We start from the raw sequence: 56,663 nt of genomic DNA, 5'->3' as shown, positions 1-56,663 counted from the left end.
CGGTATATGCAGGACCGCCAAGCACAATCGGGCTGGCGTGACTTCAGCGGTAAGCGTGAAGAACCAGCACAGCGTTGAAGTCATGCGGTACATCGCTGTCCGCCTGTTGGCCGGAAAGCCGGCCGGCTGACTTCGGCAGCCCAGACTCAAAGACAGGAGCCCCCCCGATGTTCGAACGTCGCCGAAAGGCGCTGGCCGCCACGCTGGCCGGCGCGGTGGCCGCGATGTATCCATGGCGCAGCCAATCCACGCCCGATGCCAAATGGCCCGCGGCGCCGATCAAGATGGTGGTTCCTTTTCCGCCTGGCGGTCCGACCGACCTGGTTGCACGCTTGCTTGCGGGGCAGATCGCTCGCCAGCTACAAACCATGGTGGTGGTCCAGAACATTCCTGGCGCGAACGGCATCGTGGGGATGAGAAGCGTGGCGGGCGCGAAGGCGGACGGCTATACCGTTCTATTCAACACCTCATCGCTGGTGCTCAGTCCCAGCCTGTACGTCGACCCGGGCTTCGATCCGGCCAAGGATTTCGATGCGGTCTCGTCCACGGTCGCGATGCCCCTGGTCTTGGTCGTGCATCCGGATGTCCCCGCGCAGGACTTCCATACGTTCGTGCGCTACGCCAGGCAGAGGGCGGGAAATCTATCGTATGCCTCCGCCGGCGGCGGCAATGTCACGCATCTTGCGACCGTGCTGCTGCTGCAGGCCACCGGTATCAGCGCCATGCATGTGCCGTATCGCGGCAGCGCGCCTGCGCTGGCGGGCTTGATGGGCAAGCAGGCGCAATTCATGGTCAATCCGCTCTGCGACGCGCTGCCGCATGTCCAAGCGGGCAGATTGCGTGCGCTCGCGGTGACGTCAACGCAGCGGGTCGGCGTGTTGCCCGGCGTGCCGACAGTCGCAGAACTGGGCATCGCCGGGTTCGAGGTGCAGGCATGGCATGGCGTGGTCGTTCCCAAGGGCACGCCGGCACCCGTCGTCCAGCAGCTGAACTCGGCCATACGCGCGGCATTGGCGTCGCAGGATGTGCAGGCGCAGCTGGTGCAGCGCGGCGCGCGCATCCTTGGATCGACGCCGGAGGATTACGCGCGGTATATCCACGAAGAGGAACTGCGATGGTCGGCCGTGATACGCGCTGCCGATATACGCCCGGACTGAGCATACACACGTGCTGAGCATTCACGCGGGCAGAGCATTCACACGACTGAACGTTCACACGGACTGAACGTTCACATGGACCGCGCGTTCGCGCGGACAAGGCGGTCGCCGACGCTGGCGGCTTCAAGCCTCGACCCCCGCCACGGAATACCCATGCTCCGCGGCCTGGAAACCCGGTCGATCACAGCAGCCGCCGCGCTTCCATCTCCCGGGCTTCCTGCACGATCCACTCCTCGAAGGCCTGGACGCGCTCGGGCTTGGGGCGGTCGCTGCGGTAGGCCAGCACGTAGGCGCCGCCGGTGTCGGTGCGTTGCGGGAAGGGCGCCACCAGCCGGCCGGCCAGCAGGTCGTCGCTGACGAAGGCCAGCTGCGCGACCATGACGCCCAGCTGGTCGATGGCGGCCTGGTAGGCCAGGGCGGCGTTCTCGAATTTCAGGCCGCTGTTGCCGTCGATATGCCCGACGCCGGCGGCCGCCAGCCAGGTCGGCCAGTCATGGGGCCGGTTCAGCGAACACAGCAGGACGTGGTTCGCCAGGTCTTCCGGGCGTTCCAGGCGCGGCTCCTTGCCGAGCAGCCCGGGGGCGCAGACGGGCAGCAAGGTCTCGCCGAACAGGCGGCGGTAGCCCGGGCCCGACGGCGGCTGGGCTTCCGAATGGATGCTGACGTCCACGTCTTCCCGGTCGAAGTCGGCGCGCAGGTGCGAGGTGGTGATCTGCACGTCGATATCGCGCCGCGCCGCATGGAAGCGCGCCAGGCGCGGCACCAGCCATTTGATGGCGAAGGTGGGCGGCAGCTTGATGCGCAGGCAGCGTTCGTCCGGCTGCTGCTGCAATTGCCGGGTCGCCTGTTCGATCTGGTCCAGGGCGGCCTTGATGGTGCGGAAGTACACCTGTCCCGGTCCGGTCAGTTCGATCCCGTGGCGCCCGCGCACGAACAGCTGCGCCTTGGTCCAGTCCTCCAGCGAGGCGACATGGCGGCTGACGGCTCCCTGGGTAACGCAGAGCTCTTCGGCGGCGCGCGTGAAGCTGGCGTTGCGGGCCGAGGCTTCGAAGGCGCGCAGGGCGTTCAGGGGCGGAAGACGACGACTCACGGTTTTCTCCATGCAAGCCAGTGCGTGCGTCAGGCATGAGTCCTGATCATACCTGACATGCCTTAATTTGCCTTGCTGGCTGGCAGGCAAACGCCAAGAATAGCGCCGTATTTCAATAAAAAATACGGAGACGATCATGAATAAACTGCATGGCTGGCTGGCCGCCGTGTTGCTGGCGGCCTGTGGCATGGCCCACGCCGAGTACCCCGACCACCCCATCAAGATGATCGTGCCCTGGCCGCCGGGCGGCGGCGTCGACACCATGGGTCGCCTGGTGGCGCAGGGCTTGTCCCAGGAACTGGGCCAGCCCGTCATCGTGGACAACCGCGCCGGCGCCGGTGGCAATATCGGCACCGAGCTGGCCGCGCGCCAGCCCGCCGACGGCTACAACCTGCTGATGGGTTCCATCAGCCCCAACGCCATCAACGTCTACCTGTATTCCCACCTGGGCTTCGACCCGGTGAAGGACTTCACGCCCATCACCTATGTGTCCGCGGTGCCCAATATCCTGGTGGTGCCGGCATCGTCGCCCTTCAAGACCATGAAGGAACTGGTCGACTACGCCAAGGCCAACCCGGGCAAGCTGAACTACGGGTCGGCGGGCGTGGGATCGTCGCAGCACCTGGCCGCCGTGCAGTTCATGGCGGCCACGAAGATCAATATCGTGCACGTCCCCTATAAAGGCACGTCGCCGGCCGAGGCGGACTTGATGGCCGGCCATGTGTCGCTGATGCTGGACACCACCACCTGCCTGCCGCTGGTCAAGTCGGGCAAGCTGCGTGCGCTGGCGGTGGCGTCGCGCCAGCGCAATGCCCAACTGCCCGACGTGCCGACGCTGGACGAGCTGGGCGTACCGAACGTGTATGCCTCTTCCTGGTACGGCCTGATGGGGCCCAAGGGCATGCCCAAGGACGTGGTCGAGAAGCTCAACAAGGCGACCAACGCCGTGCTGAAGAATCCGGAAATCCGCCAGCGCATGCTGGACTACGGCGCCGAGATCGGCGGCGGCACCCCCCAGGAGTACGCCACCTTCATTGACGAAGAGATCAAGCGCTACAAGCCCATCGTGGAACTGTCCGGCGCCAAGCTCGATTAGGCGGCCGACGCCTACGCGCCGGTTCCCATTCAACCTTACTCAGACATCGATCCATGTCCTCTGACTCCGCGCCCCGCACGCTGTTCGACAAGATCTGGTCCACGCACCAGATCCTGCGGCGTGACGACGGCACCAGCCTGCTCTACGTCGATCGCCATCTGGTCCAGGATGGCTCGGCGCCCGCCTTCGCGATGCTGCGGCAACGCGGCCTGAAGGTGCGCAGCCCGCAGCGCAGCTTCGCCACCCCGGACCACTACGTGCCCACCGATACGCGCGACCTGGCAACGATCGCCGATCCGGAAAAGCGGGCCATGGCCGATGCCCTGCGGCAGGATGCCAAGGAAGCCGGCATGCAGTTCTTCGGCCTGGACGATCCACGTCAGGGCATCATCCACGTGGTCGGGCCCGAGCAGGGCCTGAGCCTGCCCGGCATGCTGATCGTCTGCGGCGACAGCCATACCGCCACGCATGGCGCGATGGGCGCCTTCGCGTTCGGTATCGGCGCCTCGGAAGTCGCCCACGTGCTTGCGACGCAGTCCATCTGGCAGCGCAAGCCGCCGACCATGCGCGTGGTCGTGGAAGGGCGCCTGCAGCCGGGCGTGGCGGCCAAGGACATCATCCTGGGCATCATCGCCAAGATCGGCGCGGCCGGCGCCACGGGGCATGTCATCGAGTACGCCGGCCCCGCCATCCAGGCGCTGTCGATGGAAGGCCGCATGACGGTCTGCAATATGTCGATCGAGGCAGGCGCGCGTGCCGGGATGGTGGCGCCGGACGACACCACCTTCGCCTGGCTGCATGGACGGCCTTACGCGCCCTCGGGCGTGGAATGGGACCAGGCCGTTGCCCGCTGGCGCGCGCTGCCCACCGATGCGGGCGCGGCCTTCGATCGCGAAGTGGTGCTGGATGGGTCGGCGCTGCAGCCCATGGTGACCTGGGGGAACAGCCCCGAGGATGCGCTGCCGATCTCCGGCCGGGTGCCGGATCCGGATAGCGCGAGCGACGCCGGCCGGCGCGCCGCGATGGCCCGCACCCTGGACTACATGGGGCTGAAGCCGGGCATGCCCTTGACCGACGTGGCCGTGGATCGTGTCTTCATCGGCTCCTGCACCAATGGCCGCATCGAGGACCTGCGGCAGGCGGCCGCGGTGGCCCGGGGCAAGCGCGTCGCGCCCGGTGTGCAAGCCTGGGTGGTGCCGGGCTCGCAGCAGGTCAAGCTGCAGGCCGAACAGGAAGGGCTGGACCGCGTCTTCCGCGAGGCCGGTTTCGAGTGGCGCTTTGCCGGCTGTTCGATGTGCCTGGCCACCAATGGCGACCAGGTGGCGCCGGGGCAGCGCTGCGCGTCCACGTCCAACCGCAATTTCGTGGGACGGCAAGGGCCGGGCTCGCGCACCCACTTGATGAGCCCCGCGATGGCCGCCGCCGCGGCCGTCAGCGGGCACCTGGCGGATCCGCGCCCCTTGCTGGAAAGGAACTAAGGATGGAAGCCTTTCAACGCCTCGATGCCGTGGCGCTGCCCGTGCCACGCGCCAATGTGGACACCGACCAGATCGTGCCGGCGCGCTATCTGCAGAAGCCGCGCAGCGACGACTTCGGCGCCTACCTGTTCCGCGACCTGCGCTTTGCCAAGGACGGTTCGGAGAATCCGCAGTTCATCCTGAACCAGGCCCCGTACCGGCCCGCGCGCATCGTGGTCGCCCAGCGCAACTTCGGTTGCGGCTCGTCGCGCGAACATGCCGTGTGGGCCCTGTACGACTACGGCGTGCGCGCGGTCATCGCGCCCAGCTTCGGCGATATCTTTTTCTCCAACTCGCTGAAGAACGGCCTGCTGCCCATCGTGCTGCCCGAAGACACCGTGGCCTCGCTGCTGCAGGCGGTGCAGGCCGCGCCGGGATCGCGCATCGGCGTGGACCTGGTGTCGCAGACCGTGACGGCGCCGGACGGCAGCCAGCACGCATTCCAGGTCGATCCGTTCTCCAAAAAATGCCTGCTGGAAGGCATGGACGAGCTCGATTACACCCTTACGCTGGGCGAACGGATCGCCGAATTCGAACGGCGGCACGACGCCTCCGCCGCCTAGCCCGACACTCCCAAAGAAGGAACATCCATGAAGATCGCAGTCATGCCGGGCGACGGCATCGGCAAGGAAGTCACGGCGCAAGCCGTCAAGGTGTTGCATGCCGTCCTCGGCTCCGGCGCCAACCTGGAATTGGTCGAGGCCGCCATCGGCGGCGCCGGTGTGGACGCGGCCGGCGATCCGTTGCCGGCGGCCACGTCGGAGATCGCGCGCAAGGCCGATGCCATCCTGTTCGGCGCCGCCGGCATGCCCGGCGACGAAGCCATCCCCTACGCGATGCGGCCCGGCGCCAGCCTGCTGCGCCTGCGCAAGGAGCTGGAGATCTTCGCCAATTTCCGTCCCGTATTCCTGTTTCCCGAATTGATCGAGGCCTCTACGCTGAAGCCGGAGGTCATCGAAGGCCTGGACATGCTGATCCTGCGCGAGCTGAACGGCGATGCGTATTTCGGCGAGCCGCGCGGCATCCGCGTCAACGAGAAAGGCGAGCGCGAAGGCTATAACACCATGCGCTACAGCGAATCGGAGGTGGAGCGCATCGCCCATGTGGCTTTCAAGGCCGCCCGCGGCCGCCGCCGCAAGGTGTGCTCCGTGGAAAAGGCCAATGTGCTGGAAGTCGGCCAGCTGTGGCGGGACGTCGTGACCCGCGTAGGCAAGGAGTATCCGGACGTCGAGCTGACGCATTTGTTCGTCGACGCCGCGGCCATGATGTTGATGCGGGCGCCGAAGCAGTTCGACGTGATGGTCACGGGCAATATCTTCGGCGACATCCTGTCGGATGCGGCCGCGATGCTGACCGGATCCATCGGCATGCTGCCCTCGGCCTCGCTCAGCTATGGCCAGAAGGGCCTGTACGAGCCGGTGCACGGCACCGCCCCGGATATCGCCGGCAAAAACCTGGCCAATCCCATCGCCTCCATCCTGTCCATGGCGATGATGCTGCGCTACAGCTTCGACCAGGCGGCGAACGCGGACCGCGTGGAGGCCGCGGTGCGCCAGGTGCTGGCCGACGGCCTGCGCACGGGCGACATCATGCAGCCTGGCTGCCAGCGTGTCGGCACGGAGGAAATGGGCGACGCCGTGGCGATGGCGGTGAAGAAAAGCCGCTGATGCGGAAAAACCGCCGCGGCGGAAGATGCGCTGAGCTGGTGTCCGGTCGTGCGGCCGGACATCAGTGTTGGGAGCCGGCCGCGGTCCGGCTTGGGCGCATCTCCGCCGGGCCGCGCGCCGGCTGCGTTGGGCATGCGTCTCATAGAAAGCCGATCCAGCGGCCCGCCACGATGGCGCCCAGCCAGAAGAGCAGCGATGCCGCGGCATGCATGCGCAGCGCGGGCGGGATTTGCGGTTCCTGCAGCGCGCGCCGCCAGTTCTTGCCCGCGTGCAGCCAGACCGCATTGGCGATGCCCAGCGCCACGACCGCCAGCTTGGCCAGGAAGGCGGGGTTGCGCAGGTATTCGTCCGGCTTCACGGAAAACAGCATCAATCCGGTGACGATCGCGATCGCCAGCGCGACGGCGGCAAGGCGGGAAAGGTAGGGACCGAATTCGCGCAGCGGCAGGGTGCCGGCGCGCCGCAGCAGGCGCAGGTCCAGCGCCATGATGGAGCCCAGCAAGGTGCCCAGCGCGGCGATATGCGCGGCATTGACCAGCAGATACCCGATGCTGGAATCGCGCAGGAATACGGCGGGCGGCAGGCCCGCTATCCATTGGGCGTAGGCATCCAGGTTCATGGTGGTGGCCTCTCGCGATGGGGCGCGGCGCCCCCGGCCTTATCGCCGGATCCGTTCCGGGTAGATGTCGTAGGTCTTGCCGCCCACGGAAATCTGCACCGCCTTCATGCGCTTTTCCGCATGGTCCCTGGCGCGGTTGCCAATGGCCGTGATGGACTGCCCGGCCTTGGCGGATTGGTCGTTGAAGCCGGATTCGCGCGTTTGCGTGGGATTGCCCAGCTCCACGCGCCACAGTCCGTCGTCCTTGGTCCGCACATCCAGGTAAGGGTGAGGCGGCGCGATCACCACCGTTTGCACGACGCCGGTCAGCTGGATCTGTTCGCTATCCGCCCAGGACCAGCCATGATGGGCGCCGGCGGTGCCGGCCAGGACGAGCGGCAAGGCAATCGCCGCGCTACGGGCGGCGATGGAGCGTAAGGATGTCATGGTGCGTCTCCGGGTCGGTCGCGCCGCGCGCGCGGGCGGCGGCATACGGGAATCGGGGTCGGCGGTCTCGGGTGTGCGCTGGCTTTCAGTTGTACAACAGTTTCGGCAGCCACAGGCCGATGCCGGGAAAGACATACAGCAGGAAGATCGCCACGATCTGTATGCCCATGAAGGGCATCATGCCCAGGAAAATCTGGTTCAAGGTGACCTGCGGCGGCGCCACGCCTTTCAGGTAGAAGGCCGACATGGCCACCGGCGGCGACAGGAAGGCGGTCTGCAGGTTCAGCGCCACCAGCAGGCCGAAGAACAGCGGGTCGATATCGAAGGCCGTCAGCAAGGGCACGAAGATGGGCATGAAGATGACGATGATCTCCGTCCATTCCAGCGGCCAGCCCAGCAGGAAGATGATGATCTGCGCCAGGATCAGGAATTCCAGCTTGCTCAGGCCCAGGGACAGCACCCAGGATTCCACGATGGCCTGCCCGCCCAGCAGGGCGAAGGCCGCGGAAAAAATAGACGAACCCACGAAGAGCCAGCACACCATGGCCGTGGTCTTGGCGGTCAGGTACACCGACTCCTTCAGCACCGGCATGTTCAGCCGCCGGTAGGCCAGGGCCAGCAGGGCGCCGCCCAGCGCACCCATGGCCGCGGCTTCGCTGGGCGTGGCCAGGCCGAAGGTGATCGACCCCAGCACCGCGGCGATCATGATGGCCAAGGGGAAGAAAGACTCCATCAGCATCCGGAAGACCAGCAGGCGCTGCCAGTTCAGCAGCAGGTAGAAGATGGCAACGATGGCGGCGCATACGCCGAAGCCTATCCAGTAGCCGTAGGGTGCTGGCAGCCGTGCGGTATCGGTGCCGGTCCCGGCGCCGCCGGCCGCGACGGGCTGCGCCTGTGCGGCCGGCGGCGCTTGCGTGCCTGGCGGTTCCATCAGCGCGCCTGCCGCGGGTTCGGCTGGCCCGCCTTCCACGGGCGGCTCCGCCAGGGCGCCCGTGGCGGGCGGTTCGGCCAATCCCCCCGCGCCGGGCGGCTCCGCCAGTCCCCCCGGTTCGGCCAGCCCACCGCCGTCGGCCATGCCCTGCGCCGATTCCAGGCGCAGTTCATCGGGAATGTCGTAGGTGGCCGCCGGCGTCGTCACGATGTCGTGGGTGACGCCCAGCACGGCGGCGAACAGCACGACCGGGGCCAGCGCCACCGCCAGATGGGTCCACAGGAACGGACGCGAGGCCGCCGCGGAGCCCGGACGCGGGCGGAACAGCGCGCTCAGCAGGCCCGCCATCGCATTGCCCGGATGGGCGCGCGCGACACGGGCGGCGTCTTCCGGCAGCGGGATCTGCCGTTCGGCGGCGGGCAGGGGCGGCGCCAGATCGGGCCGCAAGGCCGACACGATAATCACGTACACCACATACAGGCCCGCCAGCATGATGCCCGGGAACAGCGCACCCGCGTAAAGCTGCACCACCGAGACGCCCGTGGTCGCGCCGTAGACGATCAGCATCACGGAAGGCGGGATGAGGATGCCCAGGCAACCGCCCGCGGTGATGGACCCCGACGTCAACCCGGTGCTATAGCCCGCTTTCAGCATCGCCGGCATCGCGAGCAATCCCATCAGGGTCACGACCGCGCCCACGATGCCGGTGGCGGTGGCGAAGATGGCGCAAGTGACCAGGGTGGCCACCGCCAGCGCGCCGGGCAGGCGCGCCAGGGCCAGGTGCATGGAGCGGAACAGTTTCTCTATCAGGTTGGCGCGCTCCACCAGGTAGCCCATGAACACGAACAGCGGAATGGAGATGAGCGACTCGTTGGTCATGGTGGCGTAGGTCCGCTGCACCATCAGGTCCAGCGTCTGCCGTACGGCGCGCGGCGAGAAGCCGTCGCCCTGCATCGAATACGAAAAGAAGGTGAAGAGCACGCCCATGCCCATCAGCGTGAATGCCGTGGGAAAGCCCAGCATGATGGCCACCACGATCAGGGCCAGCATCAGCAATCCGATGTGGCCGGAGGTCAGGCTGCCCCAGGGCGTCAGGAAGGCGATCATGGCGATCACGATGCCGATGCAGGAGAAGCCGAACCAGACAGCCCTGTTGGTTTTCATGAACGGTGTCCTTGTCCGGCGGCGTAGCGATCCAGCCCGGCGATGTCTGCGTCCTTGACGTGCACCATTTCCTTCAGCTTGTCGACGTCGACCTCCTCGACGTCGTCGGCGCGGCGCGGCCAGGCGCCGTCGCGCAGGCAGAGCGCGCAGCGGCAGATCTCCGCCAGGCCCTGCAGCAGCAGGATGGCGCCCGCGACGGGAATGAAGACCTTGAAGGGGTAGATGGGCGGGCCGTCGGCCATCAGCGAGGAATGCTCGCGGATGGCGATGGATTCCCCCGCGTAGTACCAGCCCGCCCATACCAGCGCGGTGACGCCCGGCACGAAAAACACCAGGTACAGCGCCATGTCCAGGCCGGCCTGCACGCGCGGCGGCAGGAAACCGTAGAGGATGTCGCCGCGCACATGGCCATTCTTGGCCAGCGTATAGGCGCCGGCCATCATGAACATGATGCCGTAGTACATCATCTGCATATCGAAGGCCCAGGCGCTGGGGCGATGGAACAGGTAACGCGCCAGGACCTCCCAGGCGATGTGCAGCGTCAGCGCCACGATCAGCCAGGCGAAGGCCTTTCCCACGGCGGTCGACAGCCGGTCGACGAAACGGATGAAGTCCATCATGGGAAAGGCGCGCTCCTGCGGTCGGGCATGGCGGAATGCCGGCGGCTTGCGGCGCTCAAGCCTTGGACGGCGTCGTGAAGTAGTGGTTGTAGGCCATGCGGTAATTGACCTGCGTATCGCCTTGCCATTTGCCGGCGCGCTGGGCAAAGGCTTTTTGCGAGTCCAGCACTTTCTTGAACAGTGGGTTTTCCGCCGACCGCCGAGCGATCATCTCGTCCCAGATCTTCAGCTGCTGCTGCAGGATGGCGTCCGGCGTCTTGTAGAACCTGACCTTGCGGTCGTTCTGCAGCACCAGATAGTCTTCCGAGTAGCGATGCGTGGCCTTCCAGGACATATCGGCGCTGGACGCCTGGGCCGCATAGCGCAGCAGATGCTTCAGATGTTCCGGCAGGGCGTTGTACTTGTCCTTGTTGAACAGGATTTCGAACTGTTCCGCGCACTGGTGGAAGCTCTGCAGCATGCAGACCTTGGATACGTCGGCGAAGCCCAGCGCCAGGTCCGAGGACGCGTTGTTGAATTCCGCGCCGTCCAGCAGCCCGCGATCCAGGGCCGGCACGATCTCGCCGCCCGGCAGCGCATTCACGGCCGCGCCCATCGCGGTGTACATATCGATGGCCAGCCCGACGGTGCGGAACTTCAGGCCTTTCATCTCGTCGACCCGCGTTACGGGCTTCTTGAACCAGCCGAAGGGCTGGGTAGGCATCGGGCCATACATCAGCGACACCACATTCACGCCCATGGCTTTCTGGATTTCCTCCAGCAATTCCTTGCCGCCGCCGTATTCGTGCCAGGCCAGCAGCATATTGGCGTCCATGCCGAAGGCCGGACCGGATCCCCACAGGGCCACGGCGGTGTTCTTGCCGTACCAATAGGCGACCACGCCATGGCCGCCGTCCAGGGTGCCGGCCGATACCGCGTCCAGCAGGTCGAAGGCCTTGACCACCGCGCCGGCGGGCAGGACTTCGATGCGCAGTTGCCCGCCCGCCATGTCGTTGACCTTGCGGGCGTAATCCTGCGCGAACTCATGGAAGATGTCTTTTGCCGGCCAGGTACTCTGGAACCGGAGCGTAATGGGCGCTTGCGCCGGGGCGACCGCGGGCAAGCCCAGGGCCGCGGCCCCCGCGGCGGCGGTGGCGCCCGTTAGGAATGTGCGACGAGAACGAGTCTGGCGTTGCATGGCTTATGTCTCCTGGTGGCTGCTTGAGAACCATCCTGTTATGGAATCCCACTCCCCAACCGCGCTGTGTCGTTTCTTTTGTTCGTGCCAGCTCGTATGCGAGGAATTACACGCGCATGCCGGTCAGTTGACAATTGGCTGAACGTTGGGATTAACCCGAAGCGGGTCGACCCGATGTCCTATCGGCGAAGCCAGCCGGGGGATGACTATCGGTTGAGCCGCACGCGCGCTTCCCAGGAGAGCCGGCCGGCAAGCGCGGGGTCGCGCACTAGTGCGCCTGGCCCGCTAGCGCGAAGGCGCCTGGCCACCGGTCTGCGGGGTATAGACCAAACGGTCGATGGGGTAGCCCTCGGCCTTGGCGATGGCACGGGCCTGGTCCAGGGCCGCCGGGGCCAATTGGGGCGTGCGCGACAGTATCCACAGGGATTTGCGGCCCGGGGAACCCACCACGGACCAGCTGTAGTCCGGCGCCAGCCCGATGATCCAGTAGTCGGCACTGAACGGGGGCAGGAAGGTGACCTGCAGCTTGGCGTTATTGCTGCCGGATACCGGCTCGGCGGTACCGTGCGCGGTGCGGATGTCGCCGTTCTCGGTGCGGCAGCTGTTTTCGATGGCGATCGTATGGGCATCGCGCTGGGTATACAGCGCGATGCTGTCGCTGACGCAATAGCGCTGGTAGAAGCGGGGCAGGCGCGCGATTTCGTACCACTTGCCCAGGTAGCTGCGCAGATCCACGGACGGGACTGCCCGCGGAACGGCCTGCGGCTCGGCTTGCGCCGGCGCCGCGCCGCACAGTGCGGCCAGATACAGGCTGGCGATACACGCCCGAAGATTCATGGGGCTCCTCGCGGGTGGAACGAGGGCCGGCCAGTCGGAAAGGCCCGGCGCCGCTGCCGATCATACCCCCGGAACCGGCGTCACGGGCGGCTTCAGGGCCTGGTGGTAGCGCAGCACGTAGGCATCGAAATCTATCGAGTCGGCGGCTTCGATCGCCGCCTGTTCGGCCAGGGAAGCGCGCGCCGTCTCCTGGTAGGCCGCCGTCTTCGCGGCCGGCAGCGGCGTCGCGAGCAGGGCCTGCGCGTGGGCCCGGCTTTGGGCCAGGGTGTATTCCCGGAAGCTGGCGCCGCTGCGCCGGATATCGGCCAGCAGGCGCGCCGATGGCGTCGCGTCCGGTTCGTCCATCTTGCCGGCCTGGGCCCGCACCGCCTGCCGGTACGCCTGTCCGCCATAGGCGGCATCCAGCAGTTCGGCATAGGGGGCGATGCGGTCCAGCAGCTCCTTGCCCCACTGCGCCAGCGGCACGGAGACCCCGTCGCGCAACAGCGCCAGGCCGGGCCGGCGGCCTTCGTTCACGACGCGGTTGAAGTTGCCCGCGCTATTGCTGCAGAACCCGGCCTCGTCGAAGTAGGGACTGTCGCTGGCCGCACAGAACAGCAGGAAGGCATCGACAAAGCGGGCGGTTTCGGCTGCGATGCCGGCGGGCTCGTAAGGGTCGATATCCAGGCAGCGCACTTCCACGTACTGCACGCCGCGCTCGGCGAGCGCGGTGATCGGCCGTTCGCAGCGGCCGGTGGCGCGCTTGGGGCGGATGCTGGAGTAGTACTCGTTTTCGATCTGCAGGATATTGGTGTTCAGCTGGAGCCATTCGCCGTCGCGCCGTGTGCCGATCGCCTCGTACGCCGGCCAGGGCATGGTGACCGCGGAATACAGGCGCTGCAGGAAAGTGGACAGGTCGTTGTAGCAGGGCTTGAGCTGGGACTGGGCCGGATTGTGATAGCCCAGGTCGCCCATGCGCAGGCTGGTGGCATGGGGCAGGTAAAGCGTGTCGCTGTCCAGCGACTGCAGCGGGTGGTCGCGGCCGCGCAGGAAGTCGCGCGACAGGGCCGGCGCTGCGCCGAACAGGTACATCAGCAGCCAGGAGTAGCGCGTGAAATTGCGGATCAGGCCAATGTAGCCTGCGGACCGGCGGTCCTGCTCGCTGGCGCCGGGCTGTTCCAGCAGGCTCCATAGGCGGTCGTCCAGCGAGAAGTTGTAGTGCACGCCGGCAATGCACTGCATGGTCTTGCCATAGCGGTGGGCCAGGCCGCGGCGGTAAACGTGCTTGAGCATGCCGGTATTGGAGGTGCCGTACCACGCGATGGGGATCTCGGCTTCGTCCGGCAGCGCCGCGGGCATGGATTGGTTCCAGATCAATTCGTCGCCGAGGTTGGCGCCGACGAAGCGATGGATGTCCTGGAGTTCGCCCATCAGGCCGGCGACGTCGGCATGGGTGCCGGTGATCAACTCCAGCAAGGCTTCGGAATAGTCGGTGGTGATGTGCTCGTTGGTCAGCGCGGAACCCAATGCCGCCGGATGAGGCGTACGCGCGAGCCGGCCCTGGCCATCGACCCGCAGGCCTTCTTTTTCGATGCCGCGCAGGGTACGGACTAGCAGATCCCGGTTGGCATCCAGGCGGGCAAGGCGACGAGCGGAAATATCGGTCACGGCGGGCTTCTTATGGTCCAGGTTGATGGAAGCTGATTTTACGGGCTGCGCCGGGGGGCGCGTGGAGTAACCCGCGCCGGACGGGGGAATCGCGCGCCGTCCTCATGCGTGCCGGCGGCTTGGGCGACAATGCACCGTGACCGTTATACCGCCGGGTGGGCCGGGGCCGCCGCGCGGACCAGGATAAATCGATGCCGCACGAATCTACCGCGATGAATGCAAGGATTTCCGACGACCGCGCGGGCGCCACGGGAGCCCATGCCGCCCATGCCGCCGTGCGAGCCGCGGGCGCCGCCGTGTGGACCACGCCTTTCGCCGCCGCCCCGGCTCGCATGGCGCCGGCTTCGCCGGCCAGGCGGGCGGCGTGCCTGGCGGCCCTATGCGCCGCGCTGGTGGGCGGGTGCACCCCCAGCTACAACTGGCGGGAGCTTCCCATCGCCGATGGCGTCGCGCGCGCGGCGTTTCCGGCACGGGTCGCCAGCGATACGCGGGACATCGGCCTGGCCGGCCAATCGCTGCGCTTTACCTTGACGTCGGCCCGTGTCGGCGATGCGGTATTCGCCGTGGGATATGCGCCCTTGCCGCCCGCGCTGGCGAGCGATCCGGCGGGCCAGCGGGAGCTGGCCGGCGCGCTGGTGCGGGCCTTGCATGAAACCCTGCATGCCGCCGCGCCGGCCGCCGCGCCGGACTACGGAACGGATATAGAAGTCCACGGCCAGGCGGGAGGCCATGCGGTCTGGGCCCTGGCCCGCGTCTGGGTGCAGTCCGGCCTGCTGCTGGAGGCCGTGGCGACGGGATCGGAGAAGGGCTTGCCGCGCGACGCGGCCCGCGAGTTCGTGGGATCCCTGCGCTTCGAAGGCCGTTGAAGGCGGCCCGCCCGCCGCATGGGCGGGCGGGACCACGCCGCCGCCGGACCCGTGGTGGCCGGCGAAAACGAATCAGCGGCCGCCGCCCCCGACGTGGCATGCCGCGAGCAGGCCGCAGGTCAGTGCCGTGGCCACGGCCGCGCGCCGGTTGCGCGCGCACAGTTTCCGGCAGGCATTCTGCAGGTGGAAGTTCACCGTTCGCTCGCTGACGCCCAGAATCATGGCCGTTTCCCGGCTGGTCTTGCCGGCGGCGGCCCACTGCAGGCAGGCCGCCTCGCGTTCTGACAACTTCTTTTCTGGCATCGGGGATCGCCGCCGTGGCGGCGGGATAGGCGGGAGAGGGGCGGAAATACCCCGGGATGGTGCCGTAGCGGATCGGCGCGGCCCAGCGATGAAACGAATGGGAATTGGGACGGCGATTCCGCGCAGGCGCCCGCGTGTCCGGAGCGGGTCTTGTGCCGGTGCTAGAATCTGCGTTCCATTCGATTGGCGCCGATTTGCCTGATCCGCTTGCGGGCGCCTGATAAATCCAGCTAAAGAGGTCTGCATGACTGCAACCATCGAGCATTCCGCCGACGCGCCCGTCCGCGCGCCATCCACCGGCACACCTGTCCCGCCGGCCCCCTCCGCGCCTGCCCCCGTCGACCCCGGCGGTCCCCTCGGCACCCTTGACGCCCTTGCCCAGGCAACTCCGCCCGCTGGCCCGGCCGCCGCGCCGGCGCCCCGCGGCGAAGCGCCCGGCCAAGCCGCGGCCGCCGGCCGCTCGGTGGGCGTCGTGGCGCCGGTCTTCCTGAAGTTCTCCGAACCGCTGCCGCTTGCCAGCGGCCAGTCCTTGCCGTCCTACGAGCTGGCGGTCGAAACCTACGGCACCCTGAACGCGCAGCGCAGCAACGCGGTGCTGGTGTGCCATGCGCTGAATGCATCGCACCACGTCGCCGGCATCGCCGCCGACGACCCTGGCGATATCGGCTGGTGGGACAACATGGTCGGTCCGGGCAAGCCCGTGGACACCGACCGGTTTTTCGTGATCGGCATCAACAACCTGGGTTCGTGCTTCGGCTCGACGGGACCGGCCAGCATCAATCCCGAGACCGGCAGGCCCTGGGGCGCCGCGTTTCCCGTGCTCACCGTGGAAGACTGGGTGCACGCCCAGGCACGGGTGGCCGACCATTTCGGCATCGAGCGCTTTGCCGCCGTGATGGGCGGTTCGCTGGGCGGGATGCAGGCCCTGAGCTGGGCCACCGCCTGTCCGGAACGCGTGGCGCACTGCGTGGTGATCGCCAGCACGCCGCGGCTGTCCGCGCAGAACATCGGCTTCAACGAGGTGGCGCGGCGCGCGATCATCACCGATCCCGATTTCCACGGCGGCGATTACTACGCGCACAACACGGTCCCGCGCCGGGGCCTGGCGGTAGCGCGCATGATCGGCCACATCACCTACCTGTCCCAGGACGACATGGCCGAGAAATTCGGCCGCACGCAGCGCGAGCCGGGCGCCAACGGCGAGTACCGCTACGGCTACGACGTCGAGTTCGAAGTGGAGTCCTACCTGCGCTACCAGGGCGAAAAGTTCTCGCGCTATTTCGACGCCAACACCTACCTGCTGATCACGCGCGCGCTGGATTATTTCGATCCTTCGCGCACGCACGGCGGCGACCTGGCGCGCGCGCTGGCGCCGGCGCAGGCGGGCTTCCTGCTGGTTTCGTTCAGCACGGACTGGCGCTTCCCGCCGGAGCGCTCGCGCGAGATCGTGCGCGCGCTGTTGAAGAACGGGCGTCCGGTCACCTATGCGGAAATCGATGCGCCGCATGGCCACGATGCCTTTCTGCTGGACGACGCGCGCTATCACGCAGTGGTGCGCGCCTACTACGACCGTATCGCGCATGAACTGGGGCTGCCCCCGCGCGCGATCGAGCACAGGGGGGCGGAATGAGCAAAGCGGTACTGCGCGTCGACCTGGCCCGCATCGCCAGCTGGATCACGCCGGGGTCGCGCGTGCTGGACCTGGGATGCGGAGACGGGGAACTGCTGGCCTGGCTGCGCGACGAGCGCCAGGTCCGTGGCGCCGGCGTTGAAATCGATGACAACTACGTGATCGCCTGCGTGCGTCGCGGCGTTGACGTCATCCAGCAGAACCTGGAAGATGGCCTGGCCCTGTTCGACGAAGGCCAGTTCGACACGGTGGTGCTGTCGCAAACCCTGCAGTCCATGCATCGCAGCGAGCATATCCTGCGGGAAATGGCCCGGGTGGCGCGCTACGGCGTGGTGTCCTTCCCGAATTTCGGCTATTGGCCGCACGGCTGGTCCATCCTGCGCGGGCGCATGCCCGTGACCGGACAAATGCCCTACGAGTGGTACAACACGCCCAACATCCACCTGTGCACCCTGCGGGATTTCGAAGCCCTGGCCGCCAAGCTGGGATTGCGCATCCTGCAGCGCGCCACCTTCAACGACGACCGCGAAATACGCCTGCTGCCGGGCTGGCGCAGCACGCTGGCGGTCTACCGCTTTGCCGCCGGCTAAGTCCATCCCGTCACGGAGACCGCGTATTTCTACCGTCCATCTTTATGCCAGCCGCCGCGTGGCGCCCTTGCTGGCGCTGGGATTTTCCAGCGGCTTGCCGCTGGCGCTGACCAGCGGGACGCTGCAGGCCTGGGCCACGGTGGCCGGCGTATCGCTGCAGGACATCGGTTTTCTCACGCTGGTGGGCACCGCCTACACCTTGAAATTCCTGTGGGCGCCCCTGGTCGACCGCTACGCCGTGCCGGTGCTGGGACGGCGCCGCGGCTGGATGCTGGCGACGCAGCTGGCGCTGGCGGCCGGCATCGCCGGCATGGGATTGCTGTCGCCCGACCGGGCCCTGATGCCGCTGGCCCTGCTGGCGGTCGCGGTGGCCTTTTTCTCCGCCACCCAGGACATCGCCTTCGATGCCTACAGCACCGACGTCCTGCACAAGGAAGAACGCGGCGCCGGCGCGGCGGTCAAGGTGCTGGGCTATCGCATCGCCATGCTGGTGTCGGGCGGGCTCGCCCTGGTATTGGCAGACGGCTGGCTGGGCTGGGGCAACACCTATGTATTGATGGGCGGCCTGATGGCGTTGTGCATACTGGCCACCGTCTGGGCGCCCGAGCCCGACCGGCCGGCGCCCTCGCCGCGCAGCCTGGCCGACGCGGTGTCCGAACCCTTGCGCGAGTTCTTTTCGCGGCGCGGCGCCATGGGGCTGCTGATCCTGATCGTGCTGTACAAGCTGGGCGACGCCTTCGCGGGCGCCCTGTCGACCACCTTCCTGCTGCGTGGCGGCGGCTTCACGCCCACCGAAGTCGGTACCGTGAACAAGGTGCTGGGGCTGGGGGCCACCATCGCCGGCGCGCTGGCGGGCGGCTCCCTCATGGCGCGCATGGGCCTGTACCGATCGCTGATGCTGTTCGGCGTGCTGCAGGCCGTGTCCAACCTGGGCTACTGGCTGGTAGCCGTCAAGCCGGGCGTCCTGGCCCTGATGGTGGGCGCCGTCGGCATGGAAAACCTGTGCGGCGGCCTGGGGACGGCCGCCTTCGTCGCCCTGGTCATGGCCTTGTGCCGGCAGGAGTTCTCGGCAACCCAGTTCGCGCTGCTCTCGGCGATGGCGGCGGTGGGCCGCACCTATCTGGCCGGCCCGCTGACGCCCGTGCTGGTCGAGCACGTGGGATGGGCGGCGTTCTTCCTGGCCACGGTGCTGATCGCGCTGCCGGGCCTGGTATTGCTGTATCTGCGGCGGACGGAAATCCGGGCGCTCGACCAGGCTTAGGCGCCATGGCGGTCCGGCCGCGGGATCCAACCGCCGGTCGCGCGGCCTGAGCGCATTGTTTTGCGCCGGCGGCGCGCGATAATGGTCCAAGGCAAACCCGGAGACCTCCATGTCGACGTCCGCGCACCGTCCGTCCGTAGCCCCCATCCTGCTGGCCACCGACCTTAGCGCGCAGGGCGACCGCGCCCTGGACCGGGCCGTGGTGCTGGCCCGCACGCTGGAAACGCGGCTGGTCGCGCTGCATGTGCTGGAGCCCGGCGTGCCCGCTGGCGCGGGTGGCACGCCATCGTGGCACAGGCTTAGCGAAGATCACCGTCTGTGGGCCCGCTATCGCCTGGGCCTGGATCTGGACGGGGCCGGCGTCGATCACGAAATCCGGGTGGAAACGGGCGACGCGGCGGAACAGATCTTGCAGCATGCGCAGGCGTCGGGGTGCGGAGTCGTGGTCACCGGCGTCGGGCGCAATGAGTCGCTGGGCAAGTTGCTGTTGGGATCCACCGTCAGGAAACTGGTGCGGCAATTGGCCGTGCCGGTGCTGGTGGTCAAGAACAGGCCGCATGGCGCCTATCCCAGCGCCGTGGTGGCGACGGATTTTTCACCGGAGTCCGGCCTGGCGCTGCGCCAGGCGGCGCGGCTGCTGCCCGGCACGCCGTTGACGCTGTTCCATGCCTGCGACACCGTGCTGGGCATACCGGGCGATGCGGCCCGCGCGCCCGAGTCGCTGCAACGCGACCTGGACGGCGAGATGCGGCGCTTCCTGGAAGGCATCGCCGATTTGCCGCCCGGTGTGCCGGCGGACACGGCGGTGCGCTATGGCGAGCCCGAAACGCTATTGTCGGATTACGCGTTCCAGTCGCGCTGCGATCTGGTGGTGGCGGGCGCGCAGCGCATGAAAGGGCTCATGGGCGCGATGGTCGGCAGCGTGGCCGAAAGGCTGCTGGAATCGCTGCCCAGCGATGTGATGCTCGTGCGGGGACAGGCGGCGCCGTAGTCGCGCGCCGCCCGGCCGGCCCGAAGAGGCCGCGCCAGACAGAACGAGAATGGACCTTGGGGCGGGGAATCATTCCGGGAGACAAATCATGCATAGCTTTTCGGGGCCCATTCTGCTCGCCACGGACCTGAGCGCGCGTGGCGATCGCGCGCTGGATCGCGCGATGCTGCTGGCCCGGCAGTTCGGTACGTCCGTCATCGCCCTGCACGTCATCGAATCCCAGGTGCGGGCCCTGCTGGCGCCACAGCACCACGCGGGGGAAAGGGAAGCGCAAGCCCGGCGCACCTTGCTGCGCGATCTGGATGGCCTGGATGTGAATGTCGAGGTCATGGTCCGTTGCGGGGACCCGGTGCGCCTGCTGCGCGAGGTCGCCGACGAGAACGGATGCTCGCTCACCGTCGCCGGCGTGGCGCGCGACGAGACGCTGGGCCGCATCCTGCTGGGCACGACCGTGGAAAAGCTGGTACGCGAGTCGACGGCGCCGGTCCTGGTGGTCAAGCGCCGGGCGCGGCGGCCGTATCGCAGCGCCTTGGTGGCCAGCGACTTCTCCGAGGGCGGACGCCCGGCCTTGCGGGCCGCCCTGGCTTTATTGCCGGTGTCCGACATCACGCTTTTCCATGCCTTCGACATGCCTGGCAGCCGCAAGGACGAGGTCACGGCGAAGGGCTTCCAGCGCACGGCGGAAGAGGCCGCGGCGCAGTTCCTGGACAGCACGCCCGAGCTGCATGGCCGGGAGAAACCGCGTATCCAGGTGGCGGCGGGCCTGGCCGAGCGCGTCCTCATCGCCTATGCCGACCAGACCGACTGCGAGCTGCTGGTCACCGGCACGCATGGCGCCACCGGGCTCATGCGCACGGCCATCGGCAGCGTGGCCGACGCCTTGATCGAAAAGGCGCCCTGCGATGTGCTGGTGGTGCGGCAGCTGCCCCGCGCGCAAGTGTAGGTAGACGCGTAAAAATTACAACATTATGTAAATTTTCCTAAATTTGTTTTGGATTTTGCCGATATCCCGTAAACGGTCATTCCCGCCGGACCTCGGGGGGGCGCACCCGCGCCATCAGCCGTTTATCGAGGATCGGAAATGTACGTGGGCAGCTATAACAGCGCGCTGGTGCTGTGCTCGATGGCGGTGGCGGTGCTCGCCTCCTGGACCGCGCTGGACATGGCAAGCCGCACCGCTACCGCGCGCGGCAAGGCGGCGCGCTGGTGGCTGGCCGGCGGCGCCTGCGCCATCGGGGTGGGGATATGGTCCATGCATTTCGTCGGCATGCTGGCCTTCAGCCTGCCCATTCCGCTGGGATACGACTTGTTCCTGACCGCGGCGTCCCTGCTGATCGCCATCGTATCCGCGGCTTTCGCCCTGTGGATGATTTGCCAGGACACCCTGCCGTGGAGCCGCCTGGCGGGCGGCGCGCTGCTGATGGGCGCCGGCGTGGCGGGCATGCACTACACCGGCATGGCCGCATTGCGGATGACGCCGGGCATCGATTACCAGCCGGCGCTGTTCGTGCTGTCCGTGCTGATCGCCGTGCTGGCCTCCGGCTGCGCCATGTGGATCGCCTTCAAGCTGCGCCAGGCGCGCCGCCGGGTCCGGCTGCTGCGGGCCGGGGCGGCGCTGGTGATGGGCGGCGCCATCGTGGGCATGCACTACACCGGTATGGCGGCGGCGCGGTTTCCCTTGGGCAGCCTGTGCGGCGCGGCGCGCGGCGGCGTGGACAGCAACTGGCTGGCCATCGTCATCATCGTCGTCACGCTGTCGGTCATTGCCATCGCGCTGATCATCTCCGTGCTGGACTTGCGGCTGGAAGCGCGTACGTCCGTGCTGACGTCTTCATTGGCGCAGGCCAACGAAGAGCTGACCTATCTGGCCCTGCACGACAACCTGACCAAGCTGCCCAACCGCCTACTGCTGGAAGACCGCCTGCATCAGGCGATGCATACCGCCGCCCGCGAGCGGACGTACTTCGCCGTGATGTTCATGGACCTGGACGGCTTCAAGCCGGTGAACGACGCCTATGGCCATCACATCGGCGATCTGCTGCTGGTCGGGGTGGCGGCACGGATACGCGCCAACGTGCGGGCCCAGGACACCGTCGCGCGCCTGGGCGGTGACGAGTTCGTCCTGGTGACGCAGATCGACGACCCCGCCGACGCCGCGACCGTCGCCGCCAAGCTGGTAAGAATCATCGAGGACGACTTCGACGTGGAGGGGCACCAGTTGCATGTGTCCGCCAGCGTTGGCATCGCCGTCTACCCCGGCGACGGACGGGACCAGCATGAGCTGCTGGCCAATGCGGATGCCGCCATGTATTTCGCCAAGTCGTCCGGGCGCAACACGTACTGCTATTTCGAAGCGTCCATGAACCAGGACGTGCAGAACCAGGTGGAGATGCTGCGCGACCTGCGCCATGCGCTGGCGCGCAACGAGTTGCTATTGCAGTACCAGCCCAAGTTCGATGCGATTTCCGGCGCGGTGATCGGCGCGGAAGCCCTGCTGCGCTGGAACCACCCCGTGCGGGGCATGGTGCAGCCGGCGGTTTTTATCCCCCTGGCGGAAAAGACCGGCCTGATCATCCATATCGGCGAGTGGGTGCTGGATGAAGCCTGCCGGCAGATGAAGTCGTGGAACGACGCCGGCCATCCCGACTGGTCCGTCGCGGTCAACCTGTCCCTGCAGCAGTTCAATCATGCCGGCCTGGTGCAGGCGGTCCGTGGCGCGTTGGCCCGGTACGGCTTGCCCGCGCCCAGCCTGACGCTGGAGATCACCGAATCGACGGCGATGCGGGACGTGGACGCCACCATGGCCAAACTGGAGCAGCTGCACGAGATGGGGGTGAAGATTTCCATCGACGATTTCGGCACGGGCTATTCCAGCCTGATGTACCTGAAGCGCCTGCCCGCCAGCGAATTGAAGATCGATCGCGGTTTCGTGCGCGAACTGGAACGGGATACCGAGGATGCCGCCATCGTCTCGGCCATCGTGGCCCTGGGCCAGACGCTGAATCTGCAGATCGTCGCCGAGGGCGTGGAGACGCAGGAGCAGCAGGAGTTCCTGACGCGGCTGGGCTGCAACTCGCTGCAGGGTTTCCTGCTGGGCCGACCGATGGCGCCGGAGGAATTCCTGCACAGTGTCGCCGGCGTGGCGGGGCGGCGCGTCGCCTAGGCGCGCCGCCCGCCGCGTACGGCGGTCCGGAACAGCGCGGGCGCGACGGGCTACAGGGAGGTGTCGTAGTCGATCGTCAGCGGCGCATGGTCGCTGAAGCGTTCTTCCTTGTAGATCGCGGCCGCCGTGGCGGTGGCGGCGATCTCCGGCGTGGCGATCTGGTAGTCGATGCGCCAGCCCACGTTCTTGGCATAGGCCTGGCCGCGGTTGCTCCACCAGGTATAGGCTTCTCCGGTCGTCTCGGGGTGCAGGCGGCGGTAGACGTCCGTCCAGCCCAGGTCGGCGAATACCTTGGTGAGCCAGGCGCGCTCCTCCGGAAGAAAGCCGCTGTTCTTCATGTTGCCCTTCCAGTTCTTCAGGTCGATTTCCTGGTGGGCGATGTTCCAGTCGCCGCACAGGACTACCTGGCGCCCGCATTTCACCAACGTGGCCAGGTGGCTGTAGAAATGCTCCATGAAGGCGAACTTGGCGGTCTGGCGGTGTTCGCCGCTGGAGCCGGAGGGCAGGTAGACCGAAATAATGGAGTGGCGGTCGTAGACCAGTTCCAGGTAGCGGCCTTCGCTGTCGATCTCGGGGACGCCCAGCCCTTCGATTACCTGCAGCGGCTGGGTGCGGGCATAGATCCCCACGCCGCTGTAGCCCTTTTTTTCCGCGTAGTGGAAGTAGCCATAGAGGCCCGGCGGGTTCAGCATTTCCAGCGTCATGTCGGCGGCCTGGGCCTTCAGTTCCTGCAGGCAGATGAAATCGGCGTTCTGTTTGGCGATCCAGGGGAAAAAGCCTTTGTTGGCGGCGGAACGGATGCCGTTCAGGTTGGCGGAGATGATGCGCAGCATGGCGGAGGGGAAGTTGGAACAAGGCCGCTAGCGTACTCGAAATGGCTGTCCGCCGCGGAGCAGGCATAATTCCGGTTTCCGCCGATTTCCCCCCGTTTTTCCGGTGACCGTATGACCGCTTCCGCCGCCCCTTCCGTCGAGTTTGTCCGTTTCGCCCTGGACCAGGGCGTGCTGCGTTTCGGCAGCTTCAAGGTCAAATCGGGGCGCATCAGCCCGTATTTCTTCAACGCCGGCCTGTTCAGCGACGGCGCCTCCATGAATCGCCTGGGCGCCTTCTACGCAGGGGCGCTGCTGGATTCGGGCCTGTCCTTCGACATGCTGTTCGGGCCGGCCTACAAGGGCATCCCCCTGGCCACGGCGACGGCCATGGCGCTGGCGGCCGATCCCCGCGCGGGCGGCCGCGCCATCCCCTTCGCCTACAACCGCAAGGAAGCCAAGGACCATGGCGAGGGCGGCGTACTGGTGGGCGCGCCGCTCAAGGGCAAGGTGGTGATCATCGATGACGTCATCACCGCCGGCACCTCGGTGCGCGAGTCCGTGGACATCATCCGCGCCGCCGGCGCCGAACCGGCGGCGGTCCTGATCGCGCTGGACCGCATGGAGCGCGCGGGACCGGACGATGCGCTGTCCGCGCACTCCGCCGTGCAGGACGTCGCGCGCACCTACGGCATCCCCGTGGTCAGCATCGCCTCGCTGGCCGATATCCTGAAGCTGCTGGACAATGCGGCGGACTTCGCCGAGCACCGGCAGGCGGTGCTGGCCTATCGCCAGAAGTACGGCGTCACGGCCTGAGAGATCGGCGCGTGACGCCCGGGCCGGCCAGTCCCGGGCGGCTCGGCCCGGGCAGGTGACCCCTGGGGTCAGCCCCGGGCGGGTCAGCCCCGGGCAGGTCAGCCCCGGGCGGGTCAGCCCAGCTTCTGCTTCAGCAGCTCGTTGACTTGCTGCGGATTGGCCTTGCCCTTGGCGGCCTTCATGATCTGGCCGACCAGGCTGTTGAAGGCCTTCTGCTTGCCGGCGCGGTATTCCTCTACCACGGCAGGGTTGGCCGCGAGCACCTCGTCGATCATGGCGCCGATGGCGCCGGTGTCGCTGATCTGCTTCAGGCCGCGCGCTTCGATGATGGCGTCGGGCTGGCCGCCTTGCTCGCCTGCCCACATGCCGGCGAAGACCTCGCGGGCGATCTTGTTGGAGATAGTGCCGTCCAGGATGCGGGCGATCAGCGCGGCCAGCGCGGGCGCGGCCACGGGCGATGCCGCCACGTCGATCTCGGAACGATTCAGCGCCGCGGCCAGTTCGCCCATGATCCAGTTGGCCGCCTGCTTGGCCTGGCCGTCCGGCAGGGCACGCGCCACGGCTTCGAAGTAATCCGCCATGCCACGGCTGGTGGTGAGCTGCGCGGCATCGTATGCGGACAGGCCGTACTGGCTTTCGAAGCGGGCGCGCTTGTCGGCGGGCAGCTCTGGCATGGTGGCGCGCACTTCGTCGACCCAGGCCTGGGAAATTACCAGCGGCGGCAAGTCCGGATCCGGGAAGTAGCGGTAGTCGTGCGCGTCTTCCTTGCTGCGCATGCTGCGCGTTTCGTCGCGGTCCGCGTCGTACAGGCGGGTTTCCTGCACGACCGTGCCGCCGTCCTCGATCAGCTCGATCTGGCGCCGCGCCTCGTAGACGATGGCGCGTTCCAGGAAGCGGAAGGAGTTGACGTTCTTGATCTCGGTGCGGGTGCCGAATTCCTTCTGTCCCATGGGGCGCACCGATACGTTGGCGTCGCAGCGGAACGAGCCTTCCTGCATGTTGCCGTCGCAGATGCCAAGCCACACCACCAGGCTGTGCAGCGCGCGGGCGTAGGCGACGGCCTCGGCCGCGGAACGCATTTCAGGCTCGCTGACGATTTCCAGCAGGGGCGTGCCGGCGCGGTTCAGGTCGATGCCGCTGGCCGGCGCGCCGTTGGCCAGGTGGAATTCGTCGTGCAGCGACTTGCCGGCGTCTTCCTCCAGGTGGGCGCGGGTCAGGCGCACCGTCTTGGGCGTTTCGCCGACGAAGAAGGAAATCGTGCCGCCGCTGACCACCGGGATCTCGTACTGGCTGATCTGGTAGCCCTTGGGCAGGTCGGGGTAGAAGTAATTCTTGCGCGCGAAGATGGAGCGGGGCGCGACCTGGCCGCCGACGGCCAGCCCGAAGCGGATGGCGCGTTCCGCGGCGGCGCGGTTCATGACCGGCAGGCTGCCGGGCAGCGCCAGGTCCACCAGGTTCGCCTGCGTATTGGGCGCGGCGCCGAAGCGGGTGCTGCTGCCCGAAAAAATCTTGGATTCGGTGGAAAGCTGGGTATGCGTTTCCAGCCCGATGACGATTTCCCATTCCATGTCAGTTGCTCCACCGCGCTACGCGCTGGTGCCAGTCCGTCACCTGCTGGTAACGGTCGGCGATGGCCAGCAGGCGGCCTTCGTCGAAATAGTTGCCGATGATTTGCAGGCCGACCGGGCGCCGTTCATGCGCGCCCGTGCCGAAGCCGCAGGGCACGGACATCGCCGGCAGGCCCGCCAGGCTGACGCCCAGCGTGTAGACGTCGGCCAGCCAGTCGGCGGTCGGGTCGTCGCGGTTTTCGCCGATGTTCTTGGCCACGGTGGGCGCCACCGGCCCCATGATGACGTCGCACTGCGCCAGCGCGCGCTGGAAGTCCTGCGCGATCAGGCGGCGCAGGCGCTGCGCCTGCAGGTAGTAGGCGTCGTAATAGCCGTGCGACAGCACGTAGGTGCCGATCAGGATGCGGCGGCGGACTTCGTCGCCGAAGCCTTCCGCGCGGGAGCGGCTGATCATTTCGGTCAGGTCGCCGTACTGCGCCGCGCGGTGGCCATAGCGCACGCCGTCGTAGCGCGCCAGGTTGCTGGAGGCCTCCGCCGGCGCGATGACGTAATAGGCCGGGATGGCCAGTTCGGTGCGCGGCAGGGAAATTTCCACGCGCCGGGCGCCGAGCGCCTCGAATTGGGCCAGGGCGGCCTCCACGGCGGCGCGGACTTCGTCGGTCAGGCCGTCGCCGAAGTATTCCGCCGGCACGCCGATGCGCAGGCCGTCCAGCGGCTTGGCGCCGGCCGCGTCATGGGCGGCCTGGGCGGCGTCGAAATCGCGCCTGACCCGGCCCGGCTCGTTGGCGTCCTTGCCGCAGCGTTCCACGCTGGTGGCGTCGCGCGGGTCGAAGCCGGCCATGGCGTCGAGCAGGGCCAGGGCGTCGCGGCTGCTGGCGGCCAGCGGGCCGGCCTGGTCCAGGCTGGAGCCGAACGCCACGATGCCGAAGCGCGAGACCGTGCCGTAGGTCGGTTTGATGCCCGTCACCCCGCACAGGGAAGCCGGCTGCCGCACGGAGCCGCCGGTGTCGGTGCCCGTGGCGGCCGGCACCAGCCGCGCCGCCACGGCGGCCGCCGATCCGCCGGACGAGCCGCCGGGCACGGCGTCCGTGTCCCAGGGGTTGCGCACGGGGCCGTAGGCGGAGTTCTCGTTGCCCGAACCCATGGCGAACTCATCGCAGTTCAGCTTGCCGATGGACACGGCGCCGGCCTGCCGCAGGCGTTCCACCACCGTGGCGTCGAAGGGGCTGACATAGCCTTCCAGCATGCGGCTGCCCGCCGTGGTGCGCCAGCCGCGGGTGACGAAGGCGTCCTTGTGGGCGATGGGCACGCCGGTCAGGGGCCCCGCCGTGCCGTCGGCCAGCGCGGCGTCGGCCGCGCGCGCCTGTTGCAGGGTCAGCTCCGGCTCGATGTGCAGGAAGGCGTTCAGCGTCGAGGCGGCCTGGGCCGCTTCCAGCGCGCTGGAAGCGAGTTCGACGGCGCTGACCTGGCGCCGGTCCAGGGCCAGGCGCAGCGCGGCGATATCGGCGAATTCGGTATGCAGGGCGGGTTTGGTCATGGCTACTCCAACACCTTGGGGACCAGGAACAGCCCGTCCTGCGCTTCGGGCGCATTGCTCATCAGCGCCGCGCGCTGGGTTTCGGAACCGGCTTCCGTGACGGCGTCGTCGCGCAGGCGCAGCGCCACATCGTCCAGCGCGGACAGCGGATGGGCCATGGGCTCGACCCCCTGGGTGTCTTCCTGTTGCAGGCGCTCGATGATATGCAGCATGCCGTTGAGCTCTTGCAGCGCGTGCGCGCGCCTCTCGGGGGTGAGCTCGATTCTGGCCAGCCGGGCGATGCGGGCCACGTCTTCTTCGTTCAGCGCCATGGGAGTGTAAAAAGTGTGGAGGCGCCGGCGCCGCCGTTACATGGCAGCCCAGCAGTGGTTACAAAGCCTGGAATAGCCGGGATTTGCGGCCTATTTCCCCTGAAATTATAAGTTATCATTCACGGTTTAATCGCTGCACCCGCAGGCGCGCCGTTCTGGCTGGCGTCCGGTCGCAGTCATGTCCCAAATTCTCTGATCTAGCTGAGCCTATATCCATGTTCGGATTCCTGCGTAGTTATTTTTCCAGCGATATGGCAATCGACCTCGGCACGGCCAATACGCTGATCTACGTTCGCGGCAAAGGCATCGTGCTGGATGAGCCATCCGTAGTCGCGATCCGCCACGAAGGCGGCCCGAACGGCAAGAAAATCATCCAGGCCGTCGGCCACGAAGCCAAACAGATGCTGGGCCGGGTGCCCGGCAACATCGAAGCCATCCGCCCCATGAAGGACGGCGTCATCGCCGACTTCACCGTCACCGAGCAGATGCTCAAGCAGTTCATCCGCATGGTGCATCCGCGCAACATGCTGGCGCCCAGCCCCCGCATCATCGTCTGCGTGCCCTGCGGTTCCACCCAGGTGGAACGCCGCGCCATCCGCGAATCGGCCCTGGGGGCGGGCGCCTCGCACGTCTACCTGATCGAGGAACCCATGGCCGCCGCCATCGGCGCCGGCCTGGCGGTTTCCGACGCCAGCGGCTCCATGGTGGTGGACATCGGCGGCGGCACGACCGAAGTCGCCGTGATTTCGCTGGGCGGCATGGTCTACAAGGGTTCGGTCCGCGTCGGCGGCGACAAGTTCGACGAAGCCATCGTCAACTACATACGCCGCAACTACGGCATGCTGATCGGCGAGCCCACGGCCGAGCTGATCAAGAAGCAGATCGGTTCCGCCTTCCCCGGTTCGGAAGTCCGCGAAATCGAAGTGAAGGGCCGCAACCTGGCCGAGGGCGTGCCGCGCAGCTTCACGGTGTCGTCCAACGAAATCCTGGAATCGCTGACCGACCCGTTGAACCAGATCGTGTCGGCGGTGAAAATCGCCTTGGAGCAAACGCCCCCCGAACTCGGCGCGGACATCACCGACAAGGGCATCGCGCTGACCGGCGGCGGCGCGCTGCTGCGCGACCTGGATCGCCTCCTGCAGGAAGAAACCGGCCTGCCGGTGGTGGTGGCGGATGATCCGCTGACCTGCGTCGTGCGGGGTTGCGGCGAAGCGCTCGAGCATCTGGAAAAGCTCGGCGCGATTTTCATCAACGACTGATTCATGCCCCTGGCCGCGGCCGCTTTGCCTGAGCGGCTACGGTGGGCGGCCGGCACCGGGCCATAAGCCCGTGAGTATCCATGCCCCAACTTAACGCCACCACACCGCGGCTGTTCCGACATGGCCTGCCCGCCGAGGCAAGGCTGGCCATCCTGGTCGTTCTGGCCCTGGCGCTATTGGTGGGCGATTCGCAATGGCGCATGCTGGAGCCCGTGCGGCGCGCCGTCTCCGTCGCGCTGTATCCCTTCCAGCGCGCCGTGCTGCTGCCGCGCGACATCGTGCAGCAGGTCAACGAGTGGTACAACGCCGCCAACCTGGTGCGGTCGGAAAACGAAGCCCTGCAACGCCAGCGCATCGAACTCGCGCAGGTCGCCACCCACGCGGCACAGCTGGCCGCGGAAAACGCCCAGCTGCGCCGCTTGCTGGGCGTGACCGACACCCTGGCGCAGCAGGCGGTGGTCGTGGAAGTGCTCTACGAGCCGCCCAACGCCTTCAATCAGCGGCTGGTATTCAACAAGGGCAGCAGGCAGGGGCTGGCGCCGGGCATGCCGGTGATCGACGAAGGCGGCGTGGTCGGCCAGATCGTGCGCGTCACCCCCATGACGGCCGAGGCGGCCCTGGTCACCGATGAGCAGGTCTCCATCCCCGTGCAGATCCTGCGCAACGGCTTGCGGCTGATCGCGTTCGGCAGCAACCAGCCGGGGCGCATGGAAGTGCGCTACCTGGCCGCGAACGCCGACATCAAAGAGGGCGATACTATTATCACCAGCGGCGTGGGCGGCCTGTTCCCGGCCGGCCTGCCGGTGGCCAAGGTGACCAAGGTGGAGCGCGATACCGCATCCGGTTTCGCGCGCGCCATGGCCGAGCCGCTGGCCCATCCGGAACGGTATCGCCACTTCCTTGTTTTGCAGGTCGACGTCAAGCGCGCCGAAGTCAACCGCCAGGAGGCCGATTCCAGTGAGTCCGATAAACCGGAGTGAACCCCGCTCGGTGGTGCGTCCGCGCCGGACGGTCGAGCCGGAACGGGTCGCGCGTCCGGCCCACGCCGTCATGGTGTGGGGCTCGGTGCTGCTGGTGTGGATGATCTCGCTGCTGCCCTGGCGCCTGTGGGCGCAGGCGCCCGACATCCTGATCCTGGTCATCGCCTTCTGGTGCGTGCACGAGCCGCGGCGCATCGGCATGGTCACCGCCTTCGTGTTCGGACTGCTGATGGACGTGCATGACGCCGGCGTGCTGGGCGGCAATGCGCTGTCCTATACCCTGGTCGCCTACGGCGCCGTCATCCTGCATCGCCGGCTGCAGCGCTTCGATCTCTGGAGCCAGGCGATGCACATGCTGCCGATTTTTTTCGTGGCGCGGCTGGTCACCGTCCTGATCAAGGCCTGGATCGCCGGCAGATGGCCCGGCTGGGACTGGGCGGTGGGCGCGGCCCTGACGGCGGCCCTCTGGCCCCTGGTCGGCTGGCTGCTGCACCTGCCCACGCGCGGCGCCGACGATGCCGAATCGGCATCGGTCTGATCGTCTTTTCCGAACATGTTCGAATTCAAAAAAACCGGCGCCCAGCAGAAGCAGCGCTTCCGGCTCCGGGCCTGGGTGGGCGGCCTGGCGGCGCTGCTGTGCTTCGCGCTGCTCATCGGTCGCTTCTGGATGCTGCAGGTGGACCGCTATGAAGGCCTGTCCGAGCGGGCGGACCGCAACCGCATCGCGGTGGTGCCCATCCCGCCCCGGCGCGGCGAGATCCTGGACCGTAACGGCACGGTCCTGGCGCGCAACTACCGCACCTACACCCTGGAGATCGTCCCGGCCCAGGTGGGCAGCATCGATGCGCTGTTCAAGGCGCTGACCCCGGTCGTGTACATCAGCCCCGCCGACCAGCGCAGGCTGAAGCGCCGCATCGCGGAAAACAGCCGCTACGCCACGCTGACGCTGCGCGACAACCTGAACGACACGGAAGCCGCCTGGTTCGCCGCGCACGCGTTCCAGTTTCCCGGCGTGGAGCTGCGCGCGCGCTGGGTGCGGGAGTACCCGGAGGGCCAATCCGCCGCGCATGTGGTCGGCTATATCGGCCGCATTTCCGAAGGCGATATCGAAGAACTGGAAGCCAGCGGCCAGCTCGGCAACTATCGCGGCACCGATGTCATCGGCAAGAAGGGCATAGAGAAAAGCTGGGAAGCCCAACTGCACGGCCGCACCGGCCTGGAGGAAGTCGAGGTCACGGCGGGCGGCCGCCCGGTGCGCACCCTGCGGCGCATCGATCCCGTGCCCGGCTCCGACATCGAACTGTCCATCGACCTGCGCCTGCAGAAAGTGGCCGAGGAAGCCTTCGGCGACCAGCGCGGCGCCCTGGTCGCCATCGATCCGGACACGGGCGAAGTCCTGGCCTTCGTCTCGCAGCCTTCGTTCAACCCCAACCTGTTCGTGGATGGCATCGACGTCGACAACTGGCGCATGCTGAACGAATCGCCGGACCATCCCCTGATCAACCGCCCCATCTACGGCACCTACCCGATCGGTTCCACGTACAAGCCCTTCGTCGCCATGGCGGCGCTGGAGCTGGGCAAGCGCCGCGCCACCGACCGCATTCCCGATCCCGGCTATTTCGAGTTCGGCGGACAGAAGTTCCGCAATGCCGCCGGCGCGGTGTTCGGTCCCACCGATATGCACAAGGCGCTGGTGGTGTCCTCGGATACCTATTTCTTTTCGCTGGGGCCCGAAATCGGCGTGGATGCCTTGCACGATTTCACCAAGCAGTTCGGCTTCGGCCAGATCACCGGCATCGACCTGGACGGGGAAAAGCGCGGCGTGCTGCCGTCTACCGCCTGGAAGCGCAGCGCCTACAAGGACAAGGACAAGCAGCGCTGGTATGCCGGCGAATCGGTGTCCGTGGCGGTGGGCCAGGGCTACAACGCCTTTACCATCCTGCAGCTGGCGCAGGCCACGTCCACGCTGGCCAATAATGGCCTGTACCGCAAGCCGCACCTGGTGCACGCGGTGGAAGATCCCCGCACGGGCGCCTTCGCCGACACGCCCAGTACGCCCAATTACCAGATACCGCTGCACCAGGCCAACCTGGATGTCGTCAAGAACGCCATGGCCGACGTAGTGCGCGTGGGGACCGCCCGGCAGGCGTTCCGGGGCGCCGCCTACCAGGCGGCGGGCAAGACCGGCACCGCCCAGGTGTACAGCCTGCGCGGCGCCCGCTACCACGCCAGCTCGGTGGACGAGCGCCTGCGCGACCACGCCTTGTTCATGGGCTTCGCGCCGGTGGACCATCCCCGCATCGCCGTGGCGCTGATCGTGGAAAACGCCGGCTGGGGCGCCAGCGCGGCCGCGCCGATCGCGCGCAAGGTGTTCGATGCCTGGCTGCTGCGCGACCAGCCCGACACGCCGCCGCGGCAGCCCGATGTCGCCGCCGGCCAGCCCGGGGCCGCGGCGCCGCGCGCGGTGGCCTCGGCGGCCACGCCTCCCGCGCCCGCGCGCAAGCCGGGAACGCCGCCTCGGCGTCCCGACGTGGCGGTCAACACGACCGACATGCCGCCGCGCCAGCCCGGCACCGCGGTCAATGCGGGCGCCGCCGCGCAGGAGAGCAATCGATGAAACGCCTGGCGCTGATCCTGCTGCGCGTGGTCACGGTTTTCGACTGGCCGCTGCTGTTCATCCTGTTGCTGTTGACGGCCCTGGGCCTGACGGTCATGCATTCCGCGGTCGGCAGTACCGACTGGCGCTTCGCGGACCAGTCGCGCAATTTCATCATCGCCTTCTTCGCCATGTGGGCGGTGGCGCTGATTCCGCCCAAGATGCTGATGAAGCTGGCGCCGCCCGCCTATGTGCTGGGCGTGGCGCTGCTGCTGGCCGTGGAGCTGTTCGGCGAAACCAGCAAGGGCGCCACGCGGTGGCTGAACCTGGGCGTCACGCGCATCCAGCCTTCCGAGATGATGAAGATCGCGCTGCCGCTGATGCTGGCCTGGTACTTCCAGCGGCACGAAGGGCAGGTCCGCATACGGGACTTCCTGTTCGCCGCGGTGCTCCTGGGCGTGCCCTTCCTGCTGATCGTTCGGCAGCCCGACCTGGGCACCGCCTTGCTGGTGTTCGGCGCCGGCTTCTGCGTCATCTACTTCGCCGGCTTGTCGTTCAAGCTGCTGATACCCGTGGTGCTGGCCGGCGTCATCGGCATCGGCACGCTGGTCAGCTACGAAGGCCAGCTTTGCCAGCCCGAGGTGGACTGGGTGGTCCTGCACGACTACCAGAAGCACCGCGTGTGCACCCTGCTGGATCCCAGTTCCGATCCCCTGGGGAAGGGCTTCCATACCATCCAGTCCATGATCGCGGTGGGCTCGGGCGGCCTGTATGGCAAGGGCTACATGAAGGGCACCCAGACGCACCTGGACTTCATCCCGGAACGCACCACCGACTTCATCTTCGCGGTCTATGCCGAGGAGTTCGGCCTATATGGCGGCGTGCTGATCCTGGTGCTGTACGGGCTGCTGATCGCGCGCGGGCTGACTATCGCCACGCGGGCCACCTCACAATTCGGCCGGCTGCTCAGCGGATCGCTGACCATGATGTTCTTCATCTATGTGTTCGTGAACATCGGCATGGTGACGGGGATCCTGCCCGTGGTGGGGGTGCCGTTGCCATTCATGAGCTATGGCGGGACAGCCTTGCTTACCGTGGGTGTCGCCTGCGGCATGCTGATGAGTGTCAACCGGCATCGTTCCGTGAAGGCCTAGGCCGGCGCGGCTAGGCCGCCGGCGCCATGGCGTCTTCCGGCAGCCCTGCCGCGAACAAACCGTCGATCAGCTTGCGAACCGGCGCGGGCAGCGCGACCTGGGCGGTCTGGAATGCGTCCACCCATCGCCATGCGCGATCGTCTTTGGAAGGCGGCGCCGCCAGGACCACGTACCAGGGCCGGACGTGCAGGCGGAAATGCGTGAACGTATGCGAAAACGCCGCCAGCTCGAAGGCCTGCGCCGGGGTCGCGCCCAGGGCCTGGCAGGCCGAGCGCGCATCCTGCGCGATGTCGAATTCCGGCAGGCTCCAAAGACCGCCCCAGATTCCCGTTGCCGGCCTCTGTTCGAGCAATATCCGGCCTTCGTGGCGCAGGACCAGCATCCCGGTGCTGCGTTCGGGAGAGGGTTTGCGCGCCTTCGGGGTGGGCAGTTCCGCCTGGCGGCCCTCGCGCCGCGCGATACAGGTTTCGTTGACGGGGCAGCGTTCGCACAGCGGCTTGCCGCGTATGCAGACGGTCGCGCCCAGGTCCATCAATCCCTGCGTATAGGCCGGCATATCGACGCCGTGACCCGCGCCGTCGTGCAATTGCGCGTCCGCCAGCGCCCACAGCCGGGTTTCCGTCTCGCGCCGTGCCGGGTCGCCGGCTATGCCGAAATGCCGGGCGAAAACGCGCTTGACGTTGCCGTCCATGATGGGCGATCGCTCGCCGTAGGCGAAGGCGGCGATGGCCGCCGCGGTGGAGCGCCCGATGCCCGGCAATGTCGCGATGGCGGCCGCGTCCGGGGGAAAGCGTCCGCCCCAGTCGCGCGCGATTTCCTGCGCGCAGCGATGCAGGTTGCGGGCGCGCGCGTAGTAGCCCAGGCCGGCCCAGTATGGCATGACCGCTTCCTGGTCCGCGGCGGCCAGGGCATGCAGGTCTGGGAAGCGTTCCAGGAAGCGCTGGTAATAGGGGATGACCGTGCTCACCTGGGTCTGCTGCAGCATGATTTCCGACAGCCAGATGCGGTAGGGGTCCCGGGTGTTCTGCCACGGAAGATCGTGGCGCCCGTGGCGCTGCTGCCACGTGGCGATACGGGTTGCGAAGTCCATGGGCGGGATTATTGCACCGCGACGCGGCCCTGGGCCCGGCCTAGCGCGGCCCGGCCTGACGCGACATACTCAGCGGGAACACCAATTGCGCCGCTGCTGTGCCAGGAGTAAAAGACCGATACAGGCTGGGACGCAAAAGCCTGCTTGACTGTTCATGCCGGCCGGCAAGCCTTCACAAGAGGCGCTCCCCCAGCCGGCGTGGGCCATCCAAAACAAACGGAGACTGCATGAACGCCCCCCTAACGCCGGCGCAGCGCGCCGCGCTCGACTCCGTCCAGCTGGACGACAAATATTCCCTGGAAACCGGACGTGCCTGGATGAGCGGCATCCATGCGCTGGTGCGCCTGCCCATGATGCAGCGCACCCGCGATGCGCGCGCCGGCCTCAATACCGCGGGTTTTATCTCCGGGTATCGCGGCTCGCCGCTTGGCGGCGTGGACCTGAATATGTGGAAGGCGGCCAAGTATCTCAAGGCCCACCACGTGGTGTTCCAGCCGGGGGTGAACGAGGATCTCGCGGCCACCGCGGTGTGGGGTTCCCAGCAGGTCAACCTGTTCCCGGGGGCGCGCTATGACGGCGTGTTCGGCATGTGGTACGGCAAGGGGCCAGGCGTGGACCGGTGCGGCGATGTCTTCAAGCACGCCAACGCCGCGGGCACGTCGCGCCACGGCGGCGTGCTGGTGGTGGCCGGCGACGACCATCCCGCCAAGTCGTCGACCCTGCCGCACCAGAGCGATCATTTGCTCAAGGCCTGCCTGATCCCGGTGCTGTTCCCGTCCACGGTGCAGGAGGTCCTGGACTACGGCCTGCACGGCTGGGCCATGAGCCGCTACGCCGGCGTATGGGTCGGCATGAAATGCATCACCGATATCGTGGAAGTCTCGGCCTCGGTAGAGGTCGATCCCGAGCGCGTGCGCATCGTACTGCCGCACGACTTCCAGATGCCGCCCGACGGGCTGAACATCCGCCTGCCCGATACCCCGCTGGAACAGGAAGCGCGCCTGCTGGACTTCAAGCTGTATGCGGCGCTGGCCTATGCGCGGGCCAATGGCTTGAACCGTGAACTCTGGCAGGTGCCGCGCGAGTCCGCCCGCTTCGGCATCATGACCTCCGGCAAGGCGTATCTGGACACGCGGCAGGCGCTGTCCGACCTGGGGCTGGACGAAGACACCTGCCGCCGCATCGGCGTGCGGCTCTTCAAGGTAGGCATGGTATGGCCGCTGGAAGCGACGGGCATGCAGGCCTTCGCCGAGGGCCTGGACGAGATCCTGGTGGTGGAGGAAAAGCGCCAGGTGCTGGAATACCAGCTCAAGGAAGAACTGTTCAGCTGGATAGGCAGTGGCAAGAAGATCCCGCGCGTCGTCGGCAAGTTCGACGACAAGGACGGCGGCGAATGGGCCGTGCCCCAGGGCAACTGGCTGCTGCCCGCGCATTATGAATTCTCTCCGGCCATCGTGGCCAAGGCCATCGGCGCGCGGCTGCTGAAATTCGAACTGCCGGCCGATGTGCGCGCCGGCATCGAGGCCCGGCTGGCCTTCATCGAGGCCCGCGAGCGGGCGCTGGCCCGCCCGCGCGTGGTGGCGGAACGCAAGCCCTGGTTCTGCTCGGGCTGTCCGCACAATACGTCCACGCGCGTGCCGGAAGGATCGCGCGGCATGGCCGGCATCGGTTGCCATTACATGGTGCGCTGGATGGGCCGCCAAACCGATCTTTATACGCACATGGGCGGGGAAGGCGTGCCCTGGCTGGGCCACGCGCCCTTCACCGACGAAAAACACGTGTTCGCCAACCTGGGCGATGGCACGTACTTCCATTCCGGCCTGCTGGCCATCCGCGCGGCGGTGGCGGCCAAGACGCCCATCACCTACAAGATCCTGTTCAACGATGCCGTGGCCATGACCGGCGGCCAGCCGGTGGACGGCCCCATCAGCGTGCCCATGATCACGCGCCAGCTCGCCGCGGAAGGCATCGAGAAAATCGTCGTGGTGACGGACGAACCGCACAAGTACAAGGCCATGAGCGGCATGGCGCCCGGCGTGCCGGTGCTGCACCGGGACGAACTGGATCGCGTGCAGCGCGAACTGCGCGACTATCCGGGCGTGTCCATCCTGATCTACGACCAGACCTGCGCCACGGAAAAACGCCGGCGCCGCAAGCACAACGCCTATCCCGATCCCGCGCGCCGCGTGGTCATCAACGAACGGGTATGCGAAGGCTGCGGCGACTGCTCCGACAAATCCAATTGCCTGTCCGTCGAGCCATTGGAAACCGAGTTCGGCCGCAAGCGCACGATCAACCAGTCCAGCTGCAACAAGGATTTCTCCTGCCTGAACGGTTTCTGCCCCAGCTTCGTTACGGTGGAAGGCGGCAAGCTGCGCAAGCCCAAGGGCATCGGCGCACGGGATGCCATCGACGGGGCCCTGCCGGAGCCCGAGCAACCCACGCTGGACCGTCCGTACGGCGTCTTCATCGCGGGGGTTGGCGGCACGGGCGTGGTCACCATAGGCCAGCTGCTGGGCATGGCCGCGCACCTGGAATCCAAGGGCTGCTCGGTGCTTGATATGGCGGGCCTGGCGCAAAAGGGCGGCGCGGTGCATTCCCATGTCGTCCTGGCGCGTTCACCCGGCCATCTGCTGAATACGCGCGTGGCCATGGGCGAGGCCGACCTGGTGCTGGCCGGCGACCTGGTCGTGGCCAGCAGCCAGGATGCGCTGGCCCGCATGCATCCGCAACGCACGCGGCTGCTGCTCAATAGCGATGTGGCGCCGACCGCCGCCTTCATCTCCAATCCGGACTGGCGGCTACCGTCCGCCAGCCTGCAGCGCGATATCGGCAGCGCCTGCATGCCGGGGCAGGTCGATGCGGTGGACGCCGCCGAATTGGCCGTGGGCTTGCTGGGCGATGCCATCTACGCCAACCCCCTGATGATGGGGTATGCCTACCAGAAGGGATGGATCCCGCTGGGCCACGAATCGCTGCTGCGCGCCATCGAGCTCAACGGCCAGCAGGTGGACAACAACAAGGCCGCCTTCGCCTGGGGGCGGCGCGCGGCGCATGACCTGGCGGAGGTCCAGCGCCTGATCAAGCCGGCCGAGGCGGACGCGGCCCAGGCCGGCTCTCCCGGCGCGGACATCATCGAGATCCGCCGCGGCAAGGGCGCCGGCGGCGGCGACGCGGGCGCGTCCCGCCGCCTGCCGGGCGACCTGGCCACGCTGGTCGGCCGGCGCGAGCGTTTCTTGCAGGATTACCAGAGCGCGGCATATGCGCGGCGCTACGTGGAATTCGTCGAGCAGGTCGCGGCGGCCGAGTCGTCCGCCACGGGTACCTCGCGCCTGGCGCAAGCCGTGGCGCGCAACTACTTCAAGCTCATGGCCTACAAGGACGAATACGAGGTGGCCCGCCTGTACAGCGATGGGGCCTTCCTGCGGCGTATCGGCGAGCAGTTCGAGGGCGACTGGAAGCTGAACTTCCACCTGGCGCCCCCGGGACTCGCGCGGCGCGACGCCGACGGACATCTGGTCAAGCGTGCCTACGGGCCATGGATGATGAAGGCCTTCCGGGTGCTGAGCAAGGCGCGTTTCCTGCGGGGCACGCCGTTCGATCCCTTCGGCCATACCCGCGAACGGCGCGGCGAGCGCGCGCTGATCCAGCAATACCGCGAGACTATCGCGTCGCTGCTGCCCCGGCTGGGCCGCGGCAACCTGGACCTGGCCGTGGCGCTCGCGGAACTGCCCGAAGAGATACGCGGCTATGGCCACATCAAGGAAGCCGCGATGGCGAAGGCCGAGGCGCGGCGCCGCGAGCTGTTGCAGCGGCTCGATGGCGGTAGCCAGGCCGACACGCACGGCAGCGCGCGGGCCGCGTAAAAGCTGGGCTGGGGCGTTCCGATCCGCGGCGCAAGGATCCCCGGCGCAACGCGCCGGGGCATGATCCGGGGGGGCGCCTGGGTCAGGGCGCGACGGGGCGCCGCGCGCGGGGCGGCATATTGAACAATTCGAGCCGCGGCTTGGCCACGGTTTTTTCCTTCAGGGTTTCCACCACGGCCACTTCGCGCTTGGCGATGATTTCGGTGGCGCGGGTCTTGGTGACCATCTTGCGCACCATGACCCGGCCGTCGCGGGGAAAGAAACTGATGCGGCGGGCGTAGACGTCGCCCAGGTCGCGCGCCAGCACGGGGATGTTTTCCATCGCCAGGTAGTTCAGCACGAACTGGCCGTTGCGCTCGCCGATGTTCATCTGCTGCATCGCTTCCAGTACGGCGCCGCCGCCGAAGACCTTGGCCTGCAGGCGCTCGCGCGCCGCGCCGGCCTTGAGCACTTCGTTGATCAGGACTTCCATGGCGAAGGCGCCATAGCGCATGGTCGCGGAGGCCGGCGACTGGCTGTCGCCTTCGGGAAGCATGAAGTGGTTCATGCCGCCCACCCCGGTCTGCGGGTCGCGGATACAGGCCGCCACGCAGGAGCCGAGCACCGTGGTGATCATCAGGTCGTCGCCTGTGACGTAGTACTCGTTGGGCAGCACTTTGACTGCCTGATAGTTGAAGGCACTATCAAAATAGTGGCGCGTCGCGCGGGCGTCACGGGCAGACATGGTGGGTCGGGCTTCTAGGGGCGGAGGGAGCAACGATATTACTAAATTTGTCTGAAACTTCTACTTTATTTCTGATGCCCCTTCCGGGATCCCAGCGAAAGCATCGCCAAGGCGGTTGCCGCCCGCCGCCGGCCAGCGGTTACATGTCGGCCGGCGTCCGGTCGCACCGGACGCGGACGACGGGCCCGACGGCCTTGGGGGCAAGGCCGTCATGGCACTATTCCACGGAAGTCCCCGGCTGATTTGCCCGATTAAGCGGCTTAAAAGCGCGTACTGCGAGTGACTGACCAGCGCGCCGACAGGGCGGCCAGGATGGCCGCCGCCGCCACGGCCAGCGCCAGCCATGGCGCTTCGGGCAGGTGCAGGGCGAAATCCGCCCCGTAGCTGTGCGCCAGCGTGGCCAGGGCGTCGTTCAGGGGCGACAGCGCCAGGACGGCGATCGCTATGCCGAGCAAGGCGGCAAGGCCCCCGGAGAGGGCGCCCAGGTAAAGGAAAGGCCGGCGCACGAAGGACTCGGTGGCGCCGACCAGGCGCGCGACGGCGATTTCCTCGCGCTGGGTCAACGCCTGCAGCCGGACGGTATTGAATACCGTGGCCAGCACCACGACGGCCACGCAGGCCGCCAGCAATACCAGGCCGATCCGGGCGAAGCGCAGCAGGGCTTCCATGCGCTGGACCCAGTCGCTGTCCAGCTGTACCTGTTCCACCTGGTCCCAGGCCTTCCATGCCTGCGCGAGCCGCGCCGCCCGGCCGGCCAGGTCGTCGCCGTCGCGCAGCGTCGCCACCACCGCGTCGGGAAGCGGATTGCCCGGCAGGACGGCCAGCGCCTCGGCCCATGTGGGATTGCGCCGCAGCGCCGCCAGGGCCGCGTCGCGACCGACGGTACGGACTTCCCGCACCTGGTCGCCATAGTCCTTGCGTATCCGGTCGGCCACGGCCTGCGCCGCGCCGGCCGGCGCATCCATCTTCATGAAGACGGTCAGTTCCGGCGTGACCGAAAGCTGGCGCGCCACGGGCTGCACCGATACCAGGATGGCCGCGCCCAGCACCGGCAGGGCCAGCGCCAGGGCCATGACCAGCAGGTTCGCCAGCGAGGAAAACGGTTGGGCCAGCATGCGCCGCAAGGTAATGCCCAGGGCATAGCGATGTTGCCGCAGCCATGCGTTCATGCCTGGGCCTCCTGCGACAGGTCGGCGAAGCGGCCGGGTTCGATCCGCAATACCCGCTGCGCGTAATGGGACATCAATTCCTGGTCGTGCGAGGCGATCAGCGTGGTGACGCCGACCCGGTTGAAATCGCGGAACACATTCATGATGCGCAAGGCGCTGTCGTGGTCCAGGTTGGCGGTAGGTTCGTCGGCGATCAGGATGGCGGGCCGGTTGACGATGGCGCGCGCGATCGCCAGGCGCTGCTGTTCCCCGCCGGACAACTCGATGGGATTCAGGGTTTCCTTGCCGGAGAGCCCGACCTTGTCCAGCGCGGCACGGGCGCGCGCGGCGGCCGAGTCCCTTGGCTGCCCGGTGACGGCCAGGGGCAGCATGACGTTCTCGAAGGCGTTGCGGTCATAAAGCAGGTGGGTGTCCTGCAGGATGACGCCCACCGCGCGCCGCAGGTAGGGCCGGGCGCGCTGCGGCAGTTTGTCCAGCCGCTGGCCGTTGACCTGGATGGAGCCCCGGCTGGGCGGTTCCAGCCCGCCGATCAGCTTGAGCAGCGTGGATTTGCCGGCGCCCGAGGGGCCCGACACAAAGACGAATTCGCCCGCGGTAATGCGGAAATTGATATCGGCCAGGATATTGCGGCCGCGTCCATACGATTTGAATACGTGCTGGAATTCGATCATGGCGGATAGGCGGATGAAGCCGCAATAGTACCGTGTACCGCGCCGCGCCACGGTGCCGCGAAGGGCGCCCGCCATTCCACGTGTTTATGCGTCCCCAAAATTTGACGGAGAGGTCGCAGGGATTTCCCGCATGTCCCTGGTTTTTGCGCGGGGCTACCATGCGCCGCATCAAAGGCGGCCGCCCTTTCGTCCGTCGTTGTCCCATTTACCGCCCATTTCGAAATGGAGACCACCATGAAGACCTGGAAAACGGCCGCCCTGGGCGCCGCGCTGCTGGCCCTGAGCGGTGCCGCCCACGCCGGCGCGACCTACGACAACGTCAAGAAGAAAGGCTTCGTCCAATGCGGGGTGTCCACCGGCGTGCCGGGTTTCTCCGCCGCCGACAGCAAGGGCGAATGGAAAGGCCTGGACGTGGATTTGTGCCGCGCCATCGCGGCCACCATGTTCAACGACTCCACCAAGTTCAAGGTGACGCCGCTGAACACGCAGCAGCGCTTCACCGCGCTGCAGTCCGGCGAAATCGACGTGCTGACCCGCAACACCACCGAGACCCTGACGCGCGACACCACCCTGGGCCTGATCGGCACGGGCGTGAACTACTACGACAGCCAGGGCGTCATGGTGTCCAAGGACCTGGGCGTGAAGAGCGCCAAGGAACTGAACGGCGCCACCGTCTGTGTGCAGCCGGGGACCACCACCGAGCTGAACCTGGCCGACTGGTTCCGCGCGAACAAGATCGAATTCAAGCCCGTCGTCATCGAGAAATACGACGAGATCGTGCGCGCGTTTTCCGCCGGCCGCTGCGACGCCTTCACCACCGACAAATCGCAGCTGGCATCCACCCGCACCACGCTGGAGAACCCGGACAAGTACATCATCCTGCCGGAGGACTTTTCCAAGGAACCGCTGGGCCCCATGGTGCGGCAGGACGACGTGCAATGGTTCAACGTGGTGCGCTGGACGCTGAACGCCATGCTGGAGGCCGAGGAATACGGCGTGAAGTCGGATAACGTCGACGCCATGCTCAAGAGCACCAACCCCAATGTGCAACGCATCCTGGGCGTGACGCCCGGCATGGGCAAGAACCTGGGCGTGGACGACAAGTGGGCCTACAACATCGTCAAGCAGGTGGGCAATTACGGGGAAAGCTTCGAGCGCAATCTGGGCACCGGCAGCCCGATGAAGCTGCCGCGCGGCCTGAACGCGCAATGGAAGCAGGGCGGCCTGATGTACGGATGGCCGATCCGTTGATCGCGCGCAAGTACGGCGCGCGCGCCCGCGGGCGCCGCGCCGCTTTGCGCCGGATCGCTTGGTGTATGGTGGCGACATGACCCCCGATTCCAAAGCGCCGCCCGTGGCCGCGCCTGTCCGCAAGCTTTCCTGGAACGACCCGGGCGTGCGTGCAATCGTGTACCAGGTCATCGCCCTGGCGGCCGTCGCCTGGCTCGCCTGGTTCCTGGTATCGAACACACTGCACAACCTCGCGTCGCGCAATATCTCCACGGGCTTCGGTTTCCTGGACCGCGAGGCCGGCTTCGCCATCGGCGAGACACCCATCTCCTATACGCCGGCCAACACCTACGGCCGGGCCATTGTGGTGGGCCTGCTCAATACCTTGCGCGCGGCCGTTATCGGCATCGTGCTGGCGACGGTGCTGGGCACGCTGATCGGCATCGCGCGCCTGTCGCGCAATTGGCTGGTGGCCAAGCTCGCCTCCGTCTACGTAGAGGTGATGCGGAATATCCCCTTGCTGCTGCAGCTGTTCTTCTGGTATGCCCTGATCACCGAGAACATGCCAGGGCCGCGGCAGGCGCACCAGCCCCTGCCCGGCGTGTTCATTTCCAATCGCGGGCTGAAGCTGCCCACGTTGCAGGGCGATGCGCTGGACTGGATGCTGGGCGGGCTGGCGCTGGCCATCGTGCTGATTCTGGCCCTGGCCCATTGGGGCAACAAGCGGCGCGAAGCCACCGGCCGAATCTTCCCCCTGGTGCGCTGGGCCATCGGCCTGATCGTCGTCCTGCCCCTGTCGGGATGGCTGGTCAGCGGCGCGTCGCTCACGCTGGACGTACCGGTGCTGCGCGGCTTCAATTTCGCCGGCGGCATGACGCTGACACCGGAGTTCGCCGCCTTGCTGGCCGGACTGGTCAGTTATACGGCGGCCTTCGTCGCCGAGGTCGTGCGCTCCGGCGTACAGGCCGTGAATGTCGGACAGTGGGAGGCCGCGGGATCGCTGGGCTTGCGGCGCGGCCTGGTGCTGCGCCTTGTGGTGCTGCCGCAGGCCCTGCGCGTGATCATTCCGCCGATGACCAGCCAGTACCTGAACCTGACCAAGAACAGTTCGCTGGCCGTGGCCATCGGCTATCCGGACATCGTGTCGGTGGTCAATACCACCCTGAACCAGACCGGCCAGGCCATCGAAGGGATCCTGATAATCATGGCGGCCTATCTGACGGTCAGCCTGTCGATCTCGGTGCTGATGAACTGGTACAACAAGCGCATCGCGCTGGTAGAACGATGAAGGCCCACCCCCGAAGTGCTGCCCGCTTCCCCCTCGAGGGGGCAAGGCATGCGGACCGGCAAAGCCGGCTCCGCGGCGTTCCCGATCGCGCCGCACCCCTTGCTTGCGGCGCGGGAGAGCGGATGGGGCATGGGCTACGGTCATTCCCGAAGGCTAAGGAAGGGCGAAATGAACGGGTCAGGTGAGCCGCCGCGCATGCATCCCGGCGCCGCCGCGCCGACGGAAGGGGGCGTCACGCCGGACGTTCCGACGATCGACGGCCTGCCCCCTGCCGGGCCGGGCGGTCCCGCCGGCGCGCCGTCGCCGGCCGTGGATGGCTTGCCGCCGCCAGCCAGCCAGACCGGCGTGGCCGGATGGCTGCGCATGCGGCTGTTTTCGTCGCCGCTGAATATCCTGCTGACCGTCCTGATCGCCTGGTTCCTGTTGCTGGCCGTGCCGGCGCTGCTGGAATGGCTGCTGGTCAAGGCGAACTTCTCCGCGACGACGGCGCAGGAGTGCCGGGCATCCGGCGGCGCGTGCTGGGCCTTCATCCGGGAGAAGCACAGGCTGATCCTGTTCGGCACCTATCCCTACGACGAACAATGGCGCCCCCTGGCCGCCACCGTGGTGCTCATCGCCGTGATCGTCTGCAGCGGCATCCGCCGCTTCTGGACACCGCGGCTGGTGCTGCTGTGGGTGGTCGGCCTGGCGGCGGTCGCGGTACTGATGTGGGGCGGTGTCTTCGGGCTGACCTATGTCGAGAACGAGCGCTGGGGCGGGCTGCCGCTGACGCTGATCCTGGCGACCTTCGGGATCGCTCTTGCCTTCCCGTTCGGCGTACTGCTGGCGCTGGGCCGGCGTTCCCGCCTGCCCGCCATCAAGGCGCTGTGCGTGGTCTACATCGAGCTGATACGCGGCGTGCCGCTGATCAGCCTGCTGTTCATGTCGTCGGTCATGCTGCCCTTGTTCCTGCCCGAGGGCTATACCATCGACAAGCTGCTGCGCGCGCAGATCGCCATCATCCTATTCGCCGGCGCCTATATCGCCGAAACCGTGCGGGGCGGCCTGCAGGCCATTCCGAAGGGGCAGTACGAGGGCGCGGCCTCGCTGGGCCTGACCTATTGGCAGCAGATGCGCAAGATCATCCTGCCGCAGGCCTTGCGCATCGTGATTCCCCCGCTGGTCAGCATTTTCATTTCGCTGTTCAAAGACACATCGCTGGTGGTCATCATCGGTATCTTCGACCTGACCCTGGCGGCCAAGGCGGCGCTTTCCGACGCGGCATGGCGCGGCTTCGGCGTCGAAGCCTATCTGTTCATCGCTTTCATCTATTTCATTTTCTGCTTCTCGATGTCCAAGTACAGCCAGGCGCTGGAACGCCGGCTGGCCCAGGGCTATCGCCGATAAGACGCCAGATGCAAGGGAGCGCCCGCATGGCCGACGCCATTATCCGTATGCAGGACGTGAACAAGTGGTACGGCCAGTTCCACGTGCTGCGCAATATCAACCTGGACGTCGCGCCCGGCGAACGCATCGTGATCTGCGGCCCCTCGGGCTCGGGGAAATCCACGCTGATACGCTGCATCAATCGCCTGGAGGAACACCAGCAGGGCCACATCGTCGTCAACGGCACCGAGCTTACCAACGACCTGAAGCACATCGAGATCATCCGGCGGGATGTCGGCATGGTATTCCAGCACTTCAATCTGTTCCCGCACCTGACGGTGCTGGAAAACCTGACGCTGGGTCCCATGTGGGTGCTGAAGAAGCCCCGTGCAGAGGCGGAAGCCGCGGCGCTGAAATACCTGGAACGGGTACGCATTCCCGAGCAGGCCAATAAATTCCCCGGGCAGCTGTCCGGCGGCCAGCAGCAGCGCGTGGCCATTGCGCGGTCGCTGTGCATGAATCCCAAAATCATGCTGTTCGACGAACCCACGTCCGCGCTGGACCCCGAAATGGTCAAGGAAGTACTGGACGTGATGGTGAAGCTGGCGGAGGAAAGCGGCGTGACCATGCTTTGCGTCACGCACGAGATGGGCTTCGCGCGCAAGGTCGCCGACCGGGTCATCTTCATGGATCGCGGCGAAATCATCGAGCAGAACACGCCGGACGAATTCTTCGATCATCCGCAAAGCGACCGGACCAAGCTCTTCCTGAGCCAGATCCTGCATTGATACACGGTTGGCGAGCGGTCGCGGCTCCCATGGGGCGCGGCCGCGCTAGTCATCGTGGCCCGAAAAGCCGAGCGTCCGCCGCTCACCGTGACCGCGATCCGGGTCGCTCGGCGTACCGCTGCGGGACGGACCGGCCGAGTCGGCTTGGCCACCGATCTCGCATACCGATAGGGTGTTTTTCCCTCTCGATTTGCATAAATTCTCGTTCCAAGGGACAATTTCGACGAAATTTTGTCGTAATGCTCCGATGGGGTCTTTGGGCTGGCCATGATTCTTGCCGTCGAAATCGAGAACTTCATGTCGATACGGGATCGTCAGCGCATCGATCTGCAGGTCGGGGGCGCCGTGGACGACTGCCCCGAGCGTTACGCTCCGACGTGGCGCGGATCTAGCCGGCGCGTACCGAAGGTAATTGCTTTTTTCGGTGCCAACGCTTCGGGCAAATCGACGGTGTTGCGTTCGCTCCAATACCTGGTGTGGTTCGTGCGCGAGAGCTTCCAGTTCGGACCGGCGCAATCTTTACCCTTCGAGCCCTTCTGGGACGGTTCTTGCCACGATGCGCCGACGGTGCTCGCGGTGGAGTTTGCCGGCCCCGAGTCCGTCAGGGGTGTTGAAAGTGGAAAGCCGCAATGCCGGTATCGCTACGAACTGCGATTGCATACTGCCGGCGGCAAACGGACGGTGCTGAATGAATCGCTTTTTTTCTGGCCCAGCCGTGCAAAGCGCCTGGTGCGGCTATTCGAGCGGGATGCCGCTGGAGACGTCGTAGCGGGTCCGGACTTCGGCCTTGCCGGCCATAAGTCCGTGTTGAAGAAAATCCTGCGCGATAACGCCAGCGTGATTTCCACCCTGGCGCAACTTGACCATGCTCCCTCGCTTGCCTTGCAACAGGCCGCGTATCGTGTCTCCTCGAATATTTTCCTGGAGAAGCTGCAGGTGAACGAGAGCCAGATGCTCCAGTACTACCAGGCGAATCCGGCGTTGCTGGATGCGCTCAATGGCGATCTGCCTCGCATCGACTTGGGGATCCAGTCCATGATGATCGGACAGGGACCGAACGGGCTCATCGCGACATTTCGCCACCGCGGCTTATCCCGCGAAGTTCCCCTCATGCTGGAAAGCCACGGTACCAGGCAATTCCTGCAGATCTATCCCTTTCTGATGGATGCCTTGCAACGCGGCGGGATCGCGATTGTCGATGAGCTGGACTTGGCGATTCACCCCACGGTGTTGCCGGAGATCTTGCGTTGGTTCTATTCCCCGCAGCGCAATCCCCACAGCGCGCAGCTTTGGATGACCTGCCAGAACAGCTCCCTGTTGGAAGAACTCGTGAAGGAAGAGATCTACTTCTGTGAGAAAGACCCCACGGGCGCGACGTCCGTTTATGGGCTCAAGGACATCCAAGGCGTCCGCAGGATCGACAACTTCTATCGCAAGTACATGGGCGGCACCTATGGCGCCGTGCCAACCATCGGGTGAGCTCGTGACCAGCCAGAGGATCCTGCAGAGAAAAAGGGTTTTCGTCGGGTGCGAGGGGGAGAGTGAGCGAAGCTACGTGGCGGTGCTGCAGAAGCTCCTCGGACCGGGCGCGGGGTATCACCTGGTTGGCGAAGTGCTGAGTGGGGGCGATCCCTTGGCGATCCTGGAGTCCGCGAAAAAGGCGCTACGCAAAGACGCGGTATCCGGACGTGCGGCGTTCGTCGGAAGGTTCGTCATGCTGGATGACGATCTGAGGGGACGCGATCCGCGCAGGGACCAGGCGTGTCTCGGGTTGCAGAGCGCTTGCGCGTGACATTGATCTGGCAGTCGCCTTGCCATGAGGCGGTCCTTCTGCGGCATTTGGAGCGCTGCCAGCACAGGCGGCCTCCCACGAGCCGAGAAAGCGAAGACCAGCTCCGCTCGGAATGGCCTGGCTATGTCAAGAACTTCGGAAGCGGCAGATTGAGCGAGCGGCTGGACCTCCGGGCGCTTTCGAGGGTGAGCGGGCACGAGCCGCAATTGGCCACTCTGTTCAAGCTGGTCGGCCTGGTTCGCTGATCCCTCCCGCTCGGTTCTACGCCGGTGCACCTCTGTACCGCAGTGCCAACCCCGCTGCCGCAGTGGGGGCCCGTCGCCGATTCGCGCAGCTGCGGTATGACCGGTCATTTCATGGCCGGGTCGCATCCTCTCTTGTGGGCGACAAGCGGCGCGCGGTTTACCGCCCGGCCGCTTCCTTTGCCCGTTGGCGATGCGCGGCGACCTTGGCGCGGTTGCCGCAGACCGCCGTGCTGCACCACCGTCGGCGATGGCCGCGGGTATGGTCGGCGAACAGCAGCGTGCAGCGCGCGCCCTCGCAGGCTTTCACGTGTGTCATGTCCTCGGTGCTGACGAAGCGCGCCAGCGCTTCGCCGATGGGCAGCAGCAGCGATTCGGGGGATCGCCAGCGGCGCGTCACGCGCAGCTCCAGCGCGCCGACCGGCGCGGGCACCACCTGCGTATAGCTCTCGTCGCGTTCCAGCAGACGATTCAAGGGCTCCAGCCCGTGCAGGGCTTCGGGAGTCAGCGGGCGTCCCATGTGGCGCCGCACGAAGTCCCTGAACCACTCGCGCAGCGCGCGGGCCTGGGCGGCTACCGCGTCCAGCTCCCCCGGCATGGCCCGCCCGCGCAGCGCCGCGAGTTCCTCGGCCGGCACCAGGCCGGCCTGCTCCAGCCAGGCGAGCAGGCCCTCTCCATCCGAAATCCAGTCTATGGGCGTGTCGGTAGGCGTGGCGATCGAATTAAGGAAGTCCAGCGCCGTGGCGTCGGCGATGAACATGGCGGGTGGGTGGGCGTGGTCGTGCATCCGGTATCCCTTTGCCACGTGGTCGTGGCCGATTGATGTAACCCATCAAAAAGTTGTTGACAGGTTAGCATTGCTGCTAATAACCTTGCAACCCTTGTCAGAAAGGTTACCCGGGAAGCGCTCGGAGAAGAGGTCGCAACCCTGCCAGGCTGCCGATGCGGACGGCTTGATGGCCGAGCCGTCAAGGCTTTCGCCACGGTTCAGCAGCGTCCGGATCCATGAGGCCAGGGAGCCGGCGACGCGGCCGAGGCGCACGGCTCGACGCATGCCTCCACACGTGAATCGCGCATTTTGCTTGCATTAGAAAGGTTACACAACACGGGCGCATCCGCGTCCGCATCCATCCGACGAACCACGACCCACGAGGAAAACGCCATGACCACGAACGCAACGACCGCCAACGTCACGACCGCCAAGGCAGCGACCCGCATCGCCTATCGCCGCGTCCCCGCTGGCGGCCTGGATGTCTTCTACCGCGAGGCCGGCACGCCGGGCGCGCCCAAGCTGCTGCTCTTGCACGGCTTTCCCAGTTCGAGCCATATGTTCCGGGATCTGATTCCCTTGCTGGCGGATGACTTCCACATCATCGCGCCGGACCTGCCCGGTTTCGGCCAGACCGAAATGCCCCCGCGCGAACAGTTCGACTACACCTTCGACAATTTCGCCCGCGTGATGGAGGCGTTCACGGAGGCCGTGGGCTTCGATCGCTACGCCGTGTATGTGTTCGACTATGGCGCGCCCACCGGTTTCCGCATGGCCTTGCGGCATCCCGAGCGCATACGCGCCATCATCTCGCAGAACGGGAACGCGTATGAGGAGGGCCTGAGCGAAGGCTGGAATCCCATCCAGGCGTATTGGCGCGATCCCTCGGCGCAGAACCGGGCGGCGCTGCGCGCCTTGCTGACACCCGAAACGACGAAGTGGCAGTACACGCATGGCGTCGCCGATCCCGCGGCGGTCTCGCCCGACGGCTATGGCCTGGACGACCATTACCTGGCGCGTCCCGGCGCCGATGAGATCCAGCTGGATATCTTCGGCGACTACAAGAACAACGTGGCCTTGTATCCGGACTTCCAGGCCTACTTCCGCGCGCACCAGCCGCCGCTGCTCGCGGTGTGGGGCCGGAACGATCCCTTCTTCCTGCCGCCCGGCGCGGAGGCCTACAAGCGGGATATCCCCTCGGCCCGGGTGCGCTTCTTCGATACCGGCCATTTCGCCCTGGAAACGCATGCCGGCGAGATCGCGGCCGAGATCCGCGCCTTCCTGACGTCCCTTGCCTGAATCGACGGGCCGTTCCGCAACGGCCCGCCCGACCCTTGCCGCGCCAGGCCCCTGGCGCCCGCGCGGCCATCCATCATCGGAGACACATCATGCGCGCAATCGTCCTGGAAAAATTCGGCGGGCTGGACAGCCTGGTCTACAAGGACATCCCGGACCCCGAGCCACTGCCAGGCCATGTGGTGATCGAAATCAAGGCCTTCGGTATCAACCACGCCGAAATGCATATGCGAAGAGGCGAATGGGCCGAGGCTGCACCCGTCAGCGGCATCGAGTGCGTGGGCGTGGTCAAGTCCTGTCCCGGCGGCGAGTTTCCGGTCGGGGCCAAGGTGGCGGCGTTGATGGGCGGCCTGGGCCGCACCATCAACGGCAGTTATGCCGAATACACCCGCGCGCCGGCCAGCAATGTGGCCTTGATCGATGCCGATCTGCCATGGGCGGACCTGGCGGCGATTCCCGAGACCTACGCCACCGCGTGGACCTGCCTGTTCCGCAACCTGGATCTTCAACCGGGCCAGACGCTCGCGATACGCGGCGCGACATCGGCTTTCGGCCAGGCGGCCGTGAAGCTGGCCGTCAATGCCGGCGCCAAGGTCATCGCCACCACTCGCAATCCCGGACGCTTCGACATGTTGCTGGGCCTGGGCGCGACGCGTGTCGAGGTGGAGGGGCCGGACCTGTCCAAGCGCATCGCAGAGGCCCGCCAGCTGGATGCGGTGCTGGATCTGGTGGGCAACAGCACCATCCTCGATTCCCTGGCCATGTTGCGGCGAGGCGGCAAGGCTTGCCTGGCAGGATGGCTGGGCGGCCTTGCGCCCATCGCCGACTTCAATCCGCTGCTGCAGATGTCCAGCGGCGTGTACCTGACCTTCTTCGGCAGCTTCGTGTTCGGCACACCGGGCTTCCCGCTGTCGGACGTTCCGCTGCAGGCCATCGCGCGCGATGTGGCGGCGGGACGCTTGCAAGCCAAACCCAGCCGGGTTTTCCGGTTCGAGGAAATCCACGAAGCGCATCGCGTGATGGAAGCGAACGAGGCGGCCGGCAAGATGGTCGTCGTACACGATTGAAATCCGCATCGTCCACAGGGAGAAAAGCCATGCACGGAAAAGTAGCCATCGTGACCGGCGCGAGCCAGGGAATCGGCCGGTCCGCCGCCATTCGCCTGGCGCGGGACTTCGACGCCATCGCGCTGGTGGCGCGCAATCGCGCGAAGCTGGAGGAAACCGCCGCGGCGGTGCGGGAGGCGGGCGCGGAGCCCTTGGCGATCGCCGCGGACCTGGCCGACCCCACGGCGGCGGCCGCCGCGGTCGACGCGACGGTGACGGCCTTCGGCGGTCTGGACGCGTTGTTGAATATCGCCGGCGCCGTGCCGCAGATCGATCTGTTCGAGACCTCGGATGCGCAATGGGACCAGGGCATGGCGCTCAAGCTGCACGGCGCCAGGCGGCTGACGATCGCGGCGTGGCCGCACCTGAAATCGTCCCAGGGGGCGGTGGTATTGATGTCGGGAAACTCGGCGCAGCAACCCAAGGCCGCCGCGGCGGCCTTGGGTACCATCAACGCGGCCATCGTCGCGCTGGCCAAGGCCTTTGCCGATCGAGGTATCGCTGACGGTGTGCAGGTCAATAGCGTGCTGCCGGGCGCGGTGATGACGGACCGGCGCCGCTCGGGCCTGGAGCGCTGGGCGTCGCTGCGCGGTGTCACGCTGGAAGAAGCGGTCGCCCGGTTTCCGCGCGAGGCCGGCATCGCGCGCTTCGGGGAATCCCAGGAAATCGCCGACCTGATGGCCTTTCTGGTGTCGCCCGCGGCACGCTGGATGACGGGGGCCGCGCTGCGCGTGGACGGGGGCGAGGTCCAGGCGGTGTAAACAATCTCAGTTATGCTACGGCTTGTTTCAAAACATGGGAACGGAGGAGAGCATGTCCCTTAATTCATTCGCGCGCCTGGGCCGGTTGCTGGCCTGCGGCGCCCTGGCCGTAGCCGCCCTGGCGCCCGCCGTGGGCCAGGCCGCCGACAACTATCCCAGCAAGCCTTTGCGTTTCATCGTGCCGTATCCGCCCGGCGGTCCGCTGGACACCATGGCGCGCATGCTGGCCGAGAAAGTCCGCGGCGACCTGGGCCAGCCCGTCATCGTGGAAAACCGCGCGGGCGCCGGCGGCAATATCGGTGCGGACCTGGCGGCCAAGGCGCAGCCGGACGGCTACACGCTGGTGATGGGCGCCGTGGCGACCCACGCCATCAATCCCTGGCTGTTCAAGAACCTGCCCTATGACCCGATCAAGGACTTCGCGCCCGTCACCATCGTCGCGTCCGTGCCCAATGTGCTGGTCATGAATGTCGACTTCGCCAAGAAGAACAACATCAATTCGCTGGGCGACCTGATTGCCTATGCCAAGGCCAATCCCGGCAAGCTGAACTACGGCTCGGGGGGCAACGGCAGCGCGGGCCATTTGTCCGGCGAACTGCTGAAGGCGCGCGCCGGAGTCAACATCGAGCACATTCCTTATCAGGGCGCGGCGCCGGCCCAGCTGGCCCTGCTCTCGGGTCAATCGGATTTCATGTTCGATAACCTGGCCGCGTCGGCTCCGCTGATCAAGGACGGCAAGGTGAAGGCCCTGGCGGTGACCACCCGCGAGCGTTCGTCGCTGCTGCCCGACGTGCCGACGGTGGAACAGTCCGGCGTGAAGGATTTCGACCTGGGTACCTGGTTCGGCGTCTTCACGACCGGCGGCACGCCGCAGGCCGTGGTGGACAAGCTGAACAAGGCCTACGGCGCCGCGCTGATGCAGCCGGACGTGCGCCAGCGCCTGCTGACGATGGGCTCGGAAATCAAGCCCATGTCGCCCCAGCAGTTCGCCGACTTCGTGCGCAACGAGAAGAGCAAGTACAAGGAGATCGTGCAGGTGTCCGGCGCCAGCACGAATTGACGGGGATGGGCTGGCGCCCATCCACGCATTCCGGTAACCGCCTGCTTTCGCCGCCCCGCGCGGCGCGAGCAGGCGGTTTTCTTTTCCAGGGCGGCATGGCGCCGCCGGACTGGCCGCGCCGCGTGCCCCGCCTTGCTAGGCCGTGTAGTCGGGCTGCGCGGACGGTGCGGCGCGCTGGAAGGCCTCGATGGTGCCGCAATGCGCGTGGACGGCCATGGCGCGCGGATAGGCCGACATATCGCAGCCCATGCGCTGTGCATTGGCGATCTGCGGCACCAGGCAGACATCGGCCAGCGTGGGCGCATCGCCAAAGCAGAAGTCGCCGTGGCCGTAGCGCTCCAGCAGGGCTTCCACGGCGCGCATGCCATCCTGCACCCAATGCCGGTACCAGGCATCCTTCTGTTCCGCCGTCACGCCCAGCACGTCGGTCAGGTAGCGCAGGATGCGCAGGTTGTTCACCGGATGGATATCGCACGCGATGACGCTGCTCAGTTCCAGCACCCGGGCGCGCGCGACGGCCTCGCGCGGGATCAGGCGCGGTTCCGGATGCGTAGCGTCCAGGTAGTCGACGATGGCCAGCGACTGTCCCAACTGCAGGTCGCCATCGTGCAGCATCGGCACGCTGCCCGAGGGGTTCATCGCCATATACGCCGCGGCCCGGTGCTCCAGCTTGCGGATGTTGATGGGCCGGATGCCGGCGTCCAGTCCCTTCAGCGCCAGGGCGATACGGACGCGGTAGGAAGTGGAGCTGTTGAAGAAACTGTAGAGTTGCATGAATGCTGTTCCGCTCTTAATGGCAGCGGGGCCGCCCGCGCGGCCCCGCCATGTGCATGACCGGGATCAGTCGGCCTTGATGCCGGCGCGGTTGACGATGTCGCTCCAGCGCTTGGCATCCTTGGCGATCAGGTCGCCGAATTCCGCCGGGCTGGAAGTCGCCGGCACCATGCCCTGCGCCTCGAAGGCGGTGGCGGTGGACGGTGCCTTCAGGGCCTCGGCGATCTGCTTGTTCAGGCTCTCGACGATGGCCGGCGGCGTGCCCTTGGGAGCCAGCACGCCGTACCACATATCGACGTCAGCGCCTTGCAGGCCCGATTCCGTCAGCGTGGGGACTTCCGGCAATTGCGGGATGCGCTTGGGACTGCCGGTCGCGATGGCCTTGAGCTTGCCCGCCTTGATCTGCGGCAGCGCGACGTGCACCGGCAGGAACATATAGTCCAGGCGGCCCGCCAGCATGTCGGTGACCGCGCCGGCCGTGCCCTTGTAGGGAACGTGCAGCATCTCGGTCTTGGTCTGGTCCAGCAGCAGGGCCATGGCCAGATGGTGCGGGGTGCCGACGCCTGGCGTGCCATAGGTCAGCTTGCCGGGCTGCTTGCGCGCCGCGTCCTCCAGCTGCTGCACGGTGTTGACCGGGTTGGACGGATGCGTCACCAGCAGCAGCGTGCCCCAGGAGGTCAGGCTGACCGGCGCGAAGTCCTTGACCGGGTCGTAGTGCAGCTTCTCCTTGTACAGCGGCTGGTTCATCACGAAGGTATTCACCGTCACCAGGAAGGTGTAGCCGTCGGGCGCGGAACGCGCGACTTTTTCCGTGCCGATGTTGCCGCTGGCGCCTGCCAGGTTTTCCACGATGACCGACTGGCCCAGGGTCTTGGGCAGGGTGGCGGCCAGCTGGCGCGCGACCAGGTCTATGCCGGTGGCGGGGGTGAAAGGCACGATCAGGGTGATCGGGCGTTCCGGCCATGCGGCCTGGCTGACGGATGCCGTCAGGGCAAGAGCCAGCGCGGCCAGGGCGCGAAACAGGGTTTTCATGTTTGTCTCCTTGCGGGCGGGGCATCCTGGCCGCGCCCGGTGGGTGGGTACGGCGGGGTCAGAGGAAGGACGGCCGCGTCTTCAGCGTTTCGGGATCGAAGCCGGCCACTTGCTTGTAGCGATCGGAAATGGCTTGCAGTTCGTCTCGGCTGATGACGTCCTCGATGCGGTCGAAGCGCTGGTCCCGCGAGCGCTCGTACGCGACACGCAGGATGGCGTCGGGCGGATTCTTGCGATTAGTCAGGACCACCTGGGTGGTCGCCGCCACGCGCACGCGATCGTATTCCTGCAGCGCCTGCGGCGTCAGGCCCTGGCGCTTGAGCTGGCCGGCCAGGAAACGCGCGTCGATGACGGCCTGGCCCGCGCCATTGGAGCCGCGCGGCACCATGGGGTGGGCGGCGTCGCCCAGCAGCGTCATGCGGCCCTGGGTCCAGGTGGGCAGTGGGTCCTGGTCCACCATGGGATACTCCAGCACCGAGTCGGCGTTCTGGATCAGCGCGGCGACGTCAAGCCAATCGAAGTGCCAGTCGGCAAAGGCCGGGAAGAAGTCTTCCAGGCGACCCTGGCGCGTCCAGTCGCGCACCGCGGGCTCGGGCGATTCGATTTCGGCGACCCAGTTCACCAGCTGGTTGCCTTCGGCATCGACGTTGTCGCGGATGGGATAGATCACCATCTTGCCGATCGACAGCCAACCGGCGCGCACCATGCTGCCGCCGCTCAGGAATGGCTTGCAGCGCGTGACCCCGCGCCACATATTGACGCCCGAATAGCGCGGCGCGCCTTCGTCTGGGTAGAGCTGCTTGCGCAGGGCGGAGTGGATGCCGTCGCAGCCGACCGCGATGGCGCCGCGCACGGACGGACGCGGCGCGCCGGCGGCGTCGGTCATGTGGACGGTGACACCGTCGGCGTCCTGCTCCACGCGGACGGCGCGATGGTCGACGAGCACGCTATCGGCACCCAGGCGCTCGCGCGCCGCCGCCAGCAGCGCCATCTGCAGGTCGCCCCGATGGATGGAGTACTGCGGCCAGGCATAGCCGGCGGCCTTGCCCGCGGGTTCGCTGTAGATGAACTGCCCGTGGCGCGTGAAGAAGATGGATTCCTTGGTATGCACGCCGAGCTTGTCCAGCGCCGGCAGCAAACCCAGTTCATCCAGCTCGCGCGCGGCGTGCGGCAGCAGGTTGATGCCCACGCCCAGCGGCTTGATTTCCGGTACGGCTTCGTACACGCGGCAGGCGATGCCGGCCTGGTGCAGGCTCAGGGCCAGCACCAGCCCGCCCACGCCCGCGCCCACGATGATTACGTCGGTATCTTTCATGGCTTACACCACCTTGGCGCGCAGGGTACCCAGACCATCGACCCCGCCTTCCATGAGGTCGCCCTTGACCACGGGGCCCACGCCTTCGGGCGTGCCCGTGTAGATCAGATCGCCCGGTTCCAGCCGGAAGTAGCGCGACAGGTAGCTGATGGTCTCGGCCACCGACCAGATCAGCTTGGACGTATCGCTGCGCTGCTTGTCCTGGCCATTGACCTTCAGCCAGATGCCCGCGCGATCGAAATGGCCCTTGGCCGCGGCCGGATGGAGCGGCCCGATGGGCGCGCTGTCATCGAAGGCCTTGCCCAATTCCCAGGGACGGCCCGCTTCGCGCATCTTCATCTGCAGATCGCGGCGCGTCATATCCAGCCCCACGGCGTAGCCGTAGACGTGCGCCAGGGCATCGGCGACATCGATATTGGCGCCGGCCTTGCCGATGGCGGCCACCAGTTCGATCTCGTAGTGATAGTTGGACGTCTCGGTGGGGTAGGGCAGGTCCAGCGTAGCGCCCTCGGCCACCGGCATCACGGCGTCAGCCGGCTTGCA

At 67.0% G+C, this 56,663-nt stretch carries 50 protein-coding genes and 1 riboswitch (1 of these 51 cut by a window edge); of the genes, 28 read left to right on the top strand and 22 right to left on the bottom strand.

The annotated features are described in order from the left end of the window. Nucleotides 1–167 precede the first annotated feature (167 nt). Complete coding sequence (locus tag BAU06_RS23245) at nt 168–1,157, top strand: Bug family tripartite tricarboxylate transporter substrate binding protein (RefSeq protein WP_066356208.1); 990 nt, start codon at nt 168–170, stop codon at nt 1,155–1,157. 181 nt (nt 1,158–1,338) lie between these two features. Here BAU06_RS23245 and gcvA read toward each other — a convergent pair whose 3' ends face one another. Next, the gene (gene gcvA / locus BAU06_RS23240; RefSeq protein WP_197509369.1) at nt 1,339–2,247 is read right to left on the bottom strand and encodes a transcriptional regulator GcvA; all 909 of its coding nucleotides are present in this window, start codon (nt 2,245–2,247) and stop codon (nt 1,339–1,341) included. A 136-nt stretch (nt 2,248–2,383) separates the two neighbouring features. Here gcvA and BAU06_RS23235 point away from each other — a divergent pair, with 136 nt between their 5' ends. Genes BAU06_RS23235 through leuB form a run of 4 tightly spaced genes read left to right on the top strand, consistent with a single transcriptional unit; the run spans nt 2,384 to nt 6,527 of the window. After that, complete coding sequence (locus tag BAU06_RS23235) at nt 2,384–3,343, top strand: Bug family tripartite tricarboxylate transporter substrate binding protein (RefSeq protein ID WP_066356205.1); 960 nt, start codon at nt 2,384–2,386, stop codon at nt 3,341–3,343. 53 nt (nt 3,344–3,396) lie between these two features. Beyond that, nucleotides 3,397–4,821 carry a 3-isopropylmalate dehydratase large subunit gene (leuC, locus tag BAU06_RS23230; protein WP_066356202.1) on the top strand — a complete coding sequence of 475 codons (1,425 nt, stop codon included), beginning with the start codon at nt 3,397–3,399 and terminating at the stop codon, nt 4,819–4,821. 2 nt (nt 4,822–4,823) lie between these two features. Further along, a complete protein-coding gene (gene leuD / locus BAU06_RS23225) occupies nt 4,824–5,423 on the top strand; it encodes a 3-isopropylmalate dehydratase small subunit (protein ID WP_066356197.1) in 600 nt (199 codons plus the stop codon). A gap of 27 nt (nt 5,424–5,450) precedes the next feature. Continuing rightward, complete coding sequence (leuB, locus tag BAU06_RS23220; RefSeq protein WP_066356196.1) at nt 5,451–6,527, top strand: 3-isopropylmalate dehydrogenase; 1,077 nt, start codon at nt 5,451–5,453, stop codon at nt 6,525–6,527. Nucleotides 6,528–6,666: 139 nt separating this feature from the next. Here the strand turns inward: leuB and BAU06_RS23215 are convergent, their stop codons facing one another. The 7 genes from BAU06_RS23215 to gshA form a co-directional block, all read right to left on the bottom strand. Continuing rightward, entirely contained in the window at nt 6,667–7,146 is a 480-nt protein-coding gene (locus BAU06_RS23215; RefSeq protein ID WP_066356195.1) for a DUF6644 family protein, read from the bottom strand. 39 nt (nt 7,147–7,185) lie between these two features. Further along, nucleotides 7,186–7,572 (bottom strand): DUF6152 family protein, encoded by a 387-nt coding sequence (locus BAU06_RS23210; RefSeq protein WP_066356193.1) that lies wholly within the window; start codon nt 7,570–7,572, stop codon nt 7,186–7,188. 85 nt (nt 7,573–7,657) lie between these two features. After that, the gene (locus BAU06_RS23205; RefSeq protein WP_066356191.1) at nt 7,658–9,667 is read right to left on the bottom strand and encodes a TRAP transporter large permease; all 2,010 of its coding nucleotides are present in this window, start codon (nt 9,665–9,667) and stop codon (nt 7,658–7,660) included. After that, nucleotides 9,664–10,287 (bottom strand): TRAP transporter small permease subunit, encoded by a 624-nt coding sequence (locus tag BAU06_RS23200; RefSeq protein ID WP_066356188.1) that lies wholly within the window; start codon nt 10,285–10,287, stop codon nt 9,664–9,666. The genes BAU06_RS23205 and BAU06_RS23200 overlap by 4 nt, the downstream gene beginning before the upstream one ends. Nucleotides 10,288–10,342: 55 nt before the next feature. Next, complete coding sequence (locus BAU06_RS23195; RefSeq protein WP_066356186.1) at nt 10,343–11,464, bottom strand: TRAP transporter substrate-binding protein; 1,122 nt, start codon at nt 11,462–11,464, stop codon at nt 10,343–10,345. Nucleotides 11,465–11,749: 285 nt separating this feature from the next. After that, a complete protein-coding gene (locus tag BAU06_RS23190) occupies nt 11,750–12,301 on the bottom strand; it encodes a lipocalin family protein (RefSeq protein WP_066356183.1) in 552 nt (183 codons plus the stop codon). A 60-nt stretch (nt 12,302–12,361) separates the two neighbouring features. Next, a complete protein-coding gene (gene gshA, locus BAU06_RS23185; protein WP_066356181.1) occupies nt 12,362–13,948 on the bottom strand; it encodes a glutamate--cysteine ligase in 1,587 nt (528 codons plus the stop codon). Nucleotides 13,949–14,139: 191 nt separating this feature from the next. Here gshA and BAU06_RS23180 point away from each other — a divergent pair, with 191 nt between their 5' ends. Next, nucleotides 14,140–14,814 carry a hypothetical protein gene (locus tag BAU06_RS23180; RefSeq protein ID WP_231933945.1) on the top strand — a complete coding sequence of 225 codons (675 nt, stop codon included), beginning with the start codon at nt 14,140–14,142 and terminating at the stop codon, nt 14,812–14,814. Nucleotides 14,815–14,886: 72 nt separating this feature from the next. On the opposite strand, the gene BAU06_RS23175 is transcribed toward BAU06_RS23180, so the two are convergent. Continuing rightward, nucleotides 14,887–15,117, bottom strand: coding sequence for a helix-turn-helix domain-containing protein (locus tag BAU06_RS23175; protein ID WP_066356179.1), 231 nt, complete (start codon nt 15,115–15,117; stop codon nt 14,887–14,889). 176 nt (nt 15,118–15,293) lie between these two features. Continuing rightward, a riboswitch (SAM riboswitch) is annotated at nt 15,294–15,372 on the top strand. Between BAU06_RS23175 and metX the strand changes: the two genes are divergently transcribed. The 6 genes from metX to BAU06_RS23145 all read left to right on the top strand — a co-directional run bounded on the left by metX (nt 15,362) and on the right by BAU06_RS23145 (nt 22,752). Then, the gene (metX, locus tag BAU06_RS23170; protein WP_082988430.1) at nt 15,362–16,747 is read left to right on the top strand and encodes a homoserine O-succinyltransferase MetX; all 1,386 of its coding nucleotides are present in this window, start codon (nt 15,362–15,364) and stop codon (nt 16,745–16,747) included. Its footprint overlaps the riboswitch before it by 11 nt. Next, complete coding sequence (gene metW, locus BAU06_RS23165) at nt 16,744–17,337, top strand: methionine biosynthesis protein MetW (protein ID WP_066356177.1); 594 nt, start codon at nt 16,744–16,746, stop codon at nt 17,335–17,337. Before metX ends, metW begins: the two co-directional genes overlap by 4 nt. Before the next feature lie 58 nt (nt 17,338–17,395). After that, complete coding sequence (locus BAU06_RS23160) at nt 17,396–18,598, top strand: muropeptide transporter (RefSeq protein ID WP_231933944.1); 1,203 nt, start codon at nt 17,396–17,398, stop codon at nt 18,596–18,598. A 109-nt stretch (nt 18,599–18,707) separates the two neighbouring features. Next, nucleotides 18,708–19,589 carry a universal stress protein gene (locus tag BAU06_RS23155; protein WP_066356175.1) on the top strand — a complete coding sequence of 294 codons (882 nt, stop codon included), beginning with the start codon at nt 18,708–18,710 and terminating at the stop codon, nt 19,587–19,589. 88 nt (nt 19,590–19,677) lie between these two features. After that, nucleotides 19,678–20,532, top strand: coding sequence for a universal stress protein (locus BAU06_RS23150; protein ID WP_066356173.1), 855 nt, complete (start codon nt 19,678–19,680; stop codon nt 20,530–20,532). A 138-nt stretch (nt 20,533–20,670) separates the two neighbouring features. Further along, nucleotides 20,671–22,752, top strand: a complete 2,082-nt coding sequence (locus BAU06_RS23145; RefSeq protein ID WP_066356171.1) for a putative bifunctional diguanylate cyclase/phosphodiesterase — start codon at nt 20,671–20,673, stop codon at nt 22,750–22,752. Between the two features lie 50 nt (nt 22,753–22,802). Here the strand turns inward: BAU06_RS23145 and BAU06_RS23140 are convergent, their stop codons facing one another. Beyond that, nucleotides 22,803–23,585, bottom strand: coding sequence for an exodeoxyribonuclease III (locus BAU06_RS23140; RefSeq protein ID WP_066356169.1), 783 nt, complete (start codon nt 23,583–23,585; stop codon nt 22,803–22,805). 111 nt (nt 23,586–23,696) lie between these two features. Between BAU06_RS23140 and pyrE the strand changes: the two genes are divergently transcribed. After that, entirely contained in the window at nt 23,697–24,377 is a 681-nt protein-coding gene (gene pyrE, locus BAU06_RS23135) for an orotate phosphoribosyltransferase (RefSeq protein ID WP_066356168.1), read from the top strand. A 113-nt stretch (nt 24,378–24,490) separates the two neighbouring features. On the opposite strand, the gene gatB is transcribed toward pyrE, so the two are convergent. The 3 genes from gatB to gatC are packed head-to-tail and all read right to left on the bottom strand — an operon-like array spanning nt 24,491 to nt 27,793. Then, nucleotides 24,491–25,945 carry an Asp-tRNA(Asn)/Glu-tRNA(Gln) amidotransferase subunit GatB gene (gene gatB, locus BAU06_RS23130; protein ID WP_066356167.1) on the bottom strand — a complete coding sequence of 485 codons (1,455 nt, stop codon included), beginning with the start codon at nt 25,943–25,945 and terminating at the stop codon, nt 24,491–24,493. Between the two features lies 1 nt (nt 25,946). Then, on the bottom strand, nt 25,947–27,482 hold the full coding sequence (gene gatA / locus BAU06_RS23125; RefSeq protein WP_066356164.1) for an Asp-tRNA(Asn)/Glu-tRNA(Gln) amidotransferase subunit GatA: 1,536 nt from the start codon (nt 27,480–27,482) through the stop codon (nt 25,947–25,949). Nucleotides 27,483–27,484: 2 nt separating this feature from the next. After that, nucleotides 27,485–27,793: an Asp-tRNA(Asn)/Glu-tRNA(Gln) amidotransferase subunit GatC gene (gene gatC / locus BAU06_RS23120; RefSeq protein ID WP_066356162.1), complete on the bottom strand. Its 309-nt coding sequence runs from the start codon at nt 27,791–27,793 to the stop codon at nt 27,485–27,487. 215 nt (nt 27,794–28,008) lie between these two features. On the opposite strand from gatC, the gene BAU06_RS23115 reads away from it, so the two are divergent. From BAU06_RS23115 to rodA, 5 genes are all read left to right on the top strand, one after another. Continuing rightward, the gene (locus tag BAU06_RS23115) at nt 28,009–29,052 is read left to right on the top strand and encodes a rod shape-determining protein (RefSeq protein WP_057653883.1); all 1,044 of its coding nucleotides are present in this window, start codon (nt 28,009–28,011) and stop codon (nt 29,050–29,052) included. An 80-nt stretch (nt 29,053–29,132) separates the two neighbouring features. After that, entirely contained in the window at nt 29,133–30,032 is a 900-nt protein-coding gene (gene mreC / locus BAU06_RS23110; RefSeq protein ID WP_066356156.1) for a rod shape-determining protein MreC, read from the top strand. Between the two features lie 70 nt (nt 30,033–30,102). Further along, complete coding sequence (gene mreD, locus BAU06_RS23105; RefSeq protein ID WP_082988599.1) at nt 30,103–30,570, top strand: rod shape-determining protein MreD; 468 nt, start codon at nt 30,103–30,105, stop codon at nt 30,568–30,570. A gap of 15 nt (nt 30,571–30,585) precedes the next feature. Next, complete coding sequence (mrdA, locus tag BAU06_RS23100; protein WP_082988429.1) at nt 30,586–32,649, top strand: penicillin-binding protein 2; 2,064 nt, start codon at nt 30,586–30,588, stop codon at nt 32,647–32,649. Further along, nucleotides 32,646–33,782, top strand: coding sequence for a rod shape-determining protein RodA (gene rodA, locus BAU06_RS23095; protein WP_066356152.1), 1,137 nt, complete (start codon nt 32,646–32,648; stop codon nt 33,780–33,782). Before mrdA ends, rodA begins: the two co-directional genes overlap by 4 nt. A gap of 10 nt (nt 33,783–33,792) precedes the next feature. Here rodA and mutY read toward each other — a convergent pair whose 3' ends face one another. Next, nucleotides 33,793–34,872: an A/G-specific adenine glycosylase gene (gene mutY, locus BAU06_RS23090; RefSeq protein WP_066356147.1), complete on the bottom strand. Its 1,080-nt coding sequence runs from the start codon at nt 34,870–34,872 to the stop codon at nt 33,793–33,795. A 227-nt stretch (nt 34,873–35,099) separates the two neighbouring features. On the opposite strand from mutY, the gene BAU06_RS23085 reads away from it, so the two are divergent. Then, on the top strand, nt 35,100–38,738 hold the full coding sequence (locus tag BAU06_RS23085) for an indolepyruvate ferredoxin oxidoreductase family protein (protein WP_066356146.1): 3,639 nt from the start codon (nt 35,100–35,102) through the stop codon (nt 38,736–38,738). Between the two features lie 82 nt (nt 38,739–38,820). Here BAU06_RS23085 and cheD read toward each other — a convergent pair whose 3' ends face one another. The 3 genes from cheD to BAU06_RS23070 all read right to left on the bottom strand — a co-directional run bounded on the left by cheD (nt 38,821) and on the right by BAU06_RS23070 (nt 41,302). Further along, complete coding sequence (gene cheD / locus BAU06_RS23080; protein ID WP_066356142.1) at nt 38,821–39,462, bottom strand: chemoreceptor glutamine deamidase CheD; 642 nt, start codon at nt 39,460–39,462, stop codon at nt 38,821–38,823. A gap of 260 nt (nt 39,463–39,722) precedes the next feature. Further along, nucleotides 39,723–40,631, bottom strand: a complete 909-nt coding sequence (locus BAU06_RS23075) for a cell division protein FtsX (RefSeq protein WP_066356138.1) — start codon at nt 40,629–40,631, stop codon at nt 39,723–39,725. After that, nucleotides 40,628–41,302 (bottom strand): cell division ATP-binding protein FtsE, encoded by a 675-nt coding sequence (locus BAU06_RS23070; protein WP_066359625.1) that lies wholly within the window; start codon nt 41,300–41,302, stop codon nt 40,628–40,630. Before BAU06_RS23070 ends, BAU06_RS23075 begins: the two co-directional genes overlap by 4 nt. Before the next feature lie 234 nt (nt 41,303–41,536). On the opposite strand from BAU06_RS23070, the gene BAU06_RS23065 reads away from it, so the two are divergent. From BAU06_RS23065 to BAU06_RS23045, 5 genes are all read left to right on the top strand, one after another. Further along, nucleotides 41,537–42,553 carry an amino acid ABC transporter substrate-binding protein gene (locus tag BAU06_RS23065; RefSeq protein WP_066356136.1) on the top strand — a complete coding sequence of 339 codons (1,017 nt, stop codon included), beginning with the start codon at nt 41,537–41,539 and terminating at the stop codon, nt 42,551–42,553. Nucleotides 42,554–42,629: 76 nt separating this feature from the next. Next, nucleotides 42,630–43,820 carry an amino acid ABC transporter permease gene (locus BAU06_RS23060; RefSeq protein WP_066356131.1) on the top strand — a complete coding sequence of 397 codons (1,191 nt, stop codon included), beginning with the start codon at nt 42,630–42,632 and terminating at the stop codon, nt 43,818–43,820. A 363-nt stretch (nt 43,821–44,183) separates the two neighbouring features. Continuing rightward, nucleotides 44,184–45,206: an amino acid ABC transporter permease gene (locus tag BAU06_RS23055; RefSeq protein WP_231934134.1), complete on the top strand. Its 1,023-nt coding sequence runs from the start codon at nt 44,184–44,186 to the stop codon at nt 45,204–45,206. Nucleotides 45,207–45,232: 26 nt separating this feature from the next. After that, complete coding sequence (locus tag BAU06_RS23050; RefSeq protein ID WP_066356130.1) at nt 45,233–45,973, top strand: amino acid ABC transporter ATP-binding protein; 741 nt, start codon at nt 45,233–45,235, stop codon at nt 45,971–45,973. 267 nt (nt 45,974–46,240) lie between these two features. Continuing rightward, nucleotides 46,241–47,452: an AAA family ATPase gene (locus BAU06_RS23045; RefSeq protein WP_066356129.1), complete on the top strand. Its 1,212-nt coding sequence runs from the start codon at nt 46,241–46,243 to the stop codon at nt 47,450–47,452. 715 nt (nt 47,453–48,167) lie between these two features. Here BAU06_RS23045 and BAU06_RS23035 read toward each other — a convergent pair. Next, nucleotides 48,168–48,794 carry a CGNR zinc finger domain-containing protein gene (locus tag BAU06_RS23035; RefSeq protein ID WP_066356128.1) on the bottom strand — a complete coding sequence of 209 codons (627 nt, stop codon included), beginning with the start codon at nt 48,792–48,794 and terminating at the stop codon, nt 48,168–48,170. A gap of 375 nt (nt 48,795–49,169) precedes the next feature. Here BAU06_RS23035 and BAU06_RS23030 point away from each other — a divergent pair, with 375 nt between their 5' ends. The 4 genes from BAU06_RS23030 to BAU06_RS23015 all read left to right on the top strand — a co-directional run bounded on the left by BAU06_RS23030 (nt 49,170) and on the right by BAU06_RS23015 (nt 52,999). Then, nucleotides 49,170–50,075, top strand: a complete 906-nt coding sequence (locus BAU06_RS23030) for an alpha/beta fold hydrolase (protein WP_066356127.1) — start codon at nt 49,170–49,172, stop codon at nt 50,073–50,075. A gap of 89 nt (nt 50,076–50,164) precedes the next feature. Then, nucleotides 50,165–51,139 (top strand): zinc-binding alcohol dehydrogenase family protein, encoded by a 975-nt coding sequence (locus BAU06_RS23025; RefSeq protein WP_066356124.1) that lies wholly within the window; start codon nt 50,165–50,167, stop codon nt 51,137–51,139. A gap of 29 nt (nt 51,140–51,168) precedes the next feature. Beyond that, nucleotides 51,169–51,939, top strand: coding sequence for an SDR family oxidoreductase (locus tag BAU06_RS23020; protein ID WP_066356117.1), 771 nt, complete (start codon nt 51,169–51,171; stop codon nt 51,937–51,939). Between the two features lie 52 nt (nt 51,940–51,991). Then, nucleotides 51,992–52,999: a Bug family tripartite tricarboxylate transporter substrate binding protein gene (locus BAU06_RS23015; protein ID WP_066356114.1), complete on the top strand. Its 1,008-nt coding sequence runs from the start codon at nt 51,992–51,994 to the stop codon at nt 52,997–52,999. A gap of 135 nt (nt 53,000–53,134) precedes the next feature. Here the strand turns inward: BAU06_RS23015 and maiA are convergent, their stop codons facing one another. The 4 genes from maiA to BAU06_RS22995 form a co-directional block, all read right to left on the bottom strand. Further along, the gene (maiA, locus tag BAU06_RS23010) at nt 53,135–53,773 is read right to left on the bottom strand and encodes a maleylacetoacetate isomerase (RefSeq protein ID WP_066356109.1); all 639 of its coding nucleotides are present in this window, start codon (nt 53,771–53,773) and stop codon (nt 53,135–53,137) included. Nucleotides 53,774–53,839: 66 nt separating this feature from the next. Next, nucleotides 53,840–54,805, bottom strand: coding sequence for a tripartite tricarboxylate transporter substrate binding protein (locus BAU06_RS23005; protein WP_066356107.1), 966 nt, complete (start codon nt 54,803–54,805; stop codon nt 53,840–53,842). A 58-nt stretch (nt 54,806–54,863) separates the two neighbouring features. Then, nucleotides 54,864–56,120, bottom strand: a complete 1,257-nt coding sequence (locus BAU06_RS23000; RefSeq protein WP_066356101.1) for a flavin-dependent oxidoreductase — start codon at nt 56,118–56,120, stop codon at nt 54,864–54,866. Nucleotides 56,121–56,123: 3 nt separating this feature from the next. Then, nucleotides 56,124–56,663, bottom strand: the 3' portion of a protein-coding gene (locus BAU06_RS22995) for a fumarylacetoacetate hydrolase family protein (RefSeq protein WP_066356094.1). Its footprint extends 159 nt past the window's final position; the window shows 540 of its 699 coding nt (coding positions 160–699); the start codon falls outside the window, past its right edge; the stop codon is at nt 56,124–56,126.

This window comes from Bordetella bronchialis (genome assembly GCF_001676705.1).
Classification (GTDB): Bacteria; Pseudomonadota; Gammaproteobacteria; order Burkholderiales; family Burkholderiaceae_B; genus Bordetella_C; species Bordetella_C bronchialis.
This window is presented reverse-complemented; position numbering and strand designations above follow the sequence as displayed.

Bases quoted from the DNA above. Each gene is read 5' to 3' on its own strand.
- mutY (WP_066356147.1), bottom strand. From the start codon at position 34,872: ATGGACTTCGCAACCCGTATCGCCACGTGGCAGCAGCGCCACGGGCGC.
- BAU06_RS23005 (WP_066356107.1), bottom strand. From the start codon at position 54,805: ATGAAAACCCTGTTTCGCGCCCTGGCCGCGCTGGCTCTTGCCCTGACG.
- BAU06_RS23195 (WP_066356186.1), bottom strand. From the start codon at position 11,464: ATGCAACGCCAGACTCGTTCTCGTCGCACATTCCTAACGGGCGCCACC.
- BAU06_RS23155 (WP_066356175.1), top strand. From the start codon at position 18,708: ATGTCGACGTCCGCGCACCGTCCGTCCGTAGCCCCCATCCTGCTGGCC.
- BAU06_RS23070 (WP_066359625.1), bottom strand. From the start codon at position 41,302: ATGATCGAATTCCAGCACGTATTCAAATCGTATGGACGCGGCCGCAAT.
- BAU06_RS23175 (WP_066356179.1), bottom strand. From the start codon at position 15,117: ATGCCAGAAAAGAAGTTGTCAGAACGCGAGGCGGCCTGCCTGCAGTGG.
- metX (WP_082988430.1), top strand. From the start codon at position 15,362: ATGACTGCAACCATCGAGCATTCCGCCGACGCGCCCGTCCGCGCGCCA.
- BAU06_RS23035 (WP_066356128.1), bottom strand. From the start codon at position 48,794: ATGCACGACCACGCCCACCCACCCGCCATGTTCATCGCCGACGCCACG.
- mrdA (WP_082988429.1), top strand. From the start codon at position 30,586: ATGTTCGAATTCAAAAAAACCGGCGCCCAGCAGAAGCAGCGCTTCCGG.
- BAU06_RS23150 (WP_066356173.1), top strand. From the start codon at position 19,678: ATGCATAGCTTTTCGGGGCCCATTCTGCTCGCCACGGACCTGAGCGCG.
- metW (WP_066356177.1), top strand. From the start codon at position 16,744: ATGAGCAAAGCGGTACTGCGCGTCGACCTGGCCCGCATCGCCAGCTGG.
- BAU06_RS23045 (WP_066356129.1), top strand. From the start codon at position 46,241: ATGATTCTTGCCGTCGAAATCGAGAACTTCATGTCGATACGGGATCGT.
- BAU06_RS23205 (WP_066356191.1), bottom strand. From the start codon at position 9,667: ATGAAAACCAACAGGGCTGTCTGGTTCGGCTTCTCCTGCATCGGCATC.
- BAU06_RS23190 (WP_066356183.1), bottom strand. From the start codon at position 12,301: ATGAATCTTCGGGCGTGTATCGCCAGCCTGTATCTGGCCGCACTGTGC.
- BAU06_RS23020 (WP_066356117.1), top strand. From the start codon at position 51,169: ATGCACGGAAAAGTAGCCATCGTGACCGGCGCGAGCCAGGGAATCGGC.
- BAU06_RS23015 (WP_066356114.1), top strand. From the start codon at position 51,992: ATGTCCCTTAATTCATTCGCGCGCCTGGGCCGGTTGCTGGCCTGCGGC.
- BAU06_RS23200 (WP_066356188.1), bottom strand. From the start codon at position 10,287: ATGATGGACTTCATCCGTTTCGTCGACCGGCTGTCGACCGCCGTGGGA.
- gatB (WP_066356167.1), bottom strand. From the start codon at position 25,945: ATGGAATGGGAAATCGTCATCGGGCTGGAAACGCATACCCAGCTTTCC.
- gatC (WP_066356162.1), bottom strand. From the start codon at position 27,793: ATGGCGCTGAACGAAGAAGACGTGGCCCGCATCGCCCGGCTGGCCAGA.
- gatA (WP_066356164.1), bottom strand. From the start codon at position 27,482: ATGACCAAACCCGCCCTGCATACCGAATTCGCCGATATCGCCGCGCTG.
- maiA (WP_066356109.1), bottom strand. From the start codon at position 53,773: ATGCAACTCTACAGTTTCTTCAACAGCTCCACTTCCTACCGCGTCCGT.
- rodA (WP_066356152.1), top strand. From the start codon at position 32,646: ATGAAACGCCTGGCGCTGATCCTGCTGCGCGTGGTCACGGTTTTCGAC.
- BAU06_RS23055 (WP_231934134.1), top strand. From the start codon at position 44,184: ATGCGGCTGTTTTCGTCGCCGCTGAATATCCTGCTGACCGTCCTGATC.
- mreD (WP_082988599.1), top strand. From the start codon at position 30,103: ATGGTGTGGGGCTCGGTGCTGCTGGTGTGGATGATCTCGCTGCTGCCC.
- BAU06_RS23065 (WP_066356136.1), top strand. From the start codon at position 41,537: ATGAAGACCTGGAAAACGGCCGCCCTGGGCGCCGCGCTGCTGGCCCTG.
- cheD (WP_066356142.1), bottom strand. From the start codon at position 39,462: ATGTCTGCCCGTGACGCCCGCGCGACGCGCCACTATTTTGATAGTGCC.
- BAU06_RS23140 (WP_066356169.1), bottom strand. From the start codon at position 23,585: ATGCTGCGCATCATCTCCGCCAACCTGAACGGCATCCGTTCCGCCGCC.
- mreC (WP_066356156.1), top strand. From the start codon at position 29,133: ATGCCCCAACTTAACGCCACCACACCGCGGCTGTTCCGACATGGCCTG.
- BAU06_RS23050 (WP_066356130.1), top strand. From the start codon at position 45,233: ATGGCCGACGCCATTATCCGTATGCAGGACGTGAACAAGTGGTACGGC.
- BAU06_RS23060 (WP_066356131.1), top strand. From the start codon at position 42,630: ATGACCCCCGATTCCAAAGCGCCGCCCGTGGCCGCGCCTGTCCGCAAG.
- BAU06_RS23245 (WP_066356208.1), top strand. From the start codon at position 168: ATGTTCGAACGTCGCCGAAAGGCGCTGGCCGCCACGCTGGCCGGCGCG.
- BAU06_RS23085 (WP_066356146.1), top strand. From the start codon at position 35,100: ATGAACGCCCCCCTAACGCCGGCGCAGCGCGCCGCGCTCGACTCCGTC.
- BAU06_RS23025 (WP_066356124.1), top strand. From the start codon at position 50,165: ATGCGCGCAATCGTCCTGGAAAAATTCGGCGGGCTGGACAGCCTGGTC.
- BAU06_RS23075 (WP_066356138.1), bottom strand. From the start codon at position 40,631: ATGAACGCATGGCTGCGGCAACATCGCTATGCCCTGGGCATTACCTTG.
- BAU06_RS23180 (WP_231933945.1), top strand. From the start codon at position 14,140: ATGCCGCACGAATCTACCGCGATGAATGCAAGGATTTCCGACGACCGC.
- BAU06_RS23210 (WP_066356193.1), bottom strand. From the start codon at position 7,572: ATGACATCCTTACGCTCCATCGCCGCCCGTAGCGCGGCGATTGCCTTG.
- BAU06_RS23235 (WP_066356205.1), top strand. From the start codon at position 2,384: ATGAATAAACTGCATGGCTGGCTGGCCGCCGTGTTGCTGGCGGCCTGT.
- leuD (WP_066356197.1), top strand. From the start codon at position 4,824: ATGGAAGCCTTTCAACGCCTCGATGCCGTGGCGCTGCCCGTGCCACGC.
- BAU06_RS23215 (WP_066356195.1), bottom strand. From the start codon at position 7,146: ATGAACCTGGATGCCTACGCCCAATGGATAGCGGGCCTGCCGCCCGCC.
- pyrE (WP_066356168.1), top strand. From the start codon at position 23,697: ATGACCGCTTCCGCCGCCCCTTCCGTCGAGTTTGTCCGTTTCGCCCTG.
- leuB (WP_066356196.1), top strand. From the start codon at position 5,451: ATGAAGATCGCAGTCATGCCGGGCGACGGCATCGGCAAGGAAGTCACG.
- BAU06_RS23030 (WP_066356127.1), top strand. From the start codon at position 49,170: ATGACCACGAACGCAACGACCGCCAACGTCACGACCGCCAAGGCAGCG.
- leuC (WP_066356202.1), top strand. From the start codon at position 3,397: ATGTCCTCTGACTCCGCGCCCCGCACGCTGTTCGACAAGATCTGGTCC.
- BAU06_RS23115 (WP_057653883.1), top strand. From the start codon at position 28,009: ATGTTCGGATTCCTGCGTAGTTATTTTTCCAGCGATATGGCAATCGAC.
- BAU06_RS23000 (WP_066356101.1), bottom strand. From the start codon at position 56,120: ATGAAAGATACCGACGTAATCATCGTGGGCGCGGGCGTGGGCGGGCTG.
- BAU06_RS23145 (WP_066356171.1), top strand. From the start codon at position 20,671: ATGTACGTGGGCAGCTATAACAGCGCGCTGGTGCTGTGCTCGATGGCG.